The 54,530-nt window shown below is 58.6% G+C and carries 61 protein-coding genes (1 of these 61 running past the window's edge); 38 read left to right on the plus strand and 23 right to left on the minus strand.

The genetic code is table 11. The features are described 5' to 3' along the window. Nucleotides 1-287 precede the first annotated feature (287 nt). The 7 genes from ACR0A2_RS19170 to ACR0A2_RS19200 all read left to right on the plus strand — a co-directional run bounded on the left by ACR0A2_RS19170 (nt 288) and on the right by ACR0A2_RS19200 (nt 5,997). Complete coding sequence (locus tag ACR0A2_RS19170; protein WP_480836685.1) at nt 288-1,442, plus strand: phosphoserine transaminase; 1,155 nt, start codon at nt 288-290, stop codon at nt 1,440-1,442. A gap of 64 nt (nt 1,443-1,506) precedes the next feature. Further along, nucleotides 1,507-3,102 carry a phosphoglycerate dehydrogenase gene (serA, locus tag ACR0A2_RS19175; protein WP_480836687.1) on the plus strand — a complete coding sequence of 532 codons (1,596 nt, stop codon included), beginning with the start codon at nt 1,507-1,509 and terminating at the stop codon, nt 3,100-3,102. Nucleotides 3,103-3,221: 119 nt separating this feature from the next. Next, nucleotides 3,222-3,950, plus strand: a complete 729-nt coding sequence (locus ACR0A2_RS19180) for a metallophosphoesterase family protein (RefSeq protein ID WP_480836689.1) — start codon at nt 3,222-3,224, stop codon at nt 3,948-3,950. Between the two features lie 36 nt (nt 3,951-3,986). After that, the gene (serB, locus tag ACR0A2_RS19185) at nt 3,987-4,865 is read left to right on the plus strand and encodes a phosphoserine phosphatase SerB (RefSeq protein WP_480836691.1); all 879 of its coding nucleotides are present in this window, start codon (nt 3,987-3,989) and stop codon (nt 4,863-4,865) included. A 42-nt stretch (nt 4,866-4,907) separates the two neighbouring features. Then, nucleotides 4,908-5,237, plus strand: coding sequence for an ArsR/SmtB family transcription factor (locus ACR0A2_RS19190; protein ID WP_152459330.1), 330 nt, complete (start codon nt 4,908-4,910; stop codon nt 5,235-5,237). Further along, on the plus strand, nt 5,225-5,653 hold the full coding sequence (locus ACR0A2_RS19195; protein WP_171230546.1) for an SRPBCC family protein: 429 nt from the start codon (nt 5,225-5,227) through the stop codon (nt 5,651-5,653). Before ACR0A2_RS19190 ends, ACR0A2_RS19195 begins: the two co-directional genes overlap by 13 nt. A gap of 23 nt (nt 5,654-5,676) precedes the next feature. Beyond that, complete coding sequence (locus tag ACR0A2_RS19200) at nt 5,677-5,997, plus strand: YciI family protein (RefSeq protein ID WP_480836694.1); 321 nt, start codon at nt 5,677-5,679, stop codon at nt 5,995-5,997. 5 nt (nt 5,998-6,002) lie between these two features. On the opposite strand, the gene ACR0A2_RS19205 is transcribed toward ACR0A2_RS19200, so the two are convergent. Beyond that, entirely contained in the window at nt 6,003-7,001 is a 999-nt protein-coding gene (locus tag ACR0A2_RS19205; RefSeq protein WP_171172345.1) for an asparaginase, read from the minus strand. A 179-nt stretch (nt 7,002-7,180) separates the two neighbouring features. Between ACR0A2_RS19205 and ACR0A2_RS19210 the strand changes: the two genes are divergently transcribed. The 4 genes from ACR0A2_RS19210 (at nt 7,181) to ACR0A2_RS19225 (ending at nt 10,239) form a co-directional block, all read left to right on the plus strand. Continuing rightward, on the plus strand, nt 7,181-7,717 hold the full coding sequence (locus ACR0A2_RS19210; RefSeq protein WP_171119964.1) for an invasion associated locus B family protein: 537 nt from the start codon (nt 7,181-7,183) through the stop codon (nt 7,715-7,717). 142 nt (nt 7,718-7,859) lie between these two features. Further along, nucleotides 7,860-8,030 carry a hypothetical protein gene (locus ACR0A2_RS19215; RefSeq protein WP_171119963.1) on the plus strand — a complete coding sequence of 57 codons (171 nt, stop codon included), beginning with the start codon at nt 7,860-7,862 and terminating at the stop codon, nt 8,028-8,030. Between the two features lie 117 nt (nt 8,031-8,147). Beyond that, the gene (gene rlmN / locus ACR0A2_RS19220; RefSeq protein WP_171205236.1) at nt 8,148-9,335 is read left to right on the plus strand and encodes a dual-specificity RNA methyltransferase RlmN; all 1,188 of its coding nucleotides are present in this window, start codon (nt 8,148-8,150) and stop codon (nt 9,333-9,335) included. Between the two features lie 286 nt (nt 9,336-9,621). Then, nucleotides 9,622-10,239: a cytochrome P460 family protein gene (locus tag ACR0A2_RS19225; RefSeq protein ID WP_171119961.1), complete on the plus strand. Its 618-nt coding sequence runs from the start codon at nt 9,622-9,624 to the stop codon at nt 10,237-10,239. Between the two features lie 6 nt (nt 10,240-10,245). Here ACR0A2_RS19225 and ACR0A2_RS19230 read toward each other — a convergent pair whose 3' ends face one another. The 3 genes from ACR0A2_RS19230 to ACR0A2_RS19240 form a co-directional block, all read right to left on the minus strand. Beyond that, nucleotides 10,246-11,907: a U32 family peptidase gene (locus tag ACR0A2_RS19230; RefSeq protein WP_480836697.1), complete on the minus strand. Its 1,662-nt coding sequence runs from the start codon at nt 11,905-11,907 to the stop codon at nt 10,246-10,248. A gap of 63 nt (nt 11,908-11,970) precedes the next feature. Then, nucleotides 11,971-12,309, minus strand: coding sequence for a hypothetical protein (locus tag ACR0A2_RS19235; protein ID WP_480836699.1), 339 nt, complete (start codon nt 12,307-12,309; stop codon nt 11,971-11,973). After that, nucleotides 12,306-13,226, minus strand: a complete 921-nt coding sequence (locus ACR0A2_RS19240; RefSeq protein WP_480836701.1) for a DnaJ C-terminal domain-containing protein — start codon at nt 13,224-13,226, stop codon at nt 12,306-12,308. Before ACR0A2_RS19240 ends, ACR0A2_RS19235 begins: the two co-directional genes overlap by 4 nt. Before the next feature lie 160 nt (nt 13,227-13,386). On the opposite strand from ACR0A2_RS19240, the gene ACR0A2_RS19245 reads away from it, so the two are divergent. Beyond that, nucleotides 13,387-13,770 (plus strand): hypothetical protein, encoded by a 384-nt coding sequence (locus ACR0A2_RS19245; protein WP_152459320.1) that lies wholly within the window; start codon nt 13,387-13,389, stop codon nt 13,768-13,770. Here ACR0A2_RS19245 and ACR0A2_RS19250 read toward each other — a convergent pair whose 3' ends face one another. Both ACR0A2_RS19250 and ACR0A2_RS19255 read right to left on the minus strand, forming a co-directional pair. Continuing rightward, nucleotides 13,771-14,868: a cystathionine gamma-lyase gene (locus tag ACR0A2_RS19250; protein WP_480836703.1), complete on the minus strand. Its 1,098-nt coding sequence runs from the start codon at nt 14,866-14,868 to the stop codon at nt 13,771-13,773. It abuts the gene before it with no gap. A gap of 3 nt (nt 14,869-14,871) precedes the next feature. After that, entirely contained in the window at nt 14,872-15,714 is an 843-nt protein-coding gene (locus ACR0A2_RS19255; protein ID WP_152459318.1) for an LOG family protein, read from the minus strand. A 79-nt stretch (nt 15,715-15,793) separates the two neighbouring features. Here ACR0A2_RS19255 and ACR0A2_RS19260 point away from each other — a divergent pair, with 79 nt between their 5' ends. From ACR0A2_RS19260 to dapD, 3 genes are all read left to right on the plus strand, one after another. Further along, the gene (locus ACR0A2_RS19260) at nt 15,794-16,705 is read left to right on the plus strand and encodes a threonine/serine dehydratase (protein WP_480836706.1); all 912 of its coding nucleotides are present in this window, start codon (nt 15,794-15,796) and stop codon (nt 16,703-16,705) included. 44 nt (nt 16,706-16,749) lie between these two features. After that, the gene (locus tag ACR0A2_RS19265; RefSeq protein WP_171119956.1) at nt 16,750-17,349 is read left to right on the plus strand and encodes a GntR family transcriptional regulator; all 600 of its coding nucleotides are present in this window, start codon (nt 16,750-16,752) and stop codon (nt 17,347-17,349) included. 108 nt (nt 17,350-17,457) lie between these two features. Continuing rightward, on the plus strand, nt 17,458-18,285 hold the full coding sequence (dapD, locus tag ACR0A2_RS19270) for a 2,3,4,5-tetrahydropyridine-2,6-dicarboxylate N-succinyltransferase (RefSeq protein WP_171230556.1): 828 nt from the start codon (nt 17,458-17,460) through the stop codon (nt 18,283-18,285). Between the two features lie 139 nt (nt 18,286-18,424). Here dapD and ACR0A2_RS19275 read toward each other — a convergent pair whose 3' ends face one another. Then, nucleotides 18,425-19,144: a hypothetical protein gene (locus tag ACR0A2_RS19275; protein WP_480836708.1), complete on the minus strand. Its 720-nt coding sequence runs from the start codon at nt 19,142-19,144 to the stop codon at nt 18,425-18,427. Nucleotides 19,145-19,253: 109 nt separating this feature from the next. On the opposite strand from ACR0A2_RS19275, the gene ACR0A2_RS19280 reads away from it, so the two are divergent. Further along, a complete protein-coding gene (locus tag ACR0A2_RS19280; RefSeq protein ID WP_224858852.1) occupies nt 19,254-19,598 on the plus strand; it encodes a hypothetical protein in 345 nt (114 codons plus the stop codon). Here the strand turns inward: ACR0A2_RS19280 and ACR0A2_RS19285 are convergent. Next, nucleotides 19,595-20,653, minus strand: coding sequence for a transporter substrate-binding domain-containing protein (locus tag ACR0A2_RS19285; protein ID WP_480836710.1), 1,059 nt, complete (start codon nt 20,651-20,653; stop codon nt 19,595-19,597). The two genes, ACR0A2_RS19280 and ACR0A2_RS19285, sit on opposite strands and share 4 nt — an antisense overlap. A 210-nt stretch (nt 20,654-20,863) precedes the next feature. On the opposite strand from ACR0A2_RS19285, the gene dapE reads away from it, so the two are divergent. Genes dapE through rnr form a run of 3 tightly spaced genes read left to right on the plus strand, consistent with a single transcriptional unit; the run spans nt 20,864 to nt 24,888 of the window. Further along, nucleotides 20,864-22,003, plus strand: a complete 1,140-nt coding sequence (gene dapE / locus ACR0A2_RS19290) for a succinyl-diaminopimelate desuccinylase (RefSeq protein WP_480836712.1) — start codon at nt 20,864-20,866, stop codon at nt 22,001-22,003. A 3-nt stretch (nt 22,004-22,006) separates the two neighbouring features. Beyond that, complete coding sequence (locus ACR0A2_RS19295; RefSeq protein ID WP_480836714.1) at nt 22,007-22,582, plus strand: TIGR04282 family arsenosugar biosynthesis glycosyltransferase; 576 nt, start codon at nt 22,007-22,009, stop codon at nt 22,580-22,582. Nucleotides 22,583-22,629: 47 nt separating this feature from the next. Next, on the plus strand, nt 22,630-24,888 hold the full coding sequence (gene rnr, locus ACR0A2_RS19300; protein ID WP_480836716.1) for a ribonuclease R: 2,259 nt from the start codon (nt 22,630-22,632) through the stop codon (nt 24,886-24,888). Here rnr and ACR0A2_RS19305 read toward each other — a convergent pair. Both ACR0A2_RS19305 and ACR0A2_RS19310 read right to left on the minus strand, forming a co-directional pair. After that, nucleotides 24,879-25,265 (minus strand): DUF1801 domain-containing protein, encoded by a 387-nt coding sequence (locus ACR0A2_RS19305; protein WP_171364444.1) that lies wholly within the window; start codon nt 25,263-25,265, stop codon nt 24,879-24,881. The two genes, rnr and ACR0A2_RS19305, sit on opposite strands and share 10 nt — an antisense overlap. After that, nucleotides 25,262-25,960, minus strand: coding sequence for a glutathione S-transferase family protein (locus tag ACR0A2_RS19310; RefSeq protein ID WP_171172317.1), 699 nt, complete (start codon nt 25,958-25,960; stop codon nt 25,262-25,264). Before ACR0A2_RS19310 ends, ACR0A2_RS19305 begins: the two co-directional genes overlap by 4 nt. Before the next feature lie 85 nt (nt 25,961-26,045). Here ACR0A2_RS19310 and ACR0A2_RS19315 point away from each other — a divergent pair, with 85 nt between their 5' ends. Continuing rightward, complete coding sequence (locus ACR0A2_RS19315) at nt 26,046-26,759, plus strand: helix-turn-helix transcriptional regulator (protein ID WP_480836718.1); 714 nt, start codon at nt 26,046-26,048, stop codon at nt 26,757-26,759. Nucleotides 26,760-26,821: 62 nt separating this feature from the next. Then, nucleotides 26,822-28,138: a lytic murein transglycosylase gene (locus tag ACR0A2_RS19320; protein WP_480836720.1), complete on the plus strand. Its 1,317-nt coding sequence runs from the start codon at nt 26,822-26,824 to the stop codon at nt 28,136-28,138. Between the two features lie 54 nt (nt 28,139-28,192). On the opposite strand, the gene ACR0A2_RS19325 is transcribed toward ACR0A2_RS19320, so the two are convergent. Both ACR0A2_RS19325 and ACR0A2_RS19330 read right to left on the minus strand, forming a co-directional pair. Further along, nucleotides 28,193-29,590, minus strand: a complete 1,398-nt coding sequence (locus ACR0A2_RS19325) for an aspartate aminotransferase family protein (RefSeq protein WP_152459305.1) — start codon at nt 29,588-29,590, stop codon at nt 28,193-28,195. Between the two features lie 77 nt (nt 29,591-29,667). After that, nucleotides 29,668-30,351 carry a GntR family transcriptional regulator gene (locus tag ACR0A2_RS19330; RefSeq protein WP_171331767.1) on the minus strand — a complete coding sequence of 228 codons (684 nt, stop codon included), beginning with the start codon at nt 30,349-30,351 and terminating at the stop codon, nt 29,668-29,670. Nucleotides 30,352-30,491: 140 nt separating this feature from the next. Here ACR0A2_RS19330 and ACR0A2_RS19335 point away from each other — a divergent pair, with 140 nt between their 5' ends. The 5 genes from ACR0A2_RS19335 (at nt 30,492) to ACR0A2_RS19355 (ending at nt 35,783) form a co-directional block, all read left to right on the plus strand. Beyond that, nucleotides 30,492-31,577 (plus strand): polyamine ABC transporter substrate-binding protein, encoded by a 1,086-nt coding sequence (locus ACR0A2_RS19335; protein WP_171230568.1) that lies wholly within the window; start codon nt 30,492-30,494, stop codon nt 31,575-31,577. A 75-nt stretch (nt 31,578-31,652) separates the two neighbouring features. Further along, nucleotides 31,653-32,780: an ABC transporter ATP-binding protein gene (locus tag ACR0A2_RS19340; RefSeq protein WP_480836723.1), complete on the plus strand. Its 1,128-nt coding sequence runs from the start codon at nt 31,653-31,655 to the stop codon at nt 32,778-32,780. After that, nucleotides 32,780-33,670, plus strand: a complete 891-nt coding sequence (locus ACR0A2_RS19345; RefSeq protein WP_152459301.1) for an ABC transporter permease subunit — start codon at nt 32,780-32,782, stop codon at nt 33,668-33,670. Before ACR0A2_RS19340 ends, ACR0A2_RS19345 begins: the two co-directional genes overlap by 1 nt. After that, nucleotides 33,667-34,485, plus strand: a complete 819-nt coding sequence (locus ACR0A2_RS19350) for an ABC transporter permease (protein ID WP_152459300.1) — start codon at nt 33,667-33,669, stop codon at nt 34,483-34,485. The genes ACR0A2_RS19345 and ACR0A2_RS19350 overlap by 4 nt, the downstream gene beginning before the upstream one ends. After that, complete coding sequence (locus ACR0A2_RS19355) at nt 34,482-35,783, plus strand: NAD(P)/FAD-dependent oxidoreductase (protein WP_480836725.1); 1,302 nt, start codon at nt 34,482-34,484, stop codon at nt 35,781-35,783. Before ACR0A2_RS19350 ends, ACR0A2_RS19355 begins: the two co-directional genes overlap by 4 nt. Before the next feature lie 9 nt (nt 35,784-35,792). Here the strand turns inward: ACR0A2_RS19355 and ACR0A2_RS19360 are convergent, their stop codons facing one another. The 3 genes from ACR0A2_RS19360 to ACR0A2_RS19370 are packed head-to-tail and all read right to left on the minus strand — an operon-like array spanning nt 35,793 to nt 38,602. Continuing rightward, on the minus strand, nt 35,793-36,659 hold the full coding sequence (locus tag ACR0A2_RS19360; RefSeq protein ID WP_480836727.1) for a phosphotransferase: 867 nt from the start codon (nt 36,657-36,659) through the stop codon (nt 35,793-35,795). 53 nt (nt 36,660-36,712) lie between these two features. Continuing rightward, a complete protein-coding gene (locus ACR0A2_RS19365; protein ID WP_480836729.1) occupies nt 36,713-37,375 on the minus strand; it encodes a flagellar hook capping FlgD N-terminal domain-containing protein in 663 nt (220 codons plus the stop codon). Between the two features lie 3 nt (nt 37,376-37,378). Continuing rightward, nucleotides 37,379-38,602, minus strand: a complete 1,224-nt coding sequence (locus ACR0A2_RS19370) for a flagellar hook-length control protein FliK (protein ID WP_480836731.1) — start codon at nt 38,600-38,602, stop codon at nt 37,379-37,381. 110 nt (nt 38,603-38,712) lie between these two features. On the opposite strand from ACR0A2_RS19370, the gene ACR0A2_RS19375 reads away from it, so the two are divergent. Then, entirely contained in the window at nt 38,713-38,988 is a 276-nt protein-coding gene (locus tag ACR0A2_RS19375) for a rod-binding protein (protein ID WP_171642114.1), read from the plus strand. Next, a complete protein-coding gene (locus tag ACR0A2_RS19380; protein ID WP_171642115.1) occupies nt 38,978-39,337 on the plus strand; it encodes a flagellar biosynthesis protein FlgN in 360 nt (119 codons plus the stop codon). Before ACR0A2_RS19375 ends, ACR0A2_RS19380 begins: the two co-directional genes overlap by 11 nt. A gap of 91 nt (nt 39,338-39,428) precedes the next feature. On the opposite strand, the gene ACR0A2_RS19385 is transcribed toward ACR0A2_RS19380, so the two are convergent. Beyond that, complete coding sequence (locus ACR0A2_RS19385; protein WP_256367488.1) at nt 39,429-39,557, minus strand: hypothetical protein; 129 nt, start codon at nt 39,555-39,557, stop codon at nt 39,429-39,431. Between ACR0A2_RS19385 and ACR0A2_RS19390 the strand changes: the two genes are divergently transcribed. The 4 genes from ACR0A2_RS19390 (at nt 39,547) to ACR0A2_RS19405 (ending at nt 42,402) form a co-directional block, all read left to right on the plus strand. After that, complete coding sequence (locus ACR0A2_RS19390; protein ID WP_171119936.1) at nt 39,547-40,758, plus strand: flagellin; 1,212 nt, start codon at nt 39,547-39,549, stop codon at nt 40,756-40,758. The two genes, ACR0A2_RS19385 and ACR0A2_RS19390, sit on opposite strands and share 11 nt — an antisense overlap. 77 nt (nt 40,759-40,835) lie before the next feature. Then, nucleotides 40,836-41,210: a flagellar biosynthesis regulator FlaF gene (gene flaF, locus ACR0A2_RS19395; RefSeq protein WP_480836734.1), complete on the plus strand. Its 375-nt coding sequence runs from the start codon at nt 40,836-40,838 to the stop codon at nt 41,208-41,210. After that, nucleotides 41,210-41,611 carry a flagellar biosynthesis repressor FlbT gene (gene flbT, locus ACR0A2_RS19400; RefSeq protein WP_480836735.1) on the plus strand — a complete coding sequence of 134 codons (402 nt, stop codon included), beginning with the start codon at nt 41,210-41,212 and terminating at the stop codon, nt 41,609-41,611. The genes flaF and flbT overlap by 1 nt, the downstream gene beginning before the upstream one ends. After that, entirely contained in the window at nt 41,608-42,402 is a 795-nt protein-coding gene (locus tag ACR0A2_RS19405; protein WP_480836737.1) for a DUF1217 domain-containing protein, read from the plus strand. Before flbT ends, ACR0A2_RS19405 begins: the two co-directional genes overlap by 4 nt. 100 nt (nt 42,403-42,502) lie before the next feature. Here the strand turns inward: ACR0A2_RS19405 and ACR0A2_RS19410 are convergent, their stop codons facing one another. From ACR0A2_RS19410 to ACR0A2_RS19420, 3 genes are all read right to left on the minus strand, one after another. Beyond that, nucleotides 42,503-44,077, minus strand: a complete 1,575-nt coding sequence (locus ACR0A2_RS19410) for a DUF427 domain-containing protein (RefSeq protein WP_480836739.1) — start codon at nt 44,075-44,077, stop codon at nt 42,503-42,505. Between the two features lie 106 nt (nt 44,078-44,183). Further along, a complete protein-coding gene (locus tag ACR0A2_RS19415; RefSeq protein WP_152459288.1) occupies nt 44,184-44,885 on the minus strand; it encodes a winged helix-turn-helix domain-containing protein in 702 nt (233 codons plus the stop codon). Next, nucleotides 44,857-45,144: a hypothetical protein gene (locus tag ACR0A2_RS19420; protein ID WP_171119933.1), complete on the minus strand. Its 288-nt coding sequence runs from the start codon at nt 45,142-45,144 to the stop codon at nt 44,857-44,859. Before ACR0A2_RS19420 ends, ACR0A2_RS19415 begins: the two co-directional genes overlap by 29 nt. A 177-nt stretch (nt 45,145-45,321) precedes the next feature. On the opposite strand from ACR0A2_RS19420, the gene ACR0A2_RS19425 reads away from it, so the two are divergent. The 4 genes from ACR0A2_RS19425 (at nt 45,322) to ACR0A2_RS19440 (ending at nt 49,240) form a co-directional block, all read left to right on the plus strand. Continuing rightward, entirely contained in the window at nt 45,322-45,780 is a 459-nt protein-coding gene (locus ACR0A2_RS19425) for a hypothetical protein (RefSeq protein WP_480836742.1), read from the plus strand. Nucleotides 45,781-45,891: 111 nt separating this feature from the next. Continuing rightward, nucleotides 45,892-46,509 carry a ribonuclease HII gene (locus ACR0A2_RS19430; protein WP_171364454.1) on the plus strand — a complete coding sequence of 206 codons (618 nt, stop codon included), beginning with the start codon at nt 45,892-45,894 and terminating at the stop codon, nt 46,507-46,509. A gap of 107 nt (nt 46,510-46,616) precedes the next feature. Next, the gene (locus ACR0A2_RS19435; RefSeq protein WP_152459284.1) at nt 46,617-47,717 is read left to right on the plus strand and encodes a site-specific DNA-methyltransferase; all 1,101 of its coding nucleotides are present in this window, start codon (nt 46,617-46,619) and stop codon (nt 47,715-47,717) included. A gap of 140 nt (nt 47,718-47,857) precedes the next feature. Further along, nucleotides 47,858-49,240, plus strand: coding sequence for an adenylate/guanylate cyclase domain-containing protein (locus ACR0A2_RS19440; protein ID WP_480836744.1), 1,383 nt, complete (start codon nt 47,858-47,860; stop codon nt 49,238-49,240). A gap of 79 nt (nt 49,241-49,319) precedes the next feature. Here ACR0A2_RS19440 and ACR0A2_RS19445 read toward each other — a convergent pair whose 3' ends face one another. Continuing rightward, complete coding sequence (locus ACR0A2_RS19445) at nt 49,320-50,456, minus strand: alkane 1-monooxygenase (protein WP_480836746.1); 1,137 nt, start codon at nt 50,454-50,456, stop codon at nt 49,320-49,322. A gap of 61 nt (nt 50,457-50,517) precedes the next feature. Then, nucleotides 50,518-51,573 carry an A/G-specific adenine glycosylase gene (mutY, locus tag ACR0A2_RS19450; protein WP_480836748.1) on the minus strand — a complete coding sequence of 352 codons (1,056 nt, stop codon included), beginning with the start codon at nt 51,571-51,573 and terminating at the stop codon, nt 50,518-50,520. Between the two features lie 81 nt (nt 51,574-51,654). On the opposite strand from mutY, the gene ACR0A2_RS19455 reads away from it, so the two are divergent. Together ACR0A2_RS19455 and ACR0A2_RS19460 are read left to right on the plus strand one after the other, a co-directional pair. After that, the gene (locus tag ACR0A2_RS19455) at nt 51,655-52,161 is read left to right on the plus strand and encodes a DUF721 domain-containing protein (protein WP_171230586.1); all 507 of its coding nucleotides are present in this window, start codon (nt 51,655-51,657) and stop codon (nt 52,159-52,161) included. A 13-nt stretch (nt 52,162-52,174) separates the two neighbouring features. Continuing rightward, nucleotides 52,175-52,837 carry a DsbA family protein gene (locus ACR0A2_RS19460; protein ID WP_480620530.1) on the plus strand — a complete coding sequence of 221 codons (663 nt, stop codon included), beginning with the start codon at nt 52,175-52,177 and terminating at the stop codon, nt 52,835-52,837. Between the two features lie 39 nt (nt 52,838-52,876). On the opposite strand, the gene lpxK is transcribed toward ACR0A2_RS19460, so the two are convergent. Both lpxK and ACR0A2_RS19470 read right to left on the minus strand, forming a co-directional pair. Further along, nucleotides 52,877-53,878, minus strand: a complete 1,002-nt coding sequence (gene lpxK / locus ACR0A2_RS19465; RefSeq protein WP_480836750.1) for a tetraacyldisaccharide 4'-kinase — start codon at nt 53,876-53,878, stop codon at nt 52,877-52,879. Next, nucleotides 53,865-54,530, minus strand: the 3' portion of a protein-coding gene (locus tag ACR0A2_RS19470; RefSeq protein ID WP_480836752.1) for a 3-deoxy-D-manno-octulosonic acid transferase. It continues 573 nt past the right edge of the window; 666 of the gene's 1,239 nt are visible here — the last part of the coding sequence; its start codon lies off the right edge, out of view; it ends in the stop codon at nt 53,865-53,867. The genes lpxK and ACR0A2_RS19470 overlap by 14 nt, the downstream gene beginning before the upstream one ends.

A 54,530-nucleotide genomic window follows, 5' to 3' on the forward strand; every position in this document is an offset into this window, starting at 1 on the left:
CCCCCGTCAACCGCGTCGACAACGCATATGGCGACAGAAACCTCGTCTGCACATGCCCCCCAATGGACGCATACGCAGACGCCGCGGAATAACATCAAAAAACCCCGCCGAGTTTCCGCGGGGTTTTTCGCCAATCGGAAACTCATGTTCTGATTTGAGCCCTTTTGGGATGTCGTTTTTACCCAGTGAAGCGTCTTTTTCGCTTGCTGCGCGTGCGAAGGGCTCATAGCTCTGTGCGTGGGACACCCCTCCCCAACGAGGGGCGTGTATCTGGAAGGGTAATACAGATGAGTACTCAAAAACCGGCGACGCGGCCGGCCAATCCGCGTTTTTCCTCGGGCCCTTGCGCCAAACCCCCCACATTTGATCTGACCAAACTGGCCGATGCCGCCTTGGGACGCTCGCACCGTGCCGCCGTTGGCAAGGACAAGCTAAAAGCGGCCATCGAAGGTACGCGCGAGGTGCTTGGCATCCCGGCAGATTACAGGATCGGCATTGTTCCCGCCTCGGACACGGGCGCGGTTGAGATGGCTCTTTGGTCGCTATTGGGCGAACGCAAGGTCGAGATGCTGGCGTGGGAAAGCTTTGGGTCCGGTTGGGTGACCGATGTGGTCAAGCAGCTTAAGATCGACGCCGAGGTGAAGACCGCCGATTACGGACAGATCGTGGATCTGGCATCGGTCGATTTCGCCAATGACGTCGTATTTACCTGGAATGGCACGACTTCGGGCGTGCGCGTACCGAATGGCGACTGGATCGCCGATGATCGTCAGGGTCTGACGATCTGCGACGCAACCTCGGCCGCCTTTGCGATGGACTTGCCCTGGGACAAGCTGGATGTGACCACCTTCAGCTGGCAGAAGGTTCTGGGCGGTGAGGCCGCGCATGGGATGCTGATCCTGTCGCCGCGCGCCGTTGAACGTCTGGAGAGCTACACCCCTGCATGGCCGCTGCCCAAGATCTTCCGCCTGACCAAGGGTGGCAAGCTGATCGAAGGCATCTTCACGGGGGCGACGATCAACACGCCGTCGATGCTGGCGGTTGAGGATTATCTGTTTGCACTGGATTGGGCCCGTTCGGTGGGCGGTCTGAAGGGCCTTATTGCCCGCGCGAACGCCAATGCCGATGCCGTGCATGCCTTCTGCGACCGGAACGACTGGATCGAAAACCTGGCCGAAGACGCTGCGACGCGGTCGAACACATCCGTCTGTCTGAAATTCACCGATGCCCGAATTCAGGACGGCGCAAGCTTTGCCAAGGCCGTGGCCAAACGGCTGGAATCCGAGAATGTCGCGCTGGACGTAGGTGCCTATCGCGACGCGCCTGCGGGCTTGCGGATCTGGTGCGGCGGTACGGTCGAGACCTCGGACATCGAAGCGATGCTGCCTTGGCTGGCCTGGGCCTTCGAGGCCGAAATCGCGGCGCAGACAGAAGCCGCCTGATCGCATCCCATCTTTACCGGGCCGCATCGGCCCGGACCTCTCAATACATTCAAGGACCACAAACATGGCTCCCAAAGTACTCGTTTCCGACAAACTCAGCGAAACCGCCGTTCAGATCTTCCGTGATCGCGGCATCGACGTGGATTTCATGCCCGATCTGGGCAAGGACAAGGACAAGTTGGCCGAGGTGATCGGCCAGTATGACGGTCTTGCCATCCGCTCGGCCACCAAGGTCACGCCGACCATTCTGGAAAGAGCCGACAAGCTGAAGGTGATCGGCCGCGCCGGAATTGGCACTGACAATATCGACAAGGAAGCGGCGTCGAAAAAAGGTGTGATCGTGATGAACACGCCATTCGGCAACATGATCACCACTGCCGAACACGCCATTGCGATGATGTTTGCCGTGGCGCGACAGATTCCCGAGGCCTCGACTTCGACCCATGCGGGCAAGTGGGAAAAGTCCAAGTTCATGGGGATCGAGCTGACGAACAAGACACTCGGCGTCATTGGTGCGGGGAACATCGGTGGCATCGTGTGCGAGCGCGCGCTTGGCCTGAAGATGAAAGTCATCGCCTATGATCCCTATCTGGGCGAAGAGAAAGCCGCCAAGATGGGCGTGGAAAAGGTTGAGTTGGACGAGTTGCTGTCCCGCGCCGACTTCATCACCCTGCACGTGCCGCTGACGGATCAGACCCGCAATATTCTGAGCCGTGAGAACCTTGCCAAGACCAAGAAGGGCGTGCGCATCATCAACTGCGCTCGGGGCGGTCTGGTCGATGAGGATGCCTTGGCCGAGGCGCTGCAATCCGGTCACGTTGCGGGCGCCGCGTTTGACGTGTTCAGTGAAGAACCCGCCAAGGACAACCCCCTGTTCAACCTGCCCAACGTGGTCTGCACGCCGCATCTTGGTGCGGCAACGACCGAAGCGCAGGAGAATGTGGCGCTGCAAGTGGCCGAGCAGATCTCGAATTATCTGCTGACAGGCGCGGTCGAGAACGCTTTGAACATGCCCAGTGTGACGGCGGAAGAAGCCAAGGTGATGGGGCCGTGGATCAAGCTGGCCGGCCATCTGGGCAGCTTCATCGGCCAGATGACGGATGAGCCGGTCAAGGCAATCAATATCCTGTATGACGGTGTGGCCGCTGAAATGAATCTGGCGGCGTTGAACTGCTCGGTGGTCGCCGGGATCATGAAGAAGTTCAACCCCGAGGTGAACATGGTGTCGGCCCCGGTTGTCGCCAAGGAACGTGGGATCAAGATCTCGACCACCAATCAGGACAAATCGGGTGCCTTCGAAGGCTATATCAAAGTCACCGTTGTGACCGACAAGCGCGAGCGTTCCATCGGTGGCACCGTGTTCAGCGACGGCAAGCCGCGGTTCATCCAGATCAAGGGCATCAATATCGACGCCGAGGTCGGTGCCCATATGCTCTACACCACCAACGAAGACGTGCCGGGCATCATCGGTGCTTTGGGGCAGACCATGGGCGAAAACAACGTCAACATCGCGAACTTTACCCTTGGTCGATCCGAGGCTGGCGGAGAAGCGATTGCGTTGCTTTATGTCGACGAACCCGTTCCGGCTGAGGCACGCGCCAGGCTGGCGGAAACGGGTCTGTTCACGCAGATCAAGCCGCTGGAATTTGATGTCACCTGACGTGGCCTGTTGAGTTTGAGAAACAGTTCAGGACCCGGTTGACCGAAGGCCCGGGTCCTTTGTTTTCTCGGGCTGCAATCTGCGGCACAAGCGAGCTGAACCTTACCGTCGGAGGATCTATGACACAGCCAGTCTACGTTGTTGGTGATCTGCACGGGCAGGTGGCCGAGCTGGAACGCGCGCTGTCTCTGATCCGGGGCGATGGCGGCCCGGACGCCCAGATCGTGTTTCTGGGTGACTACGTGGATCGCGGCCCGGACAGCCGCGGGCTGATCGAGCGTCTGATTGCCGGGCGCGATGCGGGCCTGAACTGGATCACTCTGCTGGGCAACCATGATCGCATGTTCGCCTGGTTCATGGAGGATACGCCGCGTCACGATCCGCATTTGCTTGTCGGGTACCATTGGCTGCATGAAAGGCTGGGTGGGGTCGAGACCCTGCGCAGTTATGGGGTGGAATTCGAAGGCCAGATTCGTCTGGAAGATCTGCATCAGATGGCGCAGGCGGCGGTGCCGAAATCGCACCTGACCTTTTTGCGAGATCTGGTTCTGATGCATCAGACGCCCCAGCTTGCCTTTGTTCACGCAGGCATTCGCCCGGGCGTGCCGCTCAACGCGCAGCGGGACAACGACCTGGTCTGGATCAGGCAGGATTTCCATGCCCATCCGGGCCCGCATCCCAAGCTGATCGTGCATGGGCATACTCCGGTGGATCAGGCAACGCATTATGGAAATCGCGTCAATCTGGACACAGGTGCCGGATATGGGCGGCCGGTGGGTGTCGCGGTGTTCGAAGGGCAGACCTGCTGGGAATTGACCGATCAAGGCCGTTTGCAGTTGACCCCCTAGATCATCTCGCCCGGCCAAGAAATTTGGAGATTGAAGATGTATGTCGCCACTTTGCTGACCAATCCGGCAGCGCCTTCGCTGGACAGCGCATTGCCGGAGTCATTGCGCAATGCGTGGGGTGGCGGGAACATCCTCTGGCTCAACCCGGATGAGGCGGCAGAGTTCGAGTTGAACGCCATCCCCGACAATCGCTGGGACGTTTGGGCAGACCTGCAAGGGATGGGGGTGGACCTGATCGTGCAACCTGCGCAAGGACGGCGCAAACAGATGCTGCTGGCCGATATGGACAGCACGATGATCCAGCAGGAATGTATCGACGAACTGGCGGATGAGGCCGGCGTCGGCGACCGGGTCAAGGACATAACGGCCCGCGCCATGAACGGAGAGCTTGATTTCGAAGGCGCCCTGATCGAGCGGGTCGGTTTGCTGAAGCATCTGGATGAAAGCGTCATCGGCAAAGTTCTGCGGGAACGGATCACCCTGATGCCCGGAGGCAGGGAATTGCTGGCGACGATGCGGGCCAACGGGGCCTATACAGCATTGGTATCCGGTGGCTTTACGGCCTTTACCGCCCGGGTGGCAGAGCTTTTGGGGTTCGATGAAAACCGCGCCAACACTTTGCTGGCGGAAGATGGCAAGCTGACCGGAGACGTCGCGCGTCCTATTCTGGGGCGTCAGGCCAAGGTCGAAGCGCTGGCGCAGATTTCAACGCGTCGAGGCCTGTCGGAAAGTGACGTGATCGCCGTGGGTGACGGGGCCAATGACCTTGGAATGCTTGGCCGGGCTGGGACCGGGGTTGCCCTTCATGCCAAGCCGTCGGTGGCCGCACAATGTGATGTGCGGGTGAATCACGGCGACCTGACGGCGCTGCTTTACCTGCAAGGCTATAGCCGCGCCGATTTCGCAGGCGGCTGATCAGGGCTATCTTTTATTTAACATTTGTGTTAAATAAGGGGTATGAACACACTTCTGACCACGTTTTCCGCTTTGTCCGATGCCACCCGGTTCTCGATTGTCGAGCAACTGATGGAGCAGGGCGAACTGCCTGCCGGTGATCTGATCGAAGGGCGCGGCATGTCCGGCGCCGCGATTTCGCGCCACCTCAAGGTGTTGCGCGAGGCCGGGTTGGTGCAGCAGCGCGTGCAAGGAACCCAGCGCATGTATTCCATCCGATCCGAAGGATTGCGGGCGATTGCCGACTGGACGATTTCCAAGCGGCAATTCTGGGAAGGCAGCCTGGATCGTCTGAGTGAAATAATCGAAAGGGAGAATTCATGGCCGACCTGAAACTGGAACGGGAATTCCCCGTCAGCCCCGAAGAACTGTTTGCATGGATCAGTGACGGCACCAGATTGCTTCAGTGGTGGGGGCCCGAAGGGATGCACGTGCCGGACCACAACCTGGATTTCTCGCGCACCGGTCCTTGGTATTCGGTGATGGAGAATGGCGAGGGCCAGCAATACAAGGTCTCGGGCCACGTGACGCATGTCGACCCGCCTAAATCAGTGGGTTTTACATGGGGTTGGCATGACGATCAGGATCAACGCGGTGCCGAAAGCCACGTGACCCTTTCCGTTGCCGCAACCGAAAACGGTGCCCGCCTTGTGCTGGACCACCGAGAACTGGCCGATGCCGAAGCAGCTGCGAACCACACTCAGGGTTGGACGTCTTCGCTGCGCAAACTCGAAGCACTTTGCACTTAGGTTTTTTGTCACGGAGGAGCGATATGCCCAAGTTTCTGTTTGTCTATCACGGGGGTCACACCCCGACCGACCCCGCCGAGATCGAGGCGACCATGGCGGCCTGGGGCGCCTGGTTTCAGGATATGGGCGAGGCCCTCGACATCCCCGGAAACCCGGTGGGGCAGTCTTACACCGTCAGCAACAACGGAGTGGTCGATAACGGCGGCGCAAACCCGGCCTCGGGCTTCACGGTGATCAAAGCTGATAATATCGACGCTGCGACCGAGATGGCCAAAGGCTGTCCGATGGTCATCAACGGCACAGGCTCGGTCGAAGTGGCCGAAATCCACGAAATCGAGATGTGAGGACCTTAGTCGGGGAAACCCGTCGCAGGTTTGATCACGCCGCATTCCAGCCCGCGACGGCTGTATTGCGTGGCGTTCATGAATTTGCGGGTGGCCGGGTGATCGGCCTCCAGCACGCCAAGGCTTACCAGTATCGCGGCAATCGCGCATTCACTGGCGCGGGTGGTGCCATCGGTGATCTTCAGCGCAACGCCCATGCGTTTTTCCGGGATGATGGCCACGAACACGGCCTCGGCCCCGGTTTTGATGGCCACACGTCCGTTCATCGCGCGCATCAGTTCGGTGCATGCCCGGGTCTCACCGGCAACAAGTTCCGGGTGTTTCACCATCGCGGCCACCAGCTGCATCGCTGCATCGCTGGAACGGTCGGACCGGTCTGCGGCTGAAGCAAACCAAGCCATCGAACGTGCCAAACCGAAAAGAGATGTGGCGAAATTCGGGGCGGAGCAGCCATCGATGCCGTATGCCGGGCTGGTCTCGCCCGTTGTTTCTTCGACGGCGGACAGGCAGGCTTGTTGCACCGGATGATCAATTTCAAGGTATTCCGGCCCGGCGCCCATATGCTGTGCCAGAGTCAGAAAGCCGCAATGCTTGCCGGAACAGTTGTTGTGAATCTGGCAAGGCGTGTCGTCCGCCAAAATCAGCCGGTCGCGCGCGGCGGTGTCGGCGGGCTCCTGTGGGCCGCACCGCAGATCGTGCTCGTTCAACCCCAGATGGTCCAGCCACGCCGTCACGCGATCTGTATGGATCGCCGCCCCGTTATGCGAGGCGCAGGCCAACGCGAGGTGTTCGCTGGTCAGCCCGTATTTCGCCGCCGCCCCCGATGTGACCAACGGAAGCGCTTGAATCATCTTGGCCGATGACCGCGGGTATATGACGGATTGCGGGTCACCCCAACTGCGCACGATCTGGCCCGTGTCATCGCAAATAACCGCATGACCCAGATGCAGACTTTCCAGCAGAGGGCCGCGCCAAAGTTCTGTCATGGGTACGGGCTGCGTCATCTGGACCTCCGAAATTTATGCGCAAAATTCTGCCAATCGCCCTTTCGCCTGTGGCGAAATCTGCGTTAGTGTGTGTATGTCGGCAATCATCGGAAGACGCAAACGAATAGACGAACCGGCAGGGTTCGCAGACGTGTCCGATGGGTATGAGGTAAGGGTCGAGCTAGGAGGCTGGACAAATGGGATCAATGCTCGTTCGCACAATAGCGGGCCTGTGTGTGGCAGGCATCGCAGCAACATCTGCAATCGCCCAACAGGCGACAAGCACCAACCGCGTTGCTGCAAAAACGGATTGGAGCGTTTTTGTCGAAGACGATCCCACCGAATGCTGGAGCGTCTCGGCACCCAAGGAAACCGTAAACACCCGCGGAGGACGTGTGGTTTCCGTACGGCGCAGCGATATCCTTCTGTTTGTGTTCTATCGTCCGAATGCCGAGGTGAAAGGCCAATTGACCTTTACTGGCGGTTACCCGTTTGCCGCGGGTTCGACGGTGAACCTGAATGTGGACGGGACCGAGTTCGAACTGTTCACAGAAGGCGAATGGGCCTGGGCCGCATCGGATGCGGATGATGCAAAGATCATCACCGCCCTGAAGCGCGGAACCGAGGCGGTACTGACCGCCCGGTCCGAGCGCGGGACGCAGACGAAAGACACCTTCTCGCTGCTGGGCTTTACCGCAGCGATTGAAGACGCTGAGAAGCGCTGCACCAACTGATCTTGTCGCGTCGAGTGTTGAAAAGGCCCCGCCTCGTAGCGGGGCTTTTGACGTTTGGTCATCTGCCAGTTTTGATCCGTATCAAAGTTTCGCACTCGGCAATGTGAACTAAGTCGTTCAGCCACCTATAGAGGACATCGTGATGAAACAGAAAACTTGGATCACTCTGGTTCTTGCCGCATCCGTCGCCGTGCTGAGCGCTTGCGAGAAGAACGCTGATTCCTATCCGATATCGGGCGAGCAATGTGGCCCGGAAGATCCGGTTCAGACCCTGGACGCCAGTGATTGCTACACACCGCCGCCGGTAAACTGATCAAAAAGGCCCGGCATGTGCATCGTGCCGGGCCTGCCGGCTTAGGAAACCTTTTGATCTTTGCGCAGGTTCCTATATAGAGGCGCATCCCAAGCCCGATTCCTTTGAGATACGCCAATGTCGCCCAAAGCGCCGATCACCCAAGACGTCATGACCATCCCGCGCAAATTGCCCGACGGGAAGATCAACCTTGTCGGCCTTACGCGCGACAGGTTGCGCGACACCTTGATTGAACACGGCACGCCCGAGAAACAGGCCAAGATGCGCACCGGCCAGATCTGGCAATGGATCTATCAATGGGGTGTGCGCGATTTTGCCCAGATGACCAATCTCGCCAAAGCCTATCGCGCACAACTGGCCGAGCATTTCGTGATAGAAATCCCCGAAGTGGTGACGCGTCAGGTGTCCGAGGATGGTACCCGCAAGTATCTGTGCCGCATCGCCGGCGGGCATGAGGTCGAGGTGGTCTATATCCCCGAAGAAGATCGCGGAACCCTGTGCATCTCGTCTCAGGTGGGCTGTACGCTGACCTGTTCGTTCTGTCACACCGGAACCCAAAAACTTGTACGAAACCTGACATCAGCAGAAATCGTCGGCCAGATCATGATGGCGCGCGACGATCTTGAAGAATGGCCAACCCCCGGCGCACCCAAGGACGAAACCCGCCTGCTGTCGAACATCGTTCTGATGGGCATGGGCGAGCCGCTTTACAATTTCGAAAACGTGCGCGACGCAATGAAAATCGCCATGGACCCCGAGGGCATTTCTCTGTCGCGTCGGCGGATTACCCTGTCGACCTCGGGCGTGGTGCCTGAGATCGCGCGCACGGCCGAGGAAATCGGGTGCCTGCTGGCGATCTCGTTCCACGCCACGACCGATGAAACCCGCGACGTTCTTGTGCCCATCAACAAACGTTGGAATATCGAGGAACTGCTGACAGCTTTGGCCAGCTATCCCAATGCTTCGAATTCCGAACGGATCACGTTTGAATATGTGATGCTGGATGGTGTGAATGACAGTGACGAAGATGCGCATCGTCTGATCGATCACATCAAGCGACACAACATTCCGGCCAAGATCAACCTGATCCCGTTCAACGAATGGCCCGGCGCACCGTACAAGCGCAGCTCGAACAACCGCATCCGCGCCTTCGCCAACATCATCTATCAGGCCGGCTATGCCTCGCCCATCCGCAAGACACGCGGTGAGGACATCATGGCGGCTTGCGGTCAGTTGAAGTCGGCCACCGAACGGGCGCGCAAATCACGCAAACAAATCGAGGCCGAAACAGGTCTGAGCCGATAGGGTTTAGTCCATCTGGGCCAGGCTTGATCAGATCGCGCCTTAAGTGTTTTTTTGGCTCTGACTGCACGCCACAATTGTTTTGTTCAAACTTAATGTTTCAGATGCTGAAACCACATGCACAATTTGCTATATTTGCTGTGCCCGTCGCTGAATTTGCCTCTTCAATTCGATGCACAAGCCGGTGAGGTGTCCGGGTCAGAGATGGCGAGTTTTTGCGATTCCGCTAGACTGTTCCAAGTGGTGCAGAAAGCGCTCAGGTGAACTGAATTTCAGGTGGGCCACGATTATGAATGCAAGTTCTTTTTCGATCATCCGTTTTGGTGCCGCTGCGCTTGCTATCGTCTCGGGTTCAGGCTTGGCCTTTGCTGACGGCCAGGACGCTCATATAGCAATCGAAAACCCTGCCGAGTTGAGCAAACAAGAGGCTTTGGAACACTACCGATCCCTCAATCGCCGCATGGCGCGTGGCTACGCCGTGGCGCAACTGGACCTGATCCTCAACTACCAAAGCTGGCCGCTTTTCAACGATGCGCCCTATATTTCGGCAACCCACGGGCAAAGGTATGTGAACAGCTATGCCAATCGCATGGCGCATAACTACGCGACATTGCAGGAAGGTGAAGAACTTCCCATGGGGTCGGTTCTTGCCAAGGACAGCATGACCGTGACGGATGAAGGTCACGTGCATCCCGGTGCCATGTTCGTAATGGAGAAACTGGCAGAAGATGCCAGCCCGGACACGGCGGATTGGCGTTACATCATGGTCTTGCCGGACGGCTCGGTCTTTGGGGACACTATGGGCGACCGCGCCGGTGCCGTGGCCTATTGCCATGTCTGCCACGAACAGGTGGCAGATCGGGACTATACGTTTTACGTGCCGGAAGAGTATCGAACACGCGACTGAGCCGGCTCAGGCTTGTTGCGCGCCCGGCAGCTTCAGTTCCGTCGCCTCGCGGCGGCTGAGTTGTTCGCCCTGCTTGCGCTTTGACAGAACTTCACGGGCCAGCGCGTATTTGTCGTCCTGCCAGAAAATCAAGCAGCCGTTGCAACCTTTGCCACAGCAACCCTCGGTGCCGATGCGGTTGGTTTTGAAACGGCGTTCGGTGCCGTCTTCGCCGATCTTTTCAACCAGGGCGTTGCGACGGCGGGCGTAGGCGCCAGGGTTGTCACGGCCCGAGGTTTCCAAACCCTGCACCAGCTTGTCAAAGCGGATGCGGCTCCAGTGTTCGTTGGTCAGGGCGCGCTCCTTGCGCAGAACGGAATAGGCGGGGAACCGGGCGCGCAGATCGTCGATATCCTCGTGGTCGAACAGGGTGAAGGGCAGGCGGATCACTGTTTTGGTGCTGCCATGCACCACGTCCATCTGCGCACCATCGGATGCGCGTTCGAAATCATAGACCCGCAGCAGAACCGTCTCGCGCGAGATGGGCGAGACGAAATCCAGCACATCGCCCGGTTCCAGCTTGTTCTTTACCTCGACCAGAAAGGCATCCTCGGTCACTTCGGTGACGATCCCGGCATATTCCCACTGCGCGATGGACGCCGTGTGCTCGTAATCATGGGCGTAGTTGGTCAGACGCCCTTCGTGGAAGGCCAGCGTATAGCCGCGGTTTCCCACGGTCTCCAACTCGCGCATATAGGGTTTCGGGTCCCAGTTCTGGGGGTCGGCATAGTAATCGTCGATGGCCATGCGATAGGCGCGTGCGACGATGGCGGCGTAGTATTCCGACTTGCCGCGCCCCTCGACCTTGAGGCTGTCGACCCCGATCTTCAGGTATTCGTCCAGCTTGGGCATGATGCACAGATCGCGCGAATTGAGGATGTAGGAACCGCGGTCGTCTTCCTCGATCGGCATCAGATCACCGGGGCGGCAGCCTTCTTCCAGCAGGAATTCGAACAGGTCGGCGTTTTCCTTGGTAATGCGCAACTCCTGATGGGTGCCATCCTTCAGGCGCAGTTTCAGCGCATAGTTCCAGCGGCAGGAATTGGCGCAGTTGCCCTGGTTCGCGCCGCGTTCCGCCATGAAGTTCGACAGCAGGCAACGGCCCGAATAGGTCATGCACATGGCCCCGTGGACGAAGGCCTCGAGCTTGATGTCGGGGCATTTTTCGCGGATCTCCACCAGTTCGGGGTAGGAAACCTCGCGTGCCAGAACCACCAGTTCCGCGCCCTGATCCTGCCAGAACTTCACCGACAGCCACGAACAGATATTGGCCTGGGTCGAGATATGCAGCGGCAGTTCCGGCGCGCGGTCCCGCACGTACTGGAACACGCCGGGGTCGGCGATGATCAACCCGTCTGGCTGCACTTTGCGGACCGTGTCGATATATTCGTCCAGCTTCGGGATGTCCTTGTTGTGCGAGAACAGGTTCAGCGTCAGATAGGCGCGCCGGCCATGGCTGTGGCAGAACTCGACGCCCTCGATCACCTCTTCCAGCGAAAACTCGGATTTCGTGCGCAGCGACATATCGGGCGTGCCCAGATACACCGCATCCGCCCCGTAAAGGACAGCGAGTTTCAGCTTGCGCAGATTGCCCGCAGGCATCAGCAATTCGGATCTGGACTGGGTCATGGCGCCACTTGTAAAAGGATCAAGCCGGCCTTCTAATCCAAATGTTTCGAGTCCAAAACCCCGTTATCTGCGACGGAATCGCGCTGTACCGATGACCTTGACCAGTTGCTGTCGCACAGGCTCGGGTTGCGTCTCGATCGCGTTCAGAACTTCGCGCAGTTCGGCCCGCAGCCCATGCATCTGGTCGATCAGTGAGATCATCATCGACAGCGCATCTGCCTCCATGTCGTACTGTTCGTGCAACTCGCAGGCCAGTTCCAGACGGGCGACGTCGATATTTTGATAAACCAGCCCTTGATCCGACTGTTCCGGAATCACGATTTCCGCCGCCAGGTATTCGGTCAGGCGGTCCGAGGTCAGGCGGGTGACCGTTTCGATCAGTTCCTTTTCGGTAAGGGTCATAGCTGCATTCCTTTACGCGGATCATAGCGGTGCTTTTGACGCCAGGTTTCCATGAACTGCTTCAGTTCATCATCGATCTTGTCCGGTGTCGCAATGGTCAGCTCAATCAGCTGATCACCACGGGCGGACGAGCCGCGCTTTTTCACGCCTTTGCCGCGCAACCGAAGCGTTTTGCCGCTGCTGGTGCCCGCTGGTACGTTGACATTCACACCGCCGTCTATTGTGGGGGCTGGGACTTTTCCGCCCAGAATGGCCTCGTCGATTGTGATCGGCAGCGTGATATGGATGTCGTCGCCCTGACGTTCAAAAACCGGGTGCTTGGCGACCGAAACCGTCACCAGTGCGTCACCCGGAGGGCCATCGCCATATCCCGGCGCGCCTTTGCCGCGCAACCGGATGGTCTGGCCGTCGGTGATCCCGGCCGGGATTTTGACCTCGATCCGGTCTCCATCCGGCAAGGTCAATTTCTGACTGGCGCCGAACACGGAGTCCAGGAAGCTGATTTGAAGCGAGTAGTTCAGATTGTGACCCGGTGCGTGAAACTGGTGGCCGCGCTGGCCCCCAAAACCGCCGCGACCACGCATGAACTCGGCGAAGACGTCTGACATGTCGTCGGGATCGGCCTGACGCCCGCGATAGGGGTTTCCAGCGGCCTCGGCATAGTCCCGGTAATACTGCTGTTGCGGGCGCTCCTGACCCGAGGCGTCTATTTCCCCGTTGTCAAAACGCGCACGTGTTTCAGGATCTTTCAACAGATCATAAGCAGCCGCGGCGGCCTTGAACTTGGCCTCAGCCGCGTCATCGCCCGGTTTCAGATCCGGATGGCAATCCTTGGCGATACGCCGGTAGGCTTTTTTGATCTCGGCTGTACTGGCGTCCTTCGAGACACCAAGAACGGTGTAGGGGTCGTCGCTCATATCACTCTCTCAGGTCAAGGACGGGTCTGATCAGGATGAAGGTGTTCTACCATGAGATTTCAACGGGTAAAACGAAAGAGGCGATTGAATTGTTTCGTAAAATCCCGCAGACCTGATAGTATCTGCATATTTATAATTGTCGAATGACGGAGACCGCCGCATGTCACGCAGAATAAAATCCGCCCTGGCCCTGCTGGCCGGGAATGCCATTGGGTTGTTGCTTGCCGCGCTGATATTGTCGGGATTTGCGATCAAGCCGATCTCGTTCATCGTGGTGGTGATAGTCTTCACCGTCGTACAAGTTGTCGCTGAACCCCTGATCCTGAAACTGGGCGAAAAGAAAGCGCCCGCCCTGAAGGGTGGGATCGCCCTGATCGTGACCTTCGTGGGCCTTTTCGTGACCGACCTGATTGCTGCCGGGCTGACCGTTGGCGGGGTTTCGAACCTGCTTGCGGCAACATTGCTGGTCTGGCTGGGGGCGTTGATCGCCAGCGTGGTGCTGCCGATCTACGTGTTCAAAGAACTGCGTGAGCCCAAAAAGTAATCACACAGCGTTCAGGCTGGCTTCGATAGCGTGCCACAATTCTTCCACGGGTTCGCACCCGACGGACAGGCGGATAAAGGCCGGATCAACGTCGTCGCCCCAGCGCGCGCGCCGCTCGGCCGAGCTGTGGACGCCTCCGAATGACGTGGCCGGGCGCAGAAGCGGGCAATTGTTGATGAAGGCTTCGGCCTGGTCTTCGCTGTTCAGCGTCAGCGACAGAAGAAAGCCGAAACGTGTGGTCTGTTCTTGCGCCAGTTTATGCGACGGGTCATCGGCCAGCCCGGGATAGCGCACCTGTTTCACTGCGGGATGTGCCGCCAGGCGTTCGGCCAATACTTCGGCCGAGCTGCACATCCGGTCGAACCGAACGTCCAGCGTTTCAAGGCCGCGATGCAGCAGCCATGCTTCATGTGGCCCCGGTATGGAGCCAGAGACTTTCCGCCATTCCCCGACCCGTTCCATGATGTCGCCGTTGCGGCTGGCCACATGGCCCATCAGCATGTCGGAATGCCCGCCCATCGCCTTGGTATCGGACGAGACGACCACGTCGATGCCCAGATCAAGAGGACGCTGACCCAGCGGAGTCATCGTCGTATTGTCGGCAATGGTTATGCCCCCGGCAGCGCGCACCCGATCCGCCACCTCGGTCAGATCGATCATGTCCAACCCCGGATTCGAGGGGCTTTCAGCAAAGACAACATCGAACCCGTCAAAACCGCCTTCGGCAAAGGCGATGGTGGGGCGTTCTTCAACGATCACACCCAGCCGCGACAGGAAACGATCGGCCAAAAGGCGCGTCACGTAGTAGCCGTCGGAGGGGATCAGCAGGCGTGATCCGGCCTTTACGGTGGCAAACAGTGCCGCGGAAATCGCCGCCATGCCCGAGGGAAAGCTGAGGCAGGGCGCGTCTTCCAAATGCGACAGAACATGCTCCAGATGCACCCAGGTCGGGTTGTCCACCCGACCGTAACTCGCCCGCCCGTCCGGGGTGCCCGGCAGGTGGTACATGCTGCTTTGGGTCAGTGGCAGCGCTACGGGTTCGCCCTTGCTCAGGGCATTTCCACGCAGATGCAGCATCTCTCCGGTCTTGGGTGCCATGGTTCAGCGCCCCGGAATTTCGTCGCGGGGCGGGGCGGGCTCCCAGTTTTCGATGATCTCGACCGCCTCCTGCGCCGTGTCCACAAAGCGGAACAGATCAAGATCCTCGTCCGAGATGGTTCCGGCATCGGCCAGCGCTTTCCAGTTGATGACCTTTTCCCAGAATTCGCGACCAAACAGCAGGAAGGGCACGCGGTCCATCCGGCCGGTCTGAATCAGGGTCAGGGATTCGAACAGCTCGTCCATGGTTCCGAAACCGCCGGGGAAAATCGTGATCGCGCGGGCGCGCATCAGGAAGTGCATCTTGCGGATGGCGAAATAATGGAAGTTGAAGCTGAGATCCGGCGTCACATAAAGGTTCGGGGCCTGTTCGTGCGGCAGAACGATATTCAGCCCGATAGAACATCCGCCCGCGTCCTGTGCCCCACGGTTGCCTGCCTCCATCACACCGGGGCCGCCGCCCGTGACGATCACGTTTTCACGGCAGCCGGTCTCGTTCGATTTCACGGTCATCAGCCGCGCGAACTCGCGCGCCTCGTCGTAATAGGCCGACAGACCAGCCAGCGTTTCCGTTCGTGCGGTGTGTTTCTGCGATGGTTCAGGGATGCGCGCGCCGCCGAACATCACTATGGTCGAGGTGATCTCGCGTTCGCTCATGATCATCTCGGGTTTCAACAATTCCAGTTGCAGACGCACCGGGCGCAGCTCGTCCCGGCACAGGAATTCGTCATCGGCAAAGGCAAGGCGATAGGCGGACGATCGCGTTTGCGGCGTGTCCGGCACTTCGCTCGCGGTCGAGCGATCTGTCTGCGCATCGCGAAACGGATTGTGGCGGTCTTCTCTCATGGGTGATCGATCCCTGCTTGCGTGTTTTCCAAACAGCTATAGGGTTCGCGGGCAGAGTGCCAGTCACGGAAAGACAAGAATGAATTGGAAGAGCGAAATATCAGCGGCGCGGGATCGTATCGCCGGACATACGCAGGTGACGCCGGTGATCGAAAGCCGAATTCCGGGCCATCCCATTGAACTGAAGCTGGAGCACATGCAGCACACCGGCAGTTTCAAGGCGCGCGGTGCGTTCAATACGTTGCTGAGCCTCGACGTACCCGATGCAGGTGTCGTGGCTGCATCCGGCGGCAATCATGGTGCAGCGGCGGCCTTTGCGGCGCAGGCGCTTGGATATCCGGCCAAGATTTTCGTGCCCGAACTGGCGGGGCCATCCAAGATTGCATTGATCCGGCAAACCGGAGCGGATCTGAGCGTTGTGCCCGGCGAATACGCCAATGCGCTGACACAGGCGCAGGCGCATGAAGCGGAAACCGGAGCGATGCAGATTCACGCCTATGATGCGCCGGCTACCGTGGCGGGGCAGGGGACCTGCTTTGCGGAATGGGATGCGCAGGGGCTACAGGCAGATACGGTTCTGGTCGCTGTCGGCGGGGGTGGGCTGATCGCCGGGGCGTTGGCCTGGTTTGACGGAGCGCGCAAGGTCGTGGCGGTCGAACCCAAGACCTCTTGCGCATTGAATGCAGCGTTGCAGGCCGGTGAACCGGTGGATGTTTCCGTATCCGGGATCGCGGCAAACGCGCTGGGCGCGCGCCGGATCGGGCAGATCTGTTTCGACCTGGCACAGGGGATGACGTCGGTCCTGGTGTCGGATGATGCGATCGCGGCGGCGCAGAAGATGCTGTGGCAGGCGCATCGTATTCTGGTGGAGCCGGCGGGCGCCACAGCGTTGGCAGCCTTAACCTCGGGCGTGTATCGGCCCGAACCAGGCGAGCGCGTGGCCGTTCTGGTGTGCGGCGCGAATATCGCGCCGGACCCGCTTGCGGGGTGAATTATCTGGTTGAGGATAGCTGTCGCAGATTTTATCTATAATTTATGACCGCTACGATCTCGGACACGATTTACCAGAACCTCAGCCAGCAAATCATCACCGGAGAGCTGAGCGCCGGGGAAAAGCTGCGGCAGGATCATATTGCCCGCACCTTTGACACCAGCCATGTTCCGGTGCGTGAAGCCCTGTTGCGGCTTGAGGCGCATGGATTGGCCCGGCACGAGCCACGCCGGGGCATGCGGGTCACGGCGCTGGACCCGGCAGAGGTGCGAGAGGTCATCGAAATGCGCGTGGCGTTGGAAACACTGGCGTTGCAGCAATCGGTTCAGAACATGTCTCCGGTCGCATTGGACAAGATCGATCGCGCACGCATCGCCTGTGACGAGGCGCAGACGATGCCCCAATGGGAAGCGTTGAACAGAGCATTCCATCGCGCCATCCTGACACCTTGCGGGCTGCCCCGTCTGTTGCACACCATCGACGATCTGCATATCGCAAGCGCACGCCACTTGTTTGCGCACTGGCGGTCGAAATGGGTGCAACAAACTGACAAGGATCACGCCGCACTTGTTCAGGCGCTCAGGCGGAAGGACCTGAGCACGGCAAAAGGTATTCTGACCCGACATATACGCCGCGCCAGCTGATTGCGGGCCTTTCAGACGCAAAACGGCCCGTGTTCGTCGCATTGCGCCATTGGCCCGGCTTGCGTATAGGCCAAACCAACATGAACAGATTCTGTAGGGAGACGCCCCATGTCCAACGCGCAACTGGAAGCCGCCATCGAAGCCGCCTGGGAGGCACGCGACACGATCACACCCGCCACGGCAGGTGAACAACGCGAAGCGATCGAAGACACGCTGGACGCGCTGGACAGTGGGTCGCTGCGTGTTGCCGAAAAGCTGGAAAACGGCGACTGGCACGTGAACCAGTGGGCCAAAAAGGCGGTTCTGCTGGGCTTTCGCATCAAGGACATGGAAATTCAGACTGGCGGTCCGCAGGACGGCGGTTGGTGGGACAAGGTGGACAGCAAGTTCGCAGGTTGGGGTGAAGATCAATGGCGCTCGGCTGGATTCCGTGCGGTTCCCAACTGCGTTGTGCGCAAGTCGGCCTATATCGCGCCGGGCGTGGTGCTGATGCCATCCTTCGTCAACCTTGGTGCCTATGTGGATGAAGGCACCATGGTCGACACCTGGGCGACCGTCGGCTCATGCGCGCAGATCGGCAAAAACGTCCACCTGTCGGGCGGCGTAGGTATCGGCGGCGTGCTGGAACCGATGCAGGCCGGCCCGACCATCATCGAGGACAACTGCTTTATCGGCGCGCGCTCCGAGGTGGTCGAGGGCTGCATCGTCCGCGAAGGCTCGGTTCTGGGTATGGGCGTTTTCATCGGCAAATCTACCAAGATCGTGGATCGGGAAACCGGCGAAGTGACATATGGCGAAGTCCCGCCCTATTCCGTGGTCGTTGCGGGTTCGATGCCGTCAAAGAACAACATCAGCCTGTATTGCGCGGTGATCGTGAAGCGGGTGGATGAAAAGACCCGGTCGAAAACCGGCATCAACGAATTGCTGCGGGACTGATCGCCCCGGTTGTACAGAAAGGCCGGAGCTGAACCGCTCCGGCCTTTCCAGTTTTTGGGGTGTTACGCGTATGTGACCGAACCTTGGTCAGAGCCGGTCCTGAGATTGTGTCCAGGCTCGGACGAACGCTCTGTGTGGATCAGCGATTTTCACCCTGCATAGCGTCAACTTCTGAGCTTCCTGCGTTGGTTTCCGTGCCTTCGCTTTCGTTGTCGCCGCCGCCTTCGCTTTCGTTGTCGCCGCCGCCTTCGTTTTCTCCACCACTCTCGTTATCGCCGCCGCCTTCGTTATCGCCGCCGCTTTCGTTATCGCCGCCGCCTTCGTTGTCGCCGCCGCCTTCGTTATCGCCGCCGCTTTCGTTATCGCCGCCGCTTTCGTTGTCGCCGCCGCCTTCGTTATCGCCGCCGCTTTCGTTGTCGCCGCCGCCTTCGTTGTCGCCGCCGCTTTCGTTATCGCCGCCGCCTTCGTTGTCGCCACCGCTCTCGCTATCGCTACCGCCTTCGCTTTCACCGCCGCCGTCTTGGGCGTAAGCTGCACTTGGCGTCACAAAAGACAGCACGGTGACAGCAGGTACTCCGGAAAGCACAATCACACTTGCAGTTGTCATCATTAACTTGGACAGAACACTCATTTTAATTCTCCTGTAAAAAATGACTTTCGCAGTGGCACCAGCGTAGAGATGGCTTGTCTTCATCGTTGTGAAAGGCGGAAAACGCGGCAAGTTCAGCAGAAAATGGCTAGAATCGCGATTCGAATGTGGCAAAAATGTGCCCGATTCAACTTGAGGAATGGAGAAGAAGCGCTGCTCAATTTTTGGGCGAAAACGGGAAAAGGGCTTCGCTGAGTCGCATTCCTGCAAGTCCTCAGGGCCTATGGGCGGGGCGAGTGGCTGCGGAAGATCCCATGCTCAAAGCCAGGATCGATGGAAGCAGTTGACCCTTCAAAACACCGCGCGTAATGCAGGGCCCATGGAAAAGCGAAACAAGCCCTCACGTCAGCAAGTCTATACCCTTCTGGTCCAGATCGGCCGGAAGGATGGCGACGGGTTGCCGGACGGTGCGACCGGGGCGGCACTGATCTGTTATGCCAGCGGCGTTGACGAAGCCGAGGCCGTGCGCGAGACGGTGGCTATTCTGAAACAGGCCGACACCGCGCCTTTGGATGTCACCGGCTATGGGACCCTGGCCGAGCGTGAGGCGCAGGGACATGACATCGAACCTGACGAACGTGCCCTGATGCAGCGCGCGCTGGATGAAAACGCCGTGATCGTCGCGCAGATGACACCGTTCTTCGGAGACGAGGCGCAGGCCTAGTTCCGCATACCGAACCACTTGCGATAGATTTCGTCATAGGTTCCGTCTTCGCGCAATGACAGCAGGGCCTGGTTGACATCCTCGACCAGAGGCGACCCGGTCGGGAAAGCGATGCCATAGTTCTCGCGCAGGAAGACGCCGCCTGTCATCGACGCCGTTCGCCGGCCTTCATGGGCCGCATAGTAGGACAGGATTGGCGCGTCGAATACGACGGCATCCAGTTGTTTGGACTGGAACGCATCCAGCATCTGCTCCAGCCCGGGATAGCCGGTGAATTCAATATCACGCCGGTTCAGAAAACTTGCCGTGGTCGAGTCTGTGATTGTCCCGACACTTTTGCCATAAAGGTCATTCACCGAATTCACGCTGCCTGTGATCGCATCCACGGTCATGACCGAGGTGATGCGGGCCGTGAAAACGGACACGATGAACAGTGACGAAACAACCAGAACGACACCCAGAAGCCGGCCGAACGGCGTGCGCGGCATCCTCTCTTCGAACCCGCCGTTCACGACAAGGTTTAGCGCCCACCAGAACGAGGGAAACCAAGCCTCATTCAGCTTGCGATCGAAATAGGGTTGAGCACTACGTTCAAAGCTCCACATCAGCATGCCGCCGCCCAACAGAATAGCGAAGGCCAGGCCGATGGCGATAAAAAGCTCTTTTGAGAGCAGCGCATGCAGCAGCGAAGGCTGGCGCGCGGCTTCCGATGGCACCATGATCTGTAGGCCCGCCTCAAAGATCGGCTGGCTGAAGTCCATTTGCGTTTCCCGCAGCGCGGTTATCGAGATATTGGCGACCGCAAGATCGGCGGACCCGTTCTGAACGGCCTCCAGCATATCTGAGAATGAATCGACCCGATTGATGGAATAGTCCCAGTTCAGCGCCTCTGCCAGCGCGGCGAGAAGATCCATTGAAAAGCCGGTTTCCGCACCGTCTTCGACATAAGAAAACGGGGGGCGGGTCACCGTCGTGACCGTGAGGGACTGTGCCATGCTCTGCTGCGCTAGGACGGCGAAAGTCAGGCAGATCAGTGCGTAGAATGCGCGCTTCATTTTCATTCACCTGTTTCGCGGCCCTGTAACGCGATTGTGCAGCGGGCGGCAAGATGGTCGCCGGGTAAACCGCCATGATTTGTTAGGGTGTCGCTTTGATATCTGCACATTTGGTCGCAACGATATTTTTGCGAATTGGGGTTGGAAAACCGGCCAATTCGTTGAATCTGTGCGCGAACCCGCGAAAGATACAGTTCCAGAGGCCATTGCATGACCGACCCCGTCCAATTGACAGCCGATCTGATCCGTTGCCCATCGGTCACACCAGCCGAGGGCGGCGCGCTGGTTCTGCTGGGATCGAAGCTGGCGGATGCGGGGTTTGAATGTACGCGTGTCGACCGTGGTGGCGTCAGCAACCTGTTCGCACGATGGGGCCAAAAAGGCCATCCGCGCAGTTTCGGGTTCAACGGCCATACTGATGTTGTGCCAGTCGGCGATGAGGCCGCGTGGACGATGCCGCCTTTCGGGGCCGAAATACGCGATGGTGTGATGTATGGGCGTGGGGCAACGGATATGAAATCCGGTGTTGCGGCATTTGCGGCTGCGGCGATTGATTTCGTGCGCGACACCCCACCGGACGGAGCCATCATCCTGACCATAACCGGCGACGAGGAAGGCGACGCGCTGGATGGCACGACCGCCTTGCTGGATTACATGGACGGCGCAGATGAACATATGTCAGTCTGCCTGGTGGGTGAGCCCACCTGCCCGAACAAGATGGGTGAAATGATGAAGATCGGCCGTCGCGGGTCGATGACCGCATGGTTTACGATCACCGGTGTTCAAGGGCATTCGGCTTATCCGCATCGTGCCAAAAACCCTTTGCCAGCCATGGCGCGGCTGATGGATCGGCTGGCTGGGCACGAACTGGATCAGGGCACGGACCACTTCGACGCGTCGACATTGGCAGTGGTGACAATCGACACCGGGAATGCGGCCACCAACGTAATCCCGGCGCAGTGCAAGGGAACGGTGAATATTCGTTTCAATGATCTGCATTCCGGGGCCAGCCTGAGCGACTGGCTGAAGTCGGAAGCAGATCAGGTGGCCGCTCGGTTCGGCGTTGAAATAGATGTCGCAATCAAGATTTCAGGCGAAAGCTTTCTGACCCCGCCGGGGCCCTTGTCGGATCTGGTGGCCAAGGCGGTAGAGGCGGAAACAGGCGCAACGCCCGAGCTTTCGACGACCGGTGGTACGTCGGATGCGCGTTTCATCAAGAACCATTGCCCGGTTGTAGAGTTCGGTCTGGTCGGTCGCACGATGCATCAGATCGACGAATGCGTCGAGGTGGCCCAGATCCGGCAGCTCAAATCGATTTATACCCGAATCCTGACCGACTATTTCGCCTGATCCATGCAGCGCACATTGGTGATCATGGTGAAGGAACCTCAACCGGGCTACGTCAAAACGCGGCTTGGACGAGAAATCGGCATGGTCGCGGCGGCGTGGTGGTTTCGGCACCAGACCCGGTCCTTGATCCGGCGGCTGCGTGATCCCCGTTGGCGAATCGTTTTGGCCGTCTCACCCGATCAGCAGGGTCTGAACAGTCGGGTTTGGCCCGCTGACCTGCCGCGCGCCGCGCAGGGGCGTGGGGACCTGGGGGATCGCATGGGGCGGATGCTGCGCGGGATGCCCAAGGGGCCGGTTTGCCTGATCGGTGCGGATATTCCGGGCATTTCGCGCCGCCATATTGCCCGTGCCTTCGACGCATTGGGGCGTTCTCAAATGGTGTTTGGGCCAGCCCCGGATGGTGGCTATTGGCTGGTCGGCGCGCAACGATATGCAGCCTTGCCGGCAAGTCTGTTCCAAAACGTGCGCTGGTCGACGGAACACGCATTGGCTGACACGCTGGCCTCGATTTCTGGCGGTCGGGTGTCATTGCTTGATCAGCTGCGCGATGTGGATACGGTTGCCGATCTTGAACCCTGAGGCTTTTTGGTCATGACGCGGTCGCAAACGCGTGCTAGGCCGGACGTATGACTCGCATCCCTACCAAGCAGGAGGTCCTGGACTGGATCTCGGCGAACCCCACCCTGACCTCAAAACGCGATATCGCCAAAGCCTTTGGCATCAAGGGCGCGGATCGGATTGATCTGAAACGTATCCTCAAAGAGCTTGAGGCCGAAGGCCATCTTGAGAAGCGCAAGCGCAGTTACCGCGACCCGGATCGCCTGCCACCGGTCAGCGTGTTACAGGTAAAGGCGCCGAATGCCGATGGCGACCTGTTCGCGCGGCCACTGGAATGGCATGGCGAGGGGGTCGAGCCCATCGTTCTGATCATTGCTCGTGCCAGCGACCCGGCGTTGGGCGAAGGTGATCGCATTCTGGCTCGTCTGACCGTGGTGCATGAGGAAGACCACAATTACGAAGCCCGCCTGATCCGCCGTATCGGGACGAACCCTCGGAAAATCGTGGGTATCTTCCGCAAAGGGGCTGAAGGCGGGCGGATCGTGCCGATCGACAAGGCCGGATCGACCGAATGGCTGGTGGCCGAAGGCGCTGCGCTGGGCGCCAGGGATGGCGAACTGGTCGAGGCTGAACAAGCCGGGCCGAAAAACCGCATGGGGCTGGCACGCGCGCGTATCGTAGAACGGCTGGGCGACCCGACTGCGCCCAAGGCCGTTTCGTTGATCGCGATCCATCAGCACGGCATCCCGGATGATTTCCCCGACAAGGTGATTGCCGAGGCCGACAAGGCCAAACCTGTTGGCCTGAAAGGCCGCGAGGATCTGCGGGATATGCCTTTGCTGACGATAGATCCCTCGGACGCGCGCGATCATGACGACGCCTGTTATGCCCATGCAGACGATGATCCCAAGAACCCCGGAGGGCACGTCATCTGGGTCGCCATTGCTGATGTCGCCGCCTATGTGCGGCCCGGCACCGCGCTGGACCGCGAGGCGCGCAAGCGCGGCAATTCCAGCTATTTCCCCGACCGCGTCGTGCCGATGCTGCCCGACCGTCTGTCGGGTGATCTGTGTTCGCTGCATGAAGGAGTGCCGCGCGCCTGTATCGCGGTGCGGATGCAGATCGACGCAAACGGCAACAAGATCGACCACCGGTTCGTGCGCGGGCTGATGCGCTCGGCCGCGTCCCTGAACTATGCCGAGGTGCAAGAGGCCATCGACGGCACCCCCAATGACCGGACTGGCCCGCTGCTGGAGTCGGTTCTAAAACCGCTTTATGCTGCATATGCCGCGCTGAAAAAGGCCCGTGCTGATCGCCAGCCGCTGGAGTTGGACCTGCCGGAACGCAAGATCGTGCTGAACGACAAGGGCGAGGTCGAAAGCGTGGCCTTCCGCGAGCGGCTGGACGCGCACCGGCTGATCGAGGAATTCATGATCCTGGCCAACGTGGCCGCCGCCGAGACGCTGATCGCCAAGCGCAGCCCGCTGCTGTTCCGGGTGCACGAAGAACCCGCGCCCGAAAAACTGGAAAGCCTGCGCGAGACGGCGCAGGCCGCCGGGCTGAATCTGGCCAAGGGGCAGGTGCTCCAGACCCGTCACCTGAATGCGCTGCTGAATGCCGCCGCCGGCACCGAGGATGCCGAGCTGATCAATCTCAGCACCTTGCGGTCGATGGCGCAGGCCTATTACAGCCCGGAAAACTTCGGCCATTTCGGGCTGGCGCTGCGCAACTACGCACATTTCACCTCGCCCATCCGGCGCTATGCCGACCTGGTCGTGCACCGGGCGCTGATCTCGGCCCATGGCTGGGGCAAGGACGGGCTGACCGAGGACGAAATTGCCCGGCTCGAAGAAACGGCCACGCATATTTCAGATACCGAACGCCGCTCGATGATGGCCGAGCGCGATACGACCGACCGCTATCTGGCGGCTTATCTCAGCGAACGTGTGGGCAACGAATTCACCGGTCGGATCAGTGGCATTGCCCGGTTCGGGGCCTTCGTGAAAATGGAAGAAACGGGCGCGGATGGCCTGGTGCCGGTGCGGTCTTTGGGGCGCGAATTCTTCCATTTTGATCGAGAGGCCGGAACGCTGATGGGCTCGGATTCCGGGCTGATCATCGCCATCGGCCGGCGGGTCACGGTGAGACTGACCGAGGCGACACCTGTGACCGGCGGGTTGGAGCTGGAGCTGCTGTCCATCGACGATCAGGCGCTGCCGCGCGGGCGCGGGCCCGCCAAGCGGTCGACGCGACGCAAGGCCGCCAGCACCAAACGCAAGAAGGACAAGATCAAGCGCAAGGTCGAACGCAAGCGCCGTCAAAGGTGATAGGTCAGCGCCCGGGCAATCAGCCAGCCATGGCGGGTTTCATCGATCTGGCTCGGGTCATCGAACAGAATGGCCCGGTTTCCGTCAATCCGGTCCTCGCCCGGAAAGGCCGTGGTGAAATCACCGATCAATCGGCTTTGGCAGTGCACGAACAGTGCGAAATCCGCGGATTTGTGAGCCCCCAGCCGGATCGTTGATCCTTTGGGGGCAAGATAGGCGGGCTGGCCCCAGCGCAGCTCTTCTCGCAATGGATTGGCGGCGGGCAGAGACTCTGCTGTGTTCAGTATCAGATCGCGAAGCGCCAGGGCCCCCGCGCGTGCTTGCGGGGGCATGGCTTCAAAGGCCGAGGCGACCGAGGGGTCATCAAAAGGTTTCATGCAATCGGTATCGCCTGTTCCATCCGGTCTACGTAACTGTTCAACAGATTATCCTGTTTGATCCTGCGGGTCAGTGGGGTATCGGCAGGTGTTGCGCGCATGGCGGCGAGCATCGGGCCGACGCTCATGTCTGCTGAAGTCGGTTGATCCGCCAGCAGGAAGCGGGATTGCCACAGATGGGCCGAGATTGCCTCGAGATCGCGTTCGACCCGGTCCATGCGCTCGGGCAACGAGAACCGGCCGATCCCTTGTGACGTGATCCCTTTCAGAACGGATTTTCGGATCGCATTGGACGCCGGCTTTCGGATCAGAGCCGGAATTCCAGTGAAAAAGGTTTCGCGAAGGATCGGCCAGACCTCGTCATTTCCCCAGCGGTCCAGAACGATGTGGAAATACAGATGCTCTTCGGCCATGCGTACCAGCGCGCGGGATTGCGCTTTTTCCACATCCGAAAGCCCCTGATCGAACTCCGCCCCCTTCTGTTCCAGCCAATCGCGGATCAGATCGCTGTCCGGAATCAACCGCTCTGGCGTGCGCAGCACTGGCAGTTTTTGATGCGGCATCCTGCGCGGGTCAAGCATGTCCGAACGCTGCCAGACCTGACCGGAGTGCTGAAGCATCAAGGCTGTCTTGACGCAGAACGGACTGGCGCTGAACAGTCCGAAGGCGGAAGGATAGGTGAGAAGGGTCAGCATCGCGTGGCTCCGTGTTTTTGACGTGCCGGATGAGTAAACCGGCCTGATGACAGTTTTTGTCATTAGGGATAGGTTAGGGTTCATCATGTCCCGCACCGCCCGATTGTTCCAATTGATGCAAGCCCTGCGTTCTGGCCCATCGCCCAGAACGTCTGAACAACTGGCGCAGGATCTGGGTGTTTCTGCCAGAACGATACACAGGGATATTGACGCGCTGCGTGGTCTGGGGGCCGTTATCGACGGTGAGGCAGGGTTTGGGTTCACCCTGATCGAAGATGCCACATTGCCGCCATTGGGTTTCACCGATGACGAGCTTGAGGCCTTGGTTCTTGGCCTGCGCGAAGTTCAGGTGATTGGTGACCCGGCCTTGTCAGATGCAGCCAGCGCCGCCCTGCGGAAATTGCAGGGGCGATTGCCACAGCGACAGTCCCATCGGCTGAGCCACGCGGTTCTGGCGGCAACGCGGTTCAATCGCCCGCCCGCGCCGACAATCGACGTGGCCATTTTGAGGCAGGCGACGTGGGACGAACGCGCGGTCGAGTTCTCGTATACGGACGCAAAAGGCGATGCCACACAAAGACGGGTCAACCCACTGAGCATCGTTTATATGGACCGATCAAACGTGTTGCTCGGCTGGTGCCACCTGAGACAGTATTTTCGCGTTTTCCGGTTGGATCGCATTCAGGACATGTCCGTGACAGATCAAAGCTTTAGACCGAGCCGGGTGCCCATGCTGCGCGAAGTTTTGGCGCAAATCCGCGCAGCGCGCGACGCGCAAGAATGCGATGAGGACTCCTGAGACTTTGTGATTCGCCGATTTTGCGCTACCCTGAGGTCGAGCAGTAATCAGGAAAAATCGGAATGCAAAAATGCGTAGGCGGCGTCATGACCGTCGCATTGTGGGCATCCATGGTGCAGGCGGACATATCAGAAAAAACGACTTGGCCAGACAGTGCAGTGTCCGGCAAAACGATACAGCTGGTCTCGGCGGATGTGGCGGTTTCGATCCGTCCGGTCCCGCGCCCGGCGGTTGAGGCTTTGCGGGTGTCCGCGGCCGTGACCGCACGGTTTCAGGCCTGGCTCGGCGCGTTTCAGGAGCGCGCCAAGCAGCAGGGTATATCGGAAAGAACATTGAACAGAGTGTTCTCGGACATGATCTTTGACGAGGACATCCTGAAAAAAGACCGCAATCAGGCTGAATTTTCGAAACCGATCTGGGAGTATCTGGATTCCGCCGTCTCGGACATGCGCGTTTCCAATGGTCGTGCCGCGATGCAACGATATCGGCAGGTGTTGCAGCAAATCGAGGCGGAATATGGCGTTGAAAAGGAAGTGGTCACGGCAATCTGGGGGCTGGAAACATCATTCGGCTCTTATCGTGGCAGCAACCGGACGCTGAGTTCCTTGGCGACACTGGCCTTTGATGCACGGCGGGCGCAGTTCTTTGAAACGCAGTTGATCGCCGCCCTGAGGATCGTGCAGGCAGGCGATGTCAGCGCCAAAAACATGCTGGGCAGTTGGGCAGGCGCGATGGGGCACACGCAGTTCATGCCAACCTCGTATCTGGATCACGCGGTTGATTTCGATGGCGATGGTCGGCGTGACATCTGGTCGGATGATCCGACGGATGCGCTGGCCTCGGCCGCGTCCTATCTGGCGCGGCACGGATGGAAAAAGGGGCAACCCTGGGGCGTCGAGGTGCGCTTGCCCGAAGGGTTCGACTATGCCACCGCCAAACGGGACTACACCCTGCTGCCGTCAGATTGGGCGGCGCGTGGCGTGGTGGGGCGTGACGGCAAACCTGTCCCGGATCACGGGCAAGCCGCAATCCTTTTGCCCGCCGGGGGGCAGGGTGTGGCGCTGATGATTTTCGACAATTTCAGCGTGATCGAGGCCTATAACGGGGCCGATGCTTACGTGATCGGTATCGGGCACCTGTCCGACCGGCTTGCGGGTGGTGCACCGTTTCAGTCCGACTGGCCCCGAGATGAACGGGCGCTGAGCTTCACCGAGAAGAAAGAGCTGCAAACCCGCCTGACTGATGCGGGGTTCGATACAAAGGGTATCGATGGGCGTACAGGGCCGAACACCATCAATGCGGTTCGCGCCTACCAACTGGCACAGGGTTTGGTGCCGGACGGCTATCCAACTGCAACACTTTTGGAGCGGCTGCGGTGAACGATAAGAGGCGACCCAGACGGGCCGCCCCTTTGTAGAATCCGTTTTCTGATCTCAGGATGCGGCTTTCATCAGCCCCTGAGCGATGATTTCCGCCTGTGCTTCGTCCAGAGATTTGTAAATCCGCACGAACATCTCGTCGATATCCGCCGGGGTCAGGATCAGCGGCGGCGAGATGATCATGCGGTCGCCCACATGGCGCATGATCAGGTTGTTGGCAAAGCAACGGTCACGGCAGATATAGCCGACCGTGCCGGGCTCGGACGCGAACTTGGCGCGGCTGGCTTTGTCAGGTGTCAGAGCGATGGAGGCCATCATTCCGACGATCTTCGCCTCACCCACCAGCGGGTGATCGGCCAGCGCCTCCCATTTCTGTTTCAGATAGGGGGCGGCAACGTCGCGCACATGCTCGACGATCTTCTCTTCTTCCAAAATGCGCAGGTTCTCAAGCGCCACGGCAGCGGCGACGGGGTGGCCGGAATAGGTGTAACCGTGGTTGAATTCCGTCCCGCCGATCACTTCGGCGATCTCGTCATTCACGATGGACCCGCCGATCGGCGCATAGCCCGAGCTGAGCCCCTTGGCGATGGTCATGATATGCGGTTTGATGCCCACGGTTTGCGACCCGAACCAATTGCCGGTTCGACCGAACCCACAGATCACCTCGTCCGCAATCAACAGGATATCGTATTTGTCGCAGATGCGCTGAATTTCCGGCCAGTAGGTATCAGGCGCCACGATCACGCCGCCTGCACCCTGAACCGGCTCGGCGATGAAGGCCGCGACACGGTCCTCGCCCAGCTCCTGTATGGCCTCTTCCAACTCGCGCGCGCGGGCCAGGCCAAATTCCTCGGGCGACATGTCGCCGCCTTCGGCCCACCAGTTGGGTTGGTTGATATGGTGAATGTTCGGGATCGGAATGCCGCCCTGCGCATGCATACCTGCCATGCCGCCCAGCGAAGCCGACCCGACGGAAGACCCGTGATACGCGTTTTTCCTGCTGATGATGATATTTTTGTCCGGCTGCCCCTTCTCGGCCCAGTATGTGCGCACGAGGCGGATATTGGTGTCGTTTGCCTCGGACCCGCCAGCTGCGAAAAAGACATGGTTCAGATCACCTGGTGCCAGTTCGGCGATTTTGGCCGCCAGTGCGATTGCCGGCACATGGGTCGTCTTGAAGAAGGTGTTGTAGTAGGGCAGTTCGCGCATCTGACGCGCCGCGACGTCGGCCAGCTCATCGCGGCCATAACCGATGTTGACGCACCAAAGACCTGCCATTGCGTCCAGAATTTCCTCACCTTCGCTGTCGGTCAGGTAAACCCCGCTGGCGCGTGTAATCACGCGGGCCCCTTCCTGCCCCAGCGCACCATTGGCCGAGAAAGGATGGATGTGATGCGCCGCATCCAGCGCCTGCAATTCGGCGGTCGGCATATGGTTGGTTATGGTGGACATCGGAGAATCTCCTACAAGAACGCGGTTGCGGATCACAATATGATCAAATTCATCGCTGTCAATCGAATCAGGCTGAGTTAAGCGGAAGTCAGAGCGTCCGACATCAATTCCATACCTTGCTCAATGTCCTGAGCCGTTGCCTTTGCCGCTTTTTCGGCGTCGCCTTCACGCAAGGCGGAAATGATATCCTTGTGCCGATCCGGCAGGCTTTGAGTCCCGAATCGACCACACACGACACGCAGCGAAGGGCCGAACCGCAACCAAAGCCTTTCGGCGAGATCACTGAGAATCGGTGCGTTTGCATGAGAGTACAGCGTTTCGTGGAACGCCTGGTTCAGACGCAGATATCCGCCCACATCCCCGTCGGCGATCATACGGTCCAAATGGGTATCCAACCGCTCAAGATGATCGATGTCCTCGGCCTGCAAATTCGACGTCGCGCGCCTTGAAAGCTCTGATTCTATTGAGGTTCTGGCAAAGATCATTTCCTGGATATCGCCCGGGGACAGCAGCGGCACGCTTACACGCCGATTGCCCTGGAACACCAATGCCCCGTCCGAGATCAACCGGCGGATGGCTTCGCGCACCGGTGTCATGCCAACACCCAGCGAATCAGTCAGGCCCTGGATCGTGACAGGCTGGCCCGGAACCAATTCGCCGAACAGGATCTGTGATCTGAGCGTTTGATAAACCTGCTCATGCGCGGGCTGTTTCCCTTTGTCGATTGTCGACGCAGATGCCTTATTTTTGATCAAATCCAATTGGTTCTTCCCATTTCGACTAACCCTGACTTGTCAGGTGACAGACCTCGTGAAACCATACGCTGGATCGAGGAAAAACGCAAAACTTGATCAAATCCAAAAAAACGGGAAAATAGCCGTACACTTGCAGGGAGAAGAATATGACAATCAAAACGCTGACCATGACAGCGGTCATCGCATTGGGGACTTCGGCGGCATTCGCCGAAGAGGTGCGTGTTTACAACTGGTCCGACTATATCGACGAAGAATTGCTGAGCAAATTCGAGGAAGAAACCGGTCTGACCCTGATTTACGATGTGTTCGACAGCAATGAGGTTCTGGAAACCAAGATGCTGGCCGGTGGTTCGGGATACGATGTGGTGGTGCCTACGGCCGACTTTATGCAAAGGCAGATTCAGGCGGGTGTTTACCAAAAATTGGACAAATCCCAATTGCCCAATTTGAAAAACATGTGGGACGTTATCGAAGAAAGGACATCCAGATACGATCCCGGGAACGAGTATTCGATTAACTATATGTGGGGAACCACGGGGCTCGGCATCAATGTCAACAAAGTGAAAGAGGTGTTGGGTGAAGACGCTCCGCTAAACAGCATGGACTTGGTCCTAAAGCCCGAGAACATGGAAAAACTAGCTTCTTGTGGAGTGCATTTTTTAGATGCTCCCACAGAGATTATTCCAATGGTCCTACAGTATTTGGGAGAAGATCCCGATAGTTCCGATCCAGAAGTTATTGCTAAGGCGGAAGCACCTTTGTTGTCTGTACGTCCTTACATTCAGAAATTTCACAGCTCGGAATATGTTAATGCTTTGGCAAATGGCGAAATCTGTGTTGCCGTCGGTTGGTCGGGCGATGTTCTACAATCTCGGGATCGTGCTATCGAGGCGGACAACGGTGTGGAGATAGCCTACAACGCTTTCGCAGAAGGCTCTCTCATGTGGTCTGACCAGATGGCAATTCCTGCCGACGCGCCGAATCCGGAAGGTGCGCATAAGTTTCTGAACTTCATAATGGATGCGCAAAATATGGCGGCAGCCTCGAACTACGTTTACTACGCCAACGGCAACAAAGCGTCTCAGGAGTTCCTTGTTGAAGATGTAATCGGTGATCCAGCCATTTACCCAACAGAGGAAACAATGAACAACCTCTACACTAAATCGCCCTACCCCGCGAAAACACAGCGGGTCGTGACGCGCCTGTGGACCAAGGTCAAATCGGGCACCTGATCCGGTCAAAAGCGCGGGGCGGTCTGGCGATCGCCCCGCCGCACCATTGTCCAAACTGACCATGCGGGGGCTGCTTTGAGTTCTGACGTTTTTGCGCCGTGGAATGACCCACAGGCGAAACCCTTGATCCAGTTCCAGAACGTGACCAAGCGCTTTGGCGAGTTCACGGCGATCGACAACCTGTCTCTGGATATCTTCGAACGTGAGTTTTTTGCCCTGCTAGGCCCTTCAGGGTGCGGCAAAACAACGATGATGCGGATGCTGGCCGGGTTCGAGACCCCGACCGAAGGCCATATCCTGCTGGGCGGGCAGGATATCGACCCCATCCCGCCGAACAAGCGGGCCGTGAACATGATGTTCCAGTCCTATGCCCTGTTCCCGCATCTGAGTGTCTGGGAAAACATCGCTTTCGGTCTGCGCCGAGACAACGTGCCCAAGCACGATCTGGAAGATCGGGTCGAAGAGATGCTGCGCCTGACCCGGCTAGAACAGTTCGCCCGTCGCAAACCGCATCAGATCTCGGGCGGTCAGAGGCAGCGCGTCGCACTGGCGCGCTCGTTGGCCAAAGCGCCCAAGCTTCTGCTGCTAGATGAACCGCTGGGGGCGTTGGACAAGAAGCTGCGTCAGGATACCCAGTTCGAATTGATGGATATCCAGGAAAAGACCGGCACCACTTTTGTCATCGTCACCCATGATCAGGAAGAGGCGATGACAGTCGCCACCCGCGTCGCGGTGATGGATCAGGGCCAGTTAAAGCAAGTGGCCACCCCGGATCGGATTTATGAAAACCCTGAATCTGTTTATGTCGCTGACTTCATCGGAGATGTGAACATCATCGAAGGCCGCGCGACACCATCCGGAGAGGACGCCTATCAGATCGATTGGGCCGAAGGTCAGGCCCCGTTCACGGCATCTTCGCCTGCCGGTTTCTCAGACGGTCAGCCCTGCCATCTGGCGATCCGCCCCGAGAAAGTGACGATCTCTGCCGAACGGCCCGTCGATGCGGTCAACGCCGTGCAGGGCAAGGTTCACGACATTGCCTATCTGGGCAATCTGTCCACCTATCACGTTGAATTGGCGAACGGCACAATCATCAAAGCGCAGACGGCCAACACCCGCCGCATCTCGCGCCGCTCTTTCACCTGGGAAGACCCGGTCTGGCTGTCCTGGACAGCCACGGCTGCGGTTCTGCTGGCCAACTGATGCGCCGCGCCGTTCTGATCGCCATTCCTTACGTCTGGCTGTTGGCCCTGTTTCTGGTGCCGTTCTTCATCGTTCTGAAGATTTCGCTGTCGGATACCGCGCTTGCCATCCCGCCTTATACTCCGACTTTGGACCTGTCTGCCGGTTGGGCGGGAATCAAAGAGTTCTTCAGCCAGCTTGATCTGGAGAATTATGTCTGGCTGACCGAGGACGATCTGTATTGGAAAGCCTACCTGTCCAGCGTCAAGATCGCTTTGATTTCGACATTCCTGACACTGCTGGTGGGCTATCCCATTGCCTACGGCATGGCCCGCGCGCCTCAGGAATGGCGACCGACACTGATGATGCTGGTCATCCTGCCCTTCTGGACTTCGTTCCTGATCCGGGTTTACGCTTGGATGGGCATTCTGTCGAACGAAGGGTATCTCAACCAGATCTTACTGTGGACCGGCATCATCTCGACGCCGCTGACGATCCTGAACACGTCAACTGCCGTCTATATCGGCATCGTCTACACCTACCTGCCTTTCATGATCCTGCCGATCTATTCTGCGTTGGAACGGTTGGACGGATCATTGATCGAAGCGGCCGAGGATCTGGGGTGTTCGCGTTTGCAGGCCTTCTGGCTGGTGACCATCCCGCTGTCCAAACCCGGTATCATTGCAGGGTGTTTCCTAGTGATGATCCCCGTGATCGGTGAATTCGTGATCCCATCCCTTCTGGGTGGTTCCGGTACGCTGATGATCGGCAAGGTTCTGTGGGAAGAGTTCTTTTCGAACCGTGACTGGCCGGTGGCAAGTGCGGTGGCCATCGTGCTGCTGCTGATCCTCGTCATTCCCATCGTGCTGTTCCAGCGCAACCAGCAGAAACAGGCGGAGGCCGAGGGATGAACAGATTGAGCTGGTTCAACACGGTTTCGCTGACGCTGGGTTTTGCGTTTCTGTACATCCCGATGATCATCCTGATCGTCTTCAGCTTCAACGAAAGCAAGCTGGTCACGGTCTGGGCCGGGTTTTCGACGAAATGGTACGGAGAGCTGCTTCGGAACGAAGCGTTCCTTGATGCCGCCTGGGTCACGATCCGGGTCGCGGTCTTTTCGTCGACCCTGGCGACTATTCTTGGAACAGCCGCCGCTTATGTGCTGGTCCGCAGCGGGCGTTTCTTTGGCCGGACACTGTTTTCCGGCATGATCTATGCACCGTTGGTCATGCCCGAAGTGATCACCGGCCTGTCGCTGCTTTTGCTATTTATCGGCATCGGCCTGGATCGGGGTATTCTGACCATCGTTCTGGCGCATACGACCTTTTCGATGTGTTTCGTTTCCGTTGTCGTATCCTCTCGCCTCATCACCTTTGACCGGTCGCTGGAAGAGGCTGCGCTGGACCTTGGGTGTTCGCCCGCGCAAGCCTTCCGTCTTGTCACCCTGCCGATCATTGCGCCTGCGGTAATCTCGGGCTGGTTGCTGGCCTTCACCTTGTCACTTGATGATCTGGTGATTGCATCCTTCACTTCGGGGCCGTCGGCAACGACATTGCCGATCAAGATATTCTCGGCCGTGCGCCTTGGCGTCAGCCCGGAAATCAACGCGTTGTCGACGATCATGATCGCTGTGGTGACGGTCGGGGTAATCACGGCCTCGCTTGTGACCAAACGCGCGATGGTACGGCAGCAGCAGGATGAAATGGCCGCAGCGCGCACCGAATGAAGCGGATTTTTCCAGACTACGCCTATGGCAGCGACCCTCGCGACGGCTGTTGGTGGGACGAAACTGTTGCCAGCCCGGATTGGCCAGAGTTCCAGGGTGACATGCATGTGGATGTGGCCATCATTGGCGGCGGATTTACAGGCGTTTCGGCTGCTCTGCATTTGGCTGAAAAAGCTTCGGTTGCGGTGTTCGAAGCCGGCGCACCGGGGTGGGGAGCCTCGGGCCGAAATGGCGGGTTTTGCTGTCTTGGCGGCTCAAAACTTGGCCACGCATCCATGCAGCGCCGATTTGGCTGCGATGCCGCTTTGGACTATGCGGCAGCGGAACAGGAAGCGGTCCGACTGGTCGCCGATCTGTTGGCACAACATCAGATCGATGCGGATACCCACTCCAGCGGGGAAACCCAGCTGGCGCATTCCAGGCGGGCGATGGACATGCTACGCCGCAATGCCGACGAGGCGGGAACCCTGCACGAAACCAGAGACCTGCCCGGGAAGGGCATGGGTGGCGCGTTTTATGGCGGATACACTTCGCCGGTTGGTTTCGGGTTGAATCCCCGCAAATACCTGTTTGGGATTGCCAGAGCCGCCGAAGCAATGGGCGCGCATCTGTTTCAGAATTCCGCGGTTCTGAGCGTTGAAAAAACGGCGTCCGGCTTTGTGTTGCAAACGCAGAGCGGGACAGTCAAAGCGCAGGCGGTGTTGGTGTGCACCAACGGTTATTCCAGCGAGGATATCCCGGCCTGGATGTCCGGACGATACATGCCTGCTCAGTCGACCGTCATGGTAACGCGACCCCTTGGTAGAACCGAGCAGATGGCACAGGGGTGGACATCGGATCAGATGTGCTATGATACGCGCAATCTGTTGCACTATTTCCGCCTGATGCCGGACGGGCGCTTTCTGTTTGGTATGAGGGGCGGCCTGCGGTCATCGGCCGAGGCTGAAGCAGCCATTCGGCGAAAGGTTCAGCAGGATTTCAAACATATGTTTCGTGCTTGGTCGACGGTCGAGGTCACTCATATCTGGTCCGGTTTGGTGTGCCTGTCGCGGGCCCTGACACCTTTTGTCGGCCCCGTTCCGGATCAGCAGGGGATGTTTGCCGGTTTTGCATATCACGGCAATGGCGTCGCCATGGGCACGTATTGCGGTCGAGCATTGGCGCGGTTGGTTCTGGGGCAGGACGCCAGGCTGCCGGTCGTGATGACGCAAACACCGGGTCGGTTTCCTTTGGGTCGCTGGCGCCGTGTGCTCATGCCGCCAGCCTACGCCATGCTGGCGCTGGCCGACCTGCGATGAGGCGGGGCGTTACAGAATTGCGGTTTCCAAGTTCAACCCTGTCGCGTAATCGGGCGCACCATTTTCAGCCCGCCAGAGGCAATACGTCGCCATGCGCCAAGCATACCATGGCCTGAGCTGTTCATAGCGCGCGACGATTTCGGGCCTGCCGTAGGCCGAAAGAAACTGGTCTTCCTCTTTCTTCGACAGCGGTGAGCCTCGGTAAAGCTGCTGCATTGCAGGCGACAAAAACAGCGCAAGGTCTTCGCAGGGATCGCCCAGGGCCGGGCATTGCCAGTCGATCAAGGTCAGACCACCGGTCGCCACCAGGATATTGCCTGCCACGGGGTCGCCATGGATCAGGCACGTCCGTTCCGTGGGTGCGACCGGATTCGTAGGTTGCAAATCAGCGAGTTTGTCGCGCCCGTTTGACGTACAGCCTTGCAGAATTCTTTTTCCATGAGCGCGCAAGTCTGCGCTGCCATTGCATCCGGCTGGCGCCTGGACGGCAATGGGCAGGGTATGAAGCTTGCGCAGCAAGGCGCCGACCTGGGCTGAATCCTGCCGCCAGGGGGTTCCGGGGGCGTGGTCGTAAAACACCCAACGGGCTTCCTTGTATTGCCCTGTGGCCCGCAGCCTAGGCACGAAACCCGTGGTGCCAAGCGCCTTCAGGCATTGGGCCTCCAACTCTGCATCATTGCGAAACAAAGGATTGCGCAATGCCGTGCTGTAAAGTTTCAGGACTTTGTCACTGTCGCGGCCCTTGACCTTCCACACCCTGTTGGTGCGCCCGCCATACAAGGTCTCGAACCGAGGATGCGCGTTGACCAATCCTTGCGCGTGAAGATGGTCAACCAGATCACGAGGGGGGGCAGGCAGGTCGGGCAGAGGTTCCATCACTTCTTATGGCGAGTCGATTTGCCAAGGTTTGGCCCGTCCCGCCCGACAGATCAAGCACCAGTTCGGACTGCGGTGACCTGAGTTGCGGGAATCACTTGACCGCCCTGCAAGGTCAGCAAAACAGCATCGTCGCCAACCTGTGCTTCGACAACGCGATTGTAGGCGGCGACAGGTTTTTCAGAGAGCAACTTGTCGCCTTTGTAGCTTTCCAGGGTTGCGCTGTAGTTGCCTGATGCCAATGGATTGCCTGAGGAACCCACTCCGGCCCAAACAAACTCCTCGGTTGTCGTGGGTACGATGACGTTATCGATTACCGTGCCATCACTGTCGCGGATCACCAATTCCGTCGCGTCCGCATCAGGGTCGGCCTGGGCAAACAATATCACGGGCTGGCCGTCAAAGTGAAAAGCTGACGTCGAACGGACGTCCATGCCCACCCAGCTTGCAAGCTCGTTCAGTTTCGTGCCGCCCAATGCGTTGGCCAGGTTGGACAAGAGGTCATTGGTCTGGACTTGTTGCTCGACCATCGAGAACTGCGCCAACTGAGACGCATATTCGGTCGAATCCATCGGCTCCAACGGATCCTGATTCTTTGCCTGCGCCGTTAGCATCAGCAAGAATGTCTCAAAGTCCGACGTAATCGCGGATTTCTGAGATGCCCCGGCCTTTTGTTGATCCGTAACGTGCTGCGTGGTGTTGACAGGCGTAATCATTGGTCAAAACCTCATGTCGATGCCCCGGCCCGAGGCCGAATACTGTGGATGGGAAGTTGTGTGATCGATCCGTTCGTGCGGCGCAGCTTCTGAATGTGAAGGGGATTGTGTGTCAGCGTCGTTTGCGTCCTTTTGATGTGCGCCAGAACCCCAAGAGGTTCCCAGATCAAAGCTCAGATCCCCATAACCCAGCTTCTGAAACTCTTCTGTCAGAACGGACAAATGACGCCGCATTAAATCGAGGGTTTCCGGGCGCTCGGTCGCAATGGTGATTTGCAGGCCGTCCTCCCGGCCGTTCAGAACAATGGATACACGTCCAAGCTCTTCCGGGTTCAGCGCTATTTCCGTTGCTCCTGATCCGATACGAGTCTGGACAGCTGCCGACAGCTGACCAGCGATCGCCCGGGCGATTTCCGCTCGGGCGGCAGTGGACGGAGCCGCGAGTTGAGGCACGGACTCACGCGAGGTCAGCGGCAAAGGTTCCTCTCTGGCGGCAGGCAGGGCCTCAGCATCGACTACGGGTGCCACGGGTTCGGCTTCAACGGCAGTTGCCATCAGCTGAAGCTGCGCCACCGAGGGCGCCCGGTCAGGCGCTGACGGTTTGGGCGTCAGAATGTTCACTTCGGGCAAAAGCTTCTTTTCAGGGCCCAGCGGGAGGGGGACGGCCCCCGTTTGTTCGACCGTGCCTTTGGGCTTTGCAAGCTGATCAAACATCTGAACGATTTCGGTCATGGCTGTCATTTGCACAAGTTGGGGCGTCGGACCCTGCGCCTTCTGCGAGAGCGCCGGAACCGGGGAAGGCGTGTCGCTTTGTGTGGGCAAACCTTTTGGTACCGATACCGGTGGTTGATCCGGTGTTTCAGAGGGTGCTTGATTTACCTCCGCCATCTGAACCGGCGCCACCTTTACCTTGTCCAAGTCCGGGGTTTCCAGGAATGCAGAATGGGGTTGCTGTTCGCCTATGTGTTCTGAAATCGGGGTGGGATGGGCCGTTGCAGATGCCTCGGCCGATGTCTCCGGCACAGGTTCGGGCTCTGCTTCGACACTTTTCAGCTTGGCATTGATGGCAGCGTTTTCGCCTTCTGGGTGGCCGGTGGCACCAACCTCTTGCCCGAGGACGTCCTGAAAGCTCTCCGAGCCAGTGTTTTGGCCCGGAGCCTTACGCGATGTGACGGCTTTCTCAGGCGTGGTCGGCGTTGCGTTCGCCAGCGTTATGGGGTTGGGCATTTTGCTCCGGCTCCGTGTGACTGGTCGGAACACTGCCTGTAGGAAGTTACGTTTATTTTAACCGCTTTCACCTTTGATCGAGAAAGTTCGAAGCAAATTCGGAGAATGCCATGAAGGTTTCCACCTTTCCTCACGTATCTCAATCACAGTCACCCCAGACCCGGCTGAAAAACGCCGCCATAGAGCTTGAGGCCGCGTTTCTGGCCGAAATGCTGAAATCCGCCGGGTTGGGAAAGACCCGTCAGTCCTTTGGCGGTGGCGCCGGTGAGGATCAGTTTTCTTCGATGCTTGTTCAACATCAGGCGCAGCAACTGGCCCGGTCCGGTGGCGTGGGCCTTTCCGAAATTCTGTTCAAGTCACTGATGGAGAAAACCGATGACGTCTAAGGCCGACAAAGCGTTGATCAAGTCTTTGGAAGAAATCCTGGATTTGGAACGTGCCGCGCTTGTGCAGGGGGATCTGGACCGTTTGTCCAGCATGGTGCCTGAAAAAGAAAAGCTGATCGGGGCAATCAATGATCTTCAGGTGCTGGAAAGTGAGGCACTGATTCGCGTTCAACAGAAAGCCGAGCGCAATCAGGCGCTGCTGAACAGCGCGGCTGAAGGCATCCGGGCGGTCGCCGGCCGAATGGCTGAATTGCGGCGCGTTCGGCAGGAATTCAGCACCTATGGTGCAGACGGACAGCGAAGTGAATTCGCGGTGCGCAGCACGGCAAAGCTGGAAAAGCGGGCATAGGCAGAAGTTTGATTCAAATCCGAAATTTCTGGGCCGGGCGCTTTAGCACTCCGTTAGGGGATCGAGCTCAAAAGTGGTGTTGCACCTGAGATCAACAGGTGGCGCGAACGGCCACGCGGCGCGTCGCACAGGTCAGAAAGACACCAATGCCCGCAAATAGTGCGGGGTGAACATGGGCAAAATGGCCCGAACGGAAAAGGATGAAAGCTATGTCCAGCATTCTGACAAACAATGGCGCGATGGTTGCGCTGCAAACTCTCAAGTCGGTCAACAAAAACCTGGCGATGACCCAGAACGCAATCTCGACCGGCAAGGACGTCGCGACGGCCAAGGACAACTCGGCAGTTTGGGCGATTTCCAAAGTGATGGAGTCGGACGTCAAAGGTTTCAACGCCATCAAGGACAGTCTTGCGCTTGGCGAATCGACCGTTGCCGTAGCACGGAACGCCGCGGAAACCGTCACTGATCTGCTGACCCAGATGAAAGGCAAGATCGTCGCGGCGCAGGAAGACAACGTTGACCGCGGCAAAATCAATGATGATGTGACTGCACTGAAAGATCAGATCGCGTCCGTTGTCAGTGCGGCGCAGTTCAATGGTCTGAACTTGGTTGACGGCTCTGCCGGTTCCGCTTCGATCCTTGCATCGCTGGATCGTGACAACACAGGTGCTGTGACCTCGTCGTCCATCACCGTTGCAGGGCAGAACCTGTCGACCGGTGGTTATGTCACCAAGCAGGTTTTTGACGGTTCGACCGGCGCATCGACAGGCAACGATCGCGTCGGCGCAACCATCGATAACGGCGCAACCGCCGCAACCGCGCTGGTCACCGACGAATCCAGCGGTGTTTTTGCCGCCGGGGACAAGGTCGTCGTCGCCATCAACGATCAGGTCGTATCCTATACCGTGTCTGCGGAAGACGCTGCCGCGACAACAACCGGTGATCTGGTTGCCGTTGGGTTGAAATCGAAGATTGAAGAGCTTGGGATTACCGGTCTGACCGTCGATTATGACTCGGGTACAGCCGGAACCTTGTCTGTCACCAACGGTACGGGCTCGGACATTTCGTTTTCGGCTCAATTCGTGAACGCCGGTGCAGGTGGTCTGGGCGCGCTGGCCGGCATTGATGTTTCGACCGGTGCGGGTGCGACCGCTGCCCTGGCCGCCGTTGAGTCGCTGATCGATACTTCGATCGACGCGTCGGCTGCTTTCGGTTCCTCTCAAAGCCGGATCGAAACTCAGAAAGAGTTCATCTCGAACCTGTCCGACTCGTTCAAGTCAGGCATCGGGTCGCTGGTCGACGCGGACATGGAAGAGACTTCGGCACGGTTGCAGGCGCTTCAGGTTCAGCAACAGTTGGCGACACAGTCGCTTTCGATCGCCAATCAGGCACCGCAGTCGATTCTGTCGCTGTTCCGCTAATTCGCGAAATCGGTTGGGGCGCGGTCTTCGCGCCCCATCAATGACTGCCTGATGACGGCCCTTTGGAAGGATTTCAAGTGACACCGCAAACCCTAGCCCATCAAACCTATGCGCAAACCGCCGCGCCGACTCGGACGCCTCGAGACACGGAATACGAAGCGATTTCAAGGATCACATGGCGTCTGAAGGCAGCAACAGCGCAAAAGGCAACGGATTTTTCGGGCTTTGTACAGGCCGTGCACGAAAACCGGCGGCTATGGGGGGTGCTCGCCACCGGCGTTGCCGATTCCGAGAATGCCCTGCCCAACGACCTGAGAGCCAGGATCTTCTACCTTGCCGAATTCACCGAACAACACAGCAGCCGCGTTCTGGGAGACGGCGCAACCGTTGAACCGTTGGTGGAAATCAACACGGCCGTATTGCGCGGATTGCGCCAGATGAGGGCAACTTGATGAGTGGTCTGGTCCTGAAACTTGCCCCGAAAGAAAGGGTTCTGATCAACGGGGTCGTGATTGAGAACGGCGATCGCCGCGGCCGGTTTTCGATCATGACGCCACAGGCAAATGTACTTCGACTGCGGGATGCGATTCATCCGGATGAGGTGAATACGCCGGTGCGCCGCGTCTGTTATGCCGCGCAGCTTGTATTGTCGGGGGACATCGAACCTGGCCAAGCACGTCAGCAATTGTTGCGCCGCGTGGAAGAGCTGAGCCAGGTTTTTACGGATGCAGATAGCCGCCGGGTCTTGGCCGATGCCACGGATGCCCTGGTTGCAGAGCATTATTACAAATGCCTCAAATCGCTTCGCTCGCTTCTGCCGCGCGAAGAGCGGTTGATGGCTTACCAGCAATGACATTCCAACCCGTCATCCCAAGCGGCGGAATCGTGGGCTGGCGGTTCCTGAAACGTACCTATGAAAGTCAGCTCCAGAGTTTTTCGTCGTCAGCAGCAAATGAAAGAGAAACAAAGTACTTTCTGGACAACATCGGGAAAATCCAATCCGCTGAAGAGCTGGTTTCGGATCGCAGGTTGTTGCAGGTCGCTTTGGGTGCGTTCGGGTTGGAAGGAGATTTGGACAACCGGTTTTTCATACGCAAAATCCTCGGGGATGGGACACAGGCGGATGACGCGTTGTCCAATCGATTGGCCGACAAGCGATACCGGGAATTTTCTGACGCCTTTGGGTTTGGTCCCGGTACTGTCCGAAAAACCGCGCTGACGTCCGACATGGAACAAATCGCCCAGGCCAATTTGACGGCCCGATTTGAAATTGCCGTTGGCGAGTCGGATGAAACGATGCGTATTTCGCTCTATGCACAACGAGAGCTTTCGGATCTTGCCAACAAGACCTCAAGTGCAGACACAAAGTGGTTCGATCTGATGGGGTTGCCGCCCTTGCGCAGCATGATGGAAACGGCACTTGGACTGCCGTCATCCTTTGCACAGCTGGACATTGACAAACAACTGGTCGAGTTCAAGGCAAGGTTGCTCAAACTGACCGGCTCGGATGACCTGGCACAGTTTTCGAACCCAAAGTCCATCGAGAAACTGACCGACACCTATTTGGCCAGAAGTCAGATTGCGCGACTTCAGAACACGATCTCGCCGGCGCAGACCGCATTGATCTTGTTGGGGGCCGTTTGAGCAGAGCGCCTCCGGATCGAAGTGATCGGTGAAGCATGATCGCAAGGGCATCACGCTGATCAAGGCAATGCGGTTTTCTTCAGAACTGCAACGAAAGGCCTCAACCGTTCAGAATCTCATCGGCTGCGGTTCGCAAAGCATATGATCTGACGGGTCGGGACACGTTGTGCAGATTGACGTCTCCCAGCGGTACAGCATTGGAACAGGCCGGTTCGATGTCTTCTGAAACGACAATGCGGTGCCCTTGCGACTTGCCGAACTCGCCCAAACGTGCGGCGACGTTTGCGGCCTGACCGATAACTGTGAAATCAAGCCGTTCGCGAGATCCCACATTGCCGTAGGTGACACGCCCATACGCGACGCCGATCGAACAGTCGCAATGCCTGTCCGTACCTTCTTTGCGCAGCTCTCCCAAAGTTTCGACGATTTTGATCGCCGAGCGCTGGGCATTGGTGCGGGCCGTACTGGCATCCTCGTCCGTTGCCGGGAAAACGGCCAGAACAGCGTCGCCAATGAACTTCAGGACTTCTCCGTTGTTGTCATGAACAATGCCCGAGACCGTTTCAAAGAACTCGTTCAGGAGATTGATATACTCGCCCCGGCCCAGCTTCTCTTCCAGGCTCGTTGAATTACGGAGGTCGCAGAACATGATGGCGGCGTCGATCTCATCCCCGTCACCCCTCCTGATTTCGCCGCCCAATACGCGCGCGCCGGTGCGTTTGCCGACATAGGTTTCCAGCAGGACCTGCGCGTTTTCGCGCTGCATGAACACCTCGTAGAAACGGGCGATTACCGAGGAACATTCAAAGACAAGGCCCAGATTTTCGGTGGTAAACCCGTCCGGGTGATCGCAGGTCAGCGTCAGAACATTGGTGCGCCCGTCGGAAAACGGCAAGGGCATGGCCACGTAATCTGTTGCGCCCTTCGCCCGCAGATCTTCCATGATCGGGAAGCTGTTATGCGGGTTTTCATCATTCAACCTTTGCCGCACGCCACCCAGGCCGTTCGAAACATGCCGCAAGGGGCTGTTTATGAAAGCTGGGTGATCATAGATTTCGTATGTCGGAGCCCTAGCCAGAATCTCTTCTTCATCTTTTTCCCAGATATAGTGTTTTCCCGCGATCAGGGGGTGAAGGGACCAGGCCAGAATGCTCAGCCTTTGTATTGCGATGCCGTGCTCCAGCATCTTTTCGGCCAGCGCTTTGGTAAAGCTTTCGGGCGTTGCCGCGGTCGAAGCACCACGCATCAACCAATCGATCAGGGGGCCGCTGATGTTGCCGTCTTCTGGTTCGCGAAGGCGGTTGTCGCCCAGATCGATTTTCGTATAGGCACCGGGCACAAAGCCGATACAGCCTTGAATGGCCGCGCTTTCGGGCAGAGCCTCCTCATAGGCCCAGACAGAATTGGCCAGGTTTTCGGAACCCAGATTGATGTCGTGATATGTGGCAGTGCCTTTGAACGGACAGAATGTTTGCAGGTCTGTTTCTTCGCTCAGATCAACACAGACATCCGCGCGGGGAACATAGATCGTGGGCGGCAGGCGCGTTTCATACATGACCTTGGCATCTGTGCTTTCAGCCATAAGCACATCATTGCGGTAAATGGCAATTCTGCCATTCAGCGATTCAACCGAGATTCCATACCCATTGATTTTTGGTGCGGCGTGGACGTTCATATGCGACCTCCCTTGCCTGGGTTTTTTCTAGAATGGGGCTTTGCATCCCACATTCCAAGAGGCGCAGAAGGGGAAAGTGCCAACGCATACGGTCATGCAGCAAGGCTCAGACCATTTGTATCACGTCTTTTTCGATGGACAGCATATACCCTTTTTTGGCGATGTTCTTGACCAGAAGTTCACTGACCATCTGGTTCCCAAGCGCATCCCGCAACCGTTTGATCCGCGTCGCGCCTGCGGCTTCGTCGCAATCGGCCTCATTGCGGCCGGAAATCATCGCCTCGATCTGGGCGCCGGACAAAACCTCATCATCCAGCCGGGATTCAGCCAGAACAGACAGGGTTTCCATGGCGGCGGGCGTGAGTTTGAAATCCATGTTGTTGAGGTAGACGGTGTTTTCCTCGCGGCTGATCAGCAACGAGGTCACCTGAATGCCGGTGCGTTCGATCTGCGCCATGCGTCGGTTCAGCAGTACCAGCATAACCAGAAAGACCAACGCCGAGGCCATCATGGCGCAGGCAAAAACCAGCAGCACATAAATCACCATCCGATAACTGGACAGGGTGTCGGCGAAGGCGGTGCCGGACTGGGCCAGAATTTCAAGCAACCGGATTTCGGTTTGCGAGGTCAGATCGGTCTCGATGAACAATCGCTCGACCCGCGCGTTGAATGCGTTGGCGTCCGGCAGGGTCCAGAACAGGAAAACGGCGGCGGTGATCAGAATGGCGACAATGGCTGCGACGCCCAGCACGACCAGACGGACCCCCGACCGGCGTGCGTCAGAAACGGAGATAGAATTTTCCGGCATTGCCTTTCCTCTGATCCAACCCTTCCGGCCCGAAAACGGACTGCACTTCAAGCAAGGTCCAGCCTGACGCGCTCAGGCGCTGGGCGATTTCTGCCTGGGCCTGGCCCTTGTCGCAGTTCGAGACCTGAATGACCCCATAGTGCAGACGCAACGGGTTGTCTTTCTTGGCCTTGTAATCCGCATAGCAATCCGCCGCAGACGCAGCAGAGCCAAGCGATATCAGGACCGCAAAGGTCAGAGAAGAGAGGATCTGTTTCATAGGCCGCATCCTGCGCATGAGTTGCCGCGATATTCAATAACCCAAGGGGTTTGCGGGCTCTGATATCCGATAACACCGGGCCGTTATTGCTTGTCTGGACCGGTCGCCCCCAAGTGTCAGGGCAATCAGGACGCGCTCCGTCACACGGTCGCCCAAACACTATTAAGGACACGCATCATGCACAGGAAATTCATCGCATTCATCGTTGCGACCGCGGTCGCAATAACCGGGGTTTCTGCGTCTCAGGCACGGGCTGCGGACGCAAAGGACATTCTTGGCGGGCTGGCGGCCATCGCGATCATCGGGGCCGGGGTTCACTATTACAACAAGGAAAAGAAAAAGGATCGGGCGACTCGCCAACAGACCTATACACCGGCACCTTACACGCCGCAGCCGGTGCGCCCTCTGCCGCCGCGCGTGGCGCGTTATGATCTGCCCCAGCGCTGCCTGCGCACATTCAACGGGTATTCACAGGATCATCCGTTGCTTGGGCCGAAATGCCTCAAGAAGCACTACAAACATGCCAATAGCCTGCCGCAAGAGTGCAAAGTCGGTTTCTGGAATGGCCAAAAGGTCAAGCGGGCATATGAACCTGCGTGCTTGCGCCAGAAAGGATACCGTGTCGTTTACCAGTAACACCGGTTGAGCAGGAGCGGCGCCAAAGACGCGCCGCGTGAGAGAGGGCGGTGTGGGCTGCCCTCTCTCTTTTTTCTTGCGGCGCTTTGTGAAACACTGTTTTCCAAAAGGATGACAAAACCAGATTTCGAACTTGAACAGGCGCTGCTGGACCGGGGCCATTGCCGTATCGCGGGTGTGGATGAGGTCGGGCGCGGCCCTTTGGCCGGCCCGGTCGTCGCGGCAGCGGTGATCCTGAACCCACAGGCCATCCCCGAAGGGTTGAATGATTCCAAGAAGCTGACGGCCAGACGTCGGGCCGCGCTGGATGCCGAGATCCGGCACAGCGCCGAGTTTGCCGTGGCCGAAGCCTCGGTCGCCGAGATTGACGAGATCAACATCCTCAGGGCATCGCATCTGGCGATGCTGCGCGCAGTCGAGGCACTGACACCGGCCCCCGATTTCCTGCTGATCGACGGGAACATGATTCCACGCGGCCTGAAAACCCCGTCGCAGGCCGTCGTGAAGGGGGACGCCCGATCGGTGTCGATTGCAGCCGCGTCGATCCTTGCGAAAAACTGGCGCGATCAGGTGATGGTGGATTTGGCGCAACAGCATCCGGGATATGGATGGGAAACCAACGCCGGTTATCCGTCAAAACAACACAAGGAAGCACTGCAAAATCTTGGCGTGACCCCACACCATAGACGTTCGTTCAAGCCGGTGCACAATATCTTGTATCAAGAGTAAATCGTAAGTCGCTGATTCAAAAAAGAAATTGACGCCGATTCGTCTTTGACTCATCCTTGTCTCAACCAAATGAGCGCAAAAGCGCCGTGGACACTTGAGGCAGTGATATGACGACAACCACCAAAAAGGGCGCAATAGCGCCCCCTTTAAACACGATTCTATCCGGGGACTGCATCGAAGTGATGAACAGTCTTCCCGAGGCATCCGTTGACCTGATTTTTGCGGATCCGCCCTATAATTTGCAGTTGAAAGGTCAGCTGCATCGCCCGGACAATTCTCAGGTGGATGCGGTGGATGATCACTGGGATCAGTTTTCCAGCTTTGGTGCCTATGACCAATTCACCCGCGCGTGGTTGAAGGCGGCGCGCCGTCTGCTCAAGCCAAATGGTGCGATCTGGGTGATCGGCTCTTACCACAACATCTTCCGTGTGGGTTCGGCCTTGCAGGACGAGGGCTATTGGATTCTGAACGATGTGGTCTGGCGCAAATCAAACCCGATGCCCAACTTCCGCGGCAAACGTTTTACCAACGCGCATGAGACGATGATCTGGGCATCCAAGCGCGAAGGAGCCAAGTACACCTTCAACTATGAGGCGCTGAAGGCCCTGAACGAAGGCGTGCAGATGCGCAGCGACTGGGTGCTGCCGATCTGCACCGGGCATGAACGTCTGAAGGATGAAAACGGTGACAAGGCACACCCGACGCAAAAGCCGGAATCACTGCTGCACCGTGTTCTGATCGGCTCGACCAATCCCGGGGACGTGGTGCTGGATCCGTTCTTCGGCACCGGAACGACCGGAGCCGTCGCCAAGATGCTGGGCCGCGAGTTCATTGGTATCGAACGCGAGGAAAGCTATCGCAAGGTGGCCGAGAAGCGCATTGCCAAGGTCCGCAAATTCGATCGTGAGGCTCTGGAAGTCAGCGCCAGCAAGCGCGCCGAACCCCGCGTTCCCTTCGGCCAGCTGGTCGAGCGTGGGATGCTGCGCCCGGGCGAAGAGCTTTATTCCATGAACCGGCGTCACAAGGCCAAAGTCCGGGCCGATGGCACATTGGTCGGTGACAACGTCAAAGGCTCGATCCATCAGGTGGGCGCCCATCTGGAAAATGCGCCGTCCTGCAATGGCTGGACCTATTGGTGCTTCAAGCGTGACGGCAAAACGGTTCCGATCGACGTTCTGCGCCAGCAGATCCGGGCCGAGATGAACTGATACAAAGAACACCGCCGGTGCCTGTGGCCTGACACAAGGCACTACGCCTTGCCCCGCCGATCCTACGGCGGGGTCTTTTGTTTTCGGATCAACAGTGATTGCATGTTGTTGACCCTGACACTGCAAGAAAGATCACGGCCATGACCGAGACAACCGCGCAGCCCCGCCGCAGTCTGTTTTTCACGGAACCTGACACGTTCGATATGGACAACAAATACACCGAGGCCGCGTTGGAGCGGCACAAGCGAGAAGGGTTGGAACTGGCCGTCCGCGCGCGCTGGGTGGCGATGGCACTGACCGGGGTTCTTCTGGTATTCCTGAATCCGCATTGGGAGGTGCTTTGGTATCACTTCATTCTGCTGCTGATCTGCGCCAACGGTTGGCTGATCCGCCGTTCCGGTCGGGTGGGGCAATCGCGGGTCGAGCTTCTTTTGATCTTCGTGGATCTGCTGATCATGACCCTAGGAATGATCGTGCCCAACCCGTTCAGTGACGATGTCCGCCCTCTGGCCATGCAATACCGGTTTGACAACTTTCAGTACTTTTTCGTCATCCTGGCGGCTGGAACCCTGGCCTATTCCTGGCGCACGGTCATTGCCATCGGTTCGTGGACGGCATTGATGTGGACGATCGGTTGGATCGTTGCCTCGTGGGTGGCAACGCCGATTCCGGGCATCAGCGAAAAGGTTGCAGAGGCCTTGCAGGACTATCCGGATGTTGCCGAACTGTTGGACCCCAACAGTTTCATGGTCCCTCAACGTATCCAGCAAGTGATCGTATTCATAATGGTCGCGGTAACGCTGGGCATTTCGATGCGGCGTCTCAATCAATTGTTGATGAACAACGCGGGATTGGAACGGGAACGGGCCAACCTGTCGCGGTATTTCTCGCCCAATGTGGTGGATGAGCTGAGCCAGAACGATGAGCCGTTGAAACAGGTCCGCAAAGAAGATGTGGCGGTACTGTTCATCGATATCGTCGGGTTCACCAAATACGCCGCCGGGCGGGATCCCTATGAAGTGATCGAGGTTCTGCGCGGGTTTCATGCCCGTATGGAAACCGAGGTATTCCGGCACCACGGGACCTTGGACAAGTATCTGGGCGACGGTTTGATGGCGACCTTCGGCACTCCGGTGCCAACGCCCCTGGACGCGAGCAATGCCCTGGACTGCGCGCGTGCGATGGTGGGTGTGATCGACCGTTGGAATCTGGAACGTCGCAGGGTGGGAGAGCCCGAAATCCATGTCGGCGTTGGGGTGCATTACGGCTCGGTCGTACTTGGGGATATCGGTGCCAACCGGTTGGAATTCGCGGTGATTGGCGATGCGGTCAATGTGGCGGCCAAGCTTGAGGCACTGACGCGTGAATTCAAGGCGCGTATCGTTGTCAGCGATGCCGTGCGTTTGCGGGTTGAGGAAGAAAACCCGCAGGTGCGGGAGGTCATGGCCGGTTTTGTTGCCCGTCGTGACCAAACCGTGCGAGGGGTCGAGGCGCCGATGGATGTCTGGGTGATGAAAAGCTGAGGGCCTCCCGCCCGTCAGAACAGCATCGCAGATGCCGTGCTGACAGTTGGGCCAAGCAGCGCGCCTGTGCGCGCTGCGGTCACGATTTTGGCATGGGGTTCAAAGATTTGTTGTAGGGGTGCCAGTCGGTGATCTCGGGATAGTAGTGGCGTCGCCACGCGCGAACGCGCGGGTTCATGACCCGCCGCCAAAGCGGCGGTATCATCGCGGCCACAGTCATGACGGGATAGCCATAGGGCAATTGCGGTGCCGTGTCCGACGCGTGATGTTGCAGCAGCGGAAACCGGCGATTGGGTTTGTAATGGTGGTCCGAATGGCGTTGAAGATTGATCAGCAACCAGTTCGAAGCTTTCTGCGAGGCATTCCAGGAATGGCGTGGCAGGACATGCTCGTACCGTCCCTCGCCCAGGTGTTTTCGGGTCAGGCCGTAATGCTCGACGTAATTGACCAGCTCGAGCTGCCATATTGCGACACCAGCCTGAAGCAGAAACAGCGCCACGCCGGACCATCCTCCGATCAGGCCGGCCAGTGCCAGCATCCCACCTTGCAGCGCCCAGTACCGCCAGAACGGGTTTGAACGATCTGTCCACGGTCTGTCGATGCGGGCCAGCTTGTCGCGCTCGGCCTTGAAGGCCGAAACCCAGCATTGCCACAGAACGCGGGGATAGAAGCGATGAAACCCTTCGTTGTAGCGCGCCGTTACCGGATCGCGCGGGGTGCCGACATGGCGGTGATGGACCAACAGGTGCTCGGACCGAAAATGGGAATACAGCACCATGGCAAGAAGAATATCCCCCAGCCAGCGTTCCAGGCGGCTTTTCTGGTGCATCAACTCGTGGCTGTAGTTGATCCCAATCGTGCCTGAAATGACGCCCATGCCAAAGAAGAGGCCGATTTTCTCTAGCGTTGACATATGGGTGCCGTGGGTTGCGTACCAGATCAGACCAAAAAGGGTAACGAACTGGATCGGGGCCCAGAGTTTTGTCAGCAATATGTACCATTGCAGCGCCGTGTCCGGCGTCTCGGGGTCGGCGTTTTGAGTGTTGAGCCCGGTGATCCGGTCCAGCACTGCAAAAGCCCACCAGGTTGCGGCAGGAACCAGCAGCAGTGACCATCCACCGGTAGCAGCTGAAAACCAGACCAGCGGAATCAGCAGCAGCGACACCCAGAAAGGGGATGCAGATTGCCAGCGGGACAATGTGCCTGTTGCGATCATCTTTTCTGCTCCGACTTTACGGAGATATCCTAGCCATGGCCCGAAGACTTGCACAGCGGACTTATTGTCCTCGCCAAAGATCATAGGCCTTGCGCATCACGGTTGGCAGGTCGCCGGGCCTGAAGCTGTGTTTGTCTACAACTGTCAGATGTTCGGGTATGTCGTGATCGGCGGCATCTGTGGTCCAGATCCGCAAAATCAGGTGGAAATGCGTAAACGTATGGCGCACTTCGCCCGGCAACATCGTCCAATTCGCAGGGAATGGAGGCCGTTCGGCCGGGGCATCGTTCCACTCTGATCCGGGCCAGCCCAGCATTCCGCCCAGCAAACCTTTGTCAGGCCGGCGTTCCAGCACCATGGCCCCGTCTGCGCTTTGCGCAACATACACGTGCCCACGGCGCGTGGGTTTGGGCTTTTTGGGTGTTTTTCTTGGCAGGTCGGCTTGGGTGCCTGCGATGCGGCTCTGACAGGGGGCACGCAGGGGGCAGATGCCACATGCCGGCGACTTCGGCGTGCAGATGGTTGCCCCCAGATCCATGACCGCCTGCGCGTAATCGCCGGGACGTATGGCCGGGGTCAGGGCCGACGCCTTTTCCTTCAGCAGGGGCTTGGAGCCGGGCAGCGGATCGTGAATGTCATGGAGCCGGGCCATGACCCGTTCGACGTTTCCATCCAGCACGGTTTCAGGCCGATCAAACGCGATGGCCGAGATCGCAGCGGCGGTATAGGGGCCTATGCCGGGTAGGTTCAGCAGCGCTTCAAAGCTGTCGGGAAACCGGCCTTCGTAGTCCTGCGTGACGGCACGGGCGCATTTCAAAAGATTGCGGGCGCGGGCGTAATAGCCAAGCCCGGCCCATTCCCCCATGACCTGCTCGTCCGGTGCGGCGGCCAGAGCCTGAACCGTAGGCCAGCGGGTGGTGAAGCGCAGGAAATAGTCGCGAACGGCGGCAACTGTCGTTTGCTGCAACATCACTTCGGACAGCCAGACCCGATAGGGATCGGGGCGTATCCCGGCGGCGCGATCTGCCGGACCGATGCGCCATGGCATTTCGCGGGCGTGGCGGTCGTACCACGCCAGCAACGCATCACTGACGGCGATTTCAGCAGAGTCACGCAAGTTTTATTCAACTCCCGGTCGGGTTTCGCTGGCACATGGTGGCCTGCCCAGTACAATAGAGGCGTAGGAGCAGGAAACCAGATGCAACGCAGACGTTCTTCGACCCGCGGGTTCAAACGCACCGCATCCTTGCTGAACGATCAGATCCGGCGCGCCGGGGAAAGCCGGGGGTTTGCCGTGTCGCGGCTTTTGACCCACTGGGCCGAGATTGTCGGCCAGGAAACCGCCGCCATCGCGCGCCCGGTCAAAGTGGGTTATGGCAAGGGCGGATTTGGTGCCACCCTGACCGTGTTGACGACCGGGCCGCAGGCTCCGATGCTGGAAATGCAGAAGGAACAGCTGCGCGGCAAGGTAAACGCGGTCTATGGTTATAACGCCATCAGCCGTGTCCGTATCACCCAGACCGCTCCGACCGGATTTGCCGAGGGGCAGGCCAGTTTCGACCACAAGCCGAAGCAAGCCAAACCCCAGATTGCGCCTGACATTGCCGCCGAGGCCGACAAAATGTCACGCGATGTACATGATGAAGATTTGCGCGCGGCTCTTGAACGTCTCGGGCGCAACGTTTTATCCAAACAGAAACGCTGAGAAAGGGCTGAAAATGAGCCGTATTGCAACCGTAATCTGTGCGGCCGTCGCCGTGGCCGCTGGCGGCTATTGGCTGACAGGGTCGAACACCAATGTCACCATTCCACTGGTCAGTGCCGCCGAAGCTCAGGAGGCCGACCTGGATACTTCGACGATCGTCGAGATGGTGCTGGGCGCCGAGGATGCACCTGTCGAAATCATCGAATATGCGTCCTATACCTGCCCGCATTGCGCGAGTTTCCATCAGGGCGCCTTCAAACAACTCAAGAAAGACTTCATCGACACCGGCAAGGTCAAGTTTACCTATCGTGAGGTGTATTTTGACCGCTACGGCCTTTGGGCATCGATGGTTGCACGCTGCGCTGGCCCCGAAAAGTTCTTCGGTATCACAGACCTGATCTATGAAGGGCAGGCAGAATGGACACGCGCAGGTGGTCCGGCCGAGATCGTGGACGAGCTGCGCAAGATCGGTCGTTTGGCCGGCATCGATGGCGATCAGCTCGAGGCTTGCCTGCAAGACGGTACCAAGGCGCGGACATTGGCTGCGTGGTATCAGGAAAACGCCGAACGCGATGGTATCCAGGCGACGCCATCATTTGTGGTGAACGGCAAGAAGGTCGACAACCAGTCCTACGCTGACTTCAAAAAGCTGATCCAAGACGAACTGGGTGGCTAAACACCCTTTTCCGGTTGGCCCTGTCTGGGCCGACCGGGCCTATTGGGGTGCAGGTGCTGCCTTCAGCAGCATGTCGCGGACCTTGTCAGTTTCGCCGACTCGCAGACGCACCGGCAGAGTGATCACTTTGCTCCGAAAAGCCGGGGGCAGACGTACGGCATCTTTCTCGGTCGTTATCATCTGAGCACCCAGTTGGCGCGCCTCGTTTTCCAGACGGGCCATCAGTGCCTGAGTCAGAGGCTGGTGATCGTCCAGGGCTTCGGCGCGGACCAGGTCTACGCCCAACTGCCGCAGGGTTCTGAAGAACTTCTCGGGGTGGCCGATACCGGCAAATGCCAAAGCGCGTGTCCCGGTCCAGTCCATGCCGGTTTGCAGGGGTTCGATTGCACCGGTGACATGGGGAACGGACAACTTGTCGCCCCACTGACCGGTGAAAGCCTGTTGTGCAGCCTCATCGCCCAGAGACAACACAAGGTCGGCCCGTTTCAACCCAATGTCGACCGGTTCCCGCAGCGGACCGGCGGGCAGGCACAAGCCGTTTCCGAACCCGCGTTGAGCATCGACAACAATGATCGAGAAATCCTTGGCCACCGAGGGGTTCTGAAAACCGTCATCCAGAACGATTACCGTGGCACCCGCAGCCGCGGCGGCCCGCGCGCCCGCCGCCCTGTCCTTGGCAACCCAGACTTCGGCAAACATCGCCAGAAGCAGCGGCTCGTCCCCAACTTCGGCAGCCGTGTGCCGGGCCGGATCGACCTGCACCGGCCCGTCCAAAGAGCCTCCGTGCCCCCGCGTGACGACATGTGGTTCGTGCCATGCGCCCCTAAGCTGTTCAAGAGTCCAGATCACCGTTGGTGTTTTACCGGTTCCACCAGCGTTTAGGTTGCCGATACAGATCACGGGCACACCCGGCTTTTCGCCGGATTCCGAGGCGATCCTTCGGGCGGTTGCCGCTGCATATAGGCGCCCCAACGGTGCCAGCAGACGCGCCCTCGGATCCGGTTGGTCCGGGGGCGTGTTCCAGAAATCAGGTGCCCGCATGATCCGCACTCCGCTGATCCAGAATATCCTGCACCATTTCGATCAGGGCGTCAGCCTGTGGTGCGCCTTCGGTCAACAACTGCCAGCCAGCCAGCGCCATGTCGGCAGCTTGATCCGGCGCCAGAAGCTGCACAACGGCGTCGCCCAGTTCGGTGGCCGTTTTTACCTCTTTGGCGGCGTTCACCTGTTGCAGGCTGGAATAGAATTCCTGATGGCGGTGCACATATGGTCCGAACATGATCGCAGACCCCAGCGCGATTGCTTCGGACGGGTCCTGACCGCCCGCGCTGCGTTCCAGCGAACTGCCCATGAAGGTCACTGGTGCCATGCGATGCCACAGGCCCAGGTTTTCGGGGTCCGATGTCAGGACGACCTGAGTGGTGTCTTCAATCATGTCCCCTTCATCCCAGTTGATGCAGCGCAGGTCCATCGATTCCAGCCGCCGTCTCAGCGGCGTGACTTCCGGCTCGTTTGCCACGTGCAACACCAGAACCAGCCGATGCAGCATCCGCAGCGCCTGACGGTGGGCTGTCAGAACCGAGATGAATTCCTTGTCCTGAACCCATGCCGCCAACCAAACCGGACGCCCGGCAAGTGTATGAGTGGTCTCGATGAGTTCGTCTTCTGGCCAGGGCCGGGGGTTGGGGCTGAT

It is taken from the genome of Ruegeria sp. H8 (genome assembly GCF_056532905.1).

Coding starts and splice junctions, on each gene's coding strand:
- ACR0A2_RS19170 (WP_480836685.1), top strand. CDS start 288: ATGAGTACTCAAAAACCGGCGACGCGGCCGGCCAATCCGCGTTTTTCC.
- serA (WP_480836687.1), top strand. CDS start 1,507: ATGGCTCCCAAAGTACTCGTTTCCGACAAACTCAGCGAAACCGCCGTT.
- ACR0A2_RS19180 (WP_480836689.1), top strand. CDS start 3,222: ATGACACAGCCAGTCTACGTTGTTGGTGATCTGCACGGGCAGGTGGCC.
- serB (WP_480836691.1), top strand. CDS start 3,987: ATGTATGTCGCCACTTTGCTGACCAATCCGGCAGCGCCTTCGCTGGAC.
- ACR0A2_RS19190 (WP_152459330.1), top strand. CDS start 4,908: ATGAACACACTTCTGACCACGTTTTCCGCTTTGTCCGATGCCACCCGG.
- ACR0A2_RS19195 (WP_171230546.1), top strand. CDS start 5,225: ATGGCCGACCTGAAACTGGAACGGGAATTCCCCGTCAGCCCCGAAGAA.
- ACR0A2_RS19200 (WP_480836694.1), top strand. CDS start 5,677: ATGCCCAAGTTTCTGTTTGTCTATCACGGGGGTCACACCCCGACCGAC.
- ACR0A2_RS19205 (WP_171172345.1), bottom strand. CDS start 7,001: ATGACGCAGCCCGTACCCATGACAGAACTTTGGCGCGGCCCTCTGCTG.
- ACR0A2_RS19210 (WP_171119964.1), top strand. CDS start 7,181: ATGGGATCAATGCTCGTTCGCACAATAGCGGGCCTGTGTGTGGCAGGC.
- ACR0A2_RS19215 (WP_171119963.1), top strand. CDS start 7,860: ATGAAACAGAAAACTTGGATCACTCTGGTTCTTGCCGCATCCGTCGCC.
- rlmN (WP_171205236.1), top strand. CDS start 8,148: ATGTCGCCCAAAGCGCCGATCACCCAAGACGTCATGACCATCCCGCGC.
- ACR0A2_RS19225 (WP_171119961.1), top strand. CDS start 9,622: ATGAATGCAAGTTCTTTTTCGATCATCCGTTTTGGTGCCGCTGCGCTT.
- ACR0A2_RS19230 (WP_480836697.1), bottom strand. CDS start 11,907: ATGACCCAGTCCAGATCCGAATTGCTGATGCCTGCGGGCAATCTGCGC.
- ACR0A2_RS19235 (WP_480836699.1), bottom strand. CDS start 12,309: ATGACCCTTACCGAAAAGGAACTGATCGAAACGGTCACCCGCCTGACC.
- ACR0A2_RS19240 (WP_480836701.1), bottom strand. CDS start 13,226: ATGAGCGACGACCCCTACACCGTTCTTGGTGTCTCGAAGGACGCCAGT.
- ACR0A2_RS19245 (WP_152459320.1), top strand. CDS start 13,387: ATGTCACGCAGAATAAAATCCGCCCTGGCCCTGCTGGCCGGGAATGCC.
- ACR0A2_RS19250 (WP_480836703.1), bottom strand. CDS start 14,868: ATGGCACCCAAGACCGGAGAGATGCTGCATCTGCGTGGAAATGCCCTG.
- ACR0A2_RS19255 (WP_152459318.1), bottom strand. CDS start 15,714: ATGAGAGAAGACCGCCACAATCCGTTTCGCGATGCGCAGACAGATCGC.
- ACR0A2_RS19260 (WP_480836706.1), top strand. CDS start 15,794: ATGAATTGGAAGAGCGAAATATCAGCGGCGCGGGATCGTATCGCCGGA.
- ACR0A2_RS19265 (WP_171119956.1), top strand. CDS start 16,750: ATGACCGCTACGATCTCGGACACGATTTACCAGAACCTCAGCCAGCAA.
- dapD (WP_171230556.1), top strand. CDS start 17,458: ATGTCCAACGCGCAACTGGAAGCCGCCATCGAAGCCGCCTGGGAGGCA.
- ACR0A2_RS19280 (WP_224858852.1), top strand. CDS start 19,254: ATGGAAAAGCGAAACAAGCCCTCACGTCAGCAAGTCTATACCCTTCTG.
- ACR0A2_RS19285 (WP_480836710.1), bottom strand. CDS start 20,653: ATGAAGCGCGCATTCTACGCACTGATCTGCCTGACTTTCGCCGTCCTA.
- dapE (WP_480836712.1), top strand. CDS start 20,864: ATGACCGACCCCGTCCAATTGACAGCCGATCTGATCCGTTGCCCATCG.
- ACR0A2_RS19295 (WP_480836714.1), top strand. CDS start 22,007: ATGCAGCGCACATTGGTGATCATGGTGAAGGAACCTCAACCGGGCTAC.
- rnr (WP_480836716.1), top strand. CDS start 22,630: ATGACTCGCATCCCTACCAAGCAGGAGGTCCTGGACTGGATCTCGGCG.
- ACR0A2_RS19305 (WP_171364444.1), bottom strand. CDS start 25,265: ATGAAACCTTTTGATGACCCCTCGGTCGCCTCGGCCTTTGAAGCCATG.
- ACR0A2_RS19310 (WP_171172317.1), bottom strand. CDS start 25,960: ATGCTGACCCTTCTCACCTATCCTTCCGCCTTCGGACTGTTCAGCGCC.
- ACR0A2_RS19315 (WP_480836718.1), top strand. CDS start 26,046: ATGTCCCGCACCGCCCGATTGTTCCAATTGATGCAAGCCCTGCGTTCT.
- ACR0A2_RS19320 (WP_480836720.1), top strand. CDS start 26,822: ATGCAAAAATGCGTAGGCGGCGTCATGACCGTCGCATTGTGGGCATCC.
- ACR0A2_RS19325 (WP_152459305.1), bottom strand. CDS start 29,590: ATGTCCACCATAACCAACCATATGCCGACCGCCGAATTGCAGGCGCTG.
- ACR0A2_RS19335 (WP_171230568.1), top strand. CDS start 30,492: ATGACAATCAAAACGCTGACCATGACAGCGGTCATCGCATTGGGGACT.
- ACR0A2_RS19345 (WP_152459301.1), top strand. CDS start 32,780: ATGCGCCGCGCCGTTCTGATCGCCATTCCTTACGTCTGGCTGTTGGCC.
- ACR0A2_RS19350 (WP_152459300.1), top strand. CDS start 33,667: ATGAACAGATTGAGCTGGTTCAACACGGTTTCGCTGACGCTGGGTTTT.
- ACR0A2_RS19355 (WP_480836725.1), top strand. CDS start 34,482: ATGAAGCGGATTTTTCCAGACTACGCCTATGGCAGCGACCCTCGCGAC.
- ACR0A2_RS19360 (WP_480836727.1), bottom strand. CDS start 36,659: ATGGAACCTCTGCCCGACCTGCCTGCCCCCCCTCGTGATCTGGTTGAC.
- ACR0A2_RS19365 (WP_480836729.1), bottom strand. CDS start 37,375: ATGATTACGCCTGTCAACACCACGCAGCACGTTACGGATCAACAAAAG.
- ACR0A2_RS19370 (WP_480836731.1), bottom strand. CDS start 38,602: ATGCCCAACCCCATAACGCTGGCGAACGCAACGCCGACCACGCCTGAG.
- ACR0A2_RS19375 (WP_171642114.1), top strand. CDS start 38,713: ATGAAGGTTTCCACCTTTCCTCACGTATCTCAATCACAGTCACCCCAG.
- ACR0A2_RS19380 (WP_171642115.1), top strand. CDS start 38,978: ATGACGTCTAAGGCCGACAAAGCGTTGATCAAGTCTTTGGAAGAAATC.
- ACR0A2_RS19390 (WP_171119936.1), top strand. CDS start 39,547: ATGTCCAGCATTCTGACAAACAATGGCGCGATGGTTGCGCTGCAAACT.
- ACR0A2_RS19385 (WP_256367488.1), bottom strand. CDS start 39,557: ATGCTGGACATAGCTTTCATCCTTTTCCGTTCGGGCCATTTTGCCCAT.
- flbT (WP_480836735.1), top strand. CDS start 41,210: ATGAGTGGTCTGGTCCTGAAACTTGCCCCGAAAGAAAGGGTTCTGATC.
- ACR0A2_RS19405 (WP_480836737.1), top strand. CDS start 41,608: ATGACATTCCAACCCGTCATCCCAAGCGGCGGAATCGTGGGCTGGCGG.
- ACR0A2_RS19410 (WP_480836739.1), bottom strand. CDS start 44,077: ATGAACGTCCACGCCGCACCAAAAATCAATGGGTATGGAATCTCGGTT.
- ACR0A2_RS19415 (WP_152459288.1), bottom strand. CDS start 44,885: ATGCCGGAAAATTCTATCTCCGTTTCTGACGCACGCCGGTCGGGGGTC.
- ACR0A2_RS19420 (WP_171119933.1), bottom strand. CDS start 45,144: ATGAAACAGATCCTCTCTTCTCTGACCTTTGCGGTCCTGATATCGCTT.
- ACR0A2_RS19425 (WP_480836742.1), top strand. CDS start 45,322: ATGCACAGGAAATTCATCGCATTCATCGTTGCGACCGCGGTCGCAATA.
- ACR0A2_RS19430 (WP_171364454.1), top strand. CDS start 45,892: ATGACAAAACCAGATTTCGAACTTGAACAGGCGCTGCTGGACCGGGGC.
- ACR0A2_RS19435 (WP_152459284.1), top strand. CDS start 46,617: ATGACGACAACCACCAAAAAGGGCGCAATAGCGCCCCCTTTAAACACG.
- ACR0A2_RS19440 (WP_480836744.1), top strand. CDS start 47,858: ATGACCGAGACAACCGCGCAGCCCCGCCGCAGTCTGTTTTTCACGGAA.
- ACR0A2_RS19445 (WP_480836746.1), bottom strand. CDS start 50,456: ATGATCGCAACAGGCACATTGTCCCGCTGGCAATCTGCATCCCCTTTC.
- ACR0A2_RS19455 (WP_171230586.1), top strand. CDS start 51,655: ATGCAACGCAGACGTTCTTCGACCCGCGGGTTCAAACGCACCGCATCC.
- ACR0A2_RS19460 (WP_480620530.1), top strand. CDS start 52,175: ATGAGCCGTATTGCAACCGTAATCTGTGCGGCCGTCGCCGTGGCCGCT.
- lpxK (WP_480836750.1), bottom strand. CDS start 53,878: ATGCGGGCACCTGATTTCTGGAACACGCCCCCGGACCAACCGGATCCG.